The following is a 55,684-nucleotide window of genomic DNA, read 5'->3' on the forward strand; positions in this document are numbered from 1 at the left end:
GTTCGGTGGTTTTGGCGAAGGGGAAACACCCGGTCCCATCCCGAACCCGGAAGTTAAGCCCTTCAGCGCCGATGGTACTGCACGGGGGACCGTGTGGGAGAGTAGGACACCGCCGGACTCATATTGGTCGAGGGTCGCCTCAATTCTGGGGCGGCCCTCGACGCATGTCCCAGGTCAGCCAGCAAAGTAGGCTGCAAGGGTCCGTAGAACCATCGAGAACAGTGACGGAACGTGATGAGCGCGGAAGAGGACGGCCGCAGCGACGACAACCGCGGGCGGCGTGGCAAGGACGGCAAGGGCGGTACGCCCTTCCGTCAGGGGGGCAACGCTCGCGGCGGTGCGGGGGGCGCCGGTGCTCGTAAGGGCGGCGGTCCTCGTGGAGGCGCGCCTCGTGCCGGTGGACCGCAGGCCGGCCGGGGGCGGCCGGGTGCGGACTCGGGACGTTCGGGTGGCCGGCCCTTCTCCGGCGGCGGTTCCGGCGGTGGCTGGCGGGATCGTCAGGAGGGCGGCCCGCGCGGACAGCGCGACGACCGTCCGGGACGTCCCGGTGGCCAGCGTGACGACCGCGGGCAGAGCCGTCCCTTCAACCGGTCCGACGACCGCCGTGGAGAGTCCGGCGGTCCTCGCTCCGATGAGCGTGGCGGACGTGGCTTCGGCGGCCCGCGCGGTTCGCGTCCCGAAGGCGGCCAGGGAGAGCGTCGTTTCCAGAGCCGGGACGACCGGCGGTCGGGCCCGGGCGGCAGCGGCCGTGACGACCGACGCACCGGCTTCCAGGGGCGCGATGACCGCCGTTCCGGTCCAGGCGCCGGCGGTTCGGGCTACGGAGCCGGCCGCGATGACCGTCGCTCTGGCGGCTCCGGCTTCCAGGGGCGTGACGATCGCCGTTCCGGTCCGGGTGGCGGTGATGATCGTCGTTCCGGTGGTTCCGGTTTCCAGGGGCGTCGTGATGATCGGCGTCCTGGCCAGTTCAACGGTGAGCGCGGCTCTGGCGGTTACCAGGGTCGTGACGACCGTCGGTCCGGTCCGGGTGCCGGCGGTTCCGGTTATGGCGGTGGCCGTGATGACCGTCGTTCCGGCGGCTATCAGGGTCGTGACGACCGTCGCTCGGGTCCAGGTGCCGGTGGTTACGGTGGCGGTCGTGATGACCGTCGTTCCGGCGGTTACCAGGGTCGTGACGATCGCCGGTCCGGTCCGGGTGCCGGCGGTTCCGGTTATGGCGGTGGCCGTGACGATCGCCGTTCCGGCGGCTATCAGGGTCGTGACGACCGTCGTTCGGGTCCGGGTGCCGGTGGCGATGATCGTCGTTCCGGTGGCTCTGGTTTCCAGGGGCGTCGTGATGATCGGCGTCCTGGCCAGTTCAACGGTGAGCGCGGCTCCGGTGGCTACCAGAGGCGCGACGACCGTCGGCCCGGCGGTTTCCAGGGGCGTGACGACCGGCGGTCCAGTGGTCCCCGGTCCGAGGACCGGCGTCCCGGCGGCTTCCGGCAGGACCGGGAGCCGGGGCAGCGTTCCGGCTACCAGGGTGGCCGCGATGACCGCGGCGCAGGCCGTCCGGGGCAGGAGAGGGGCTCCGAGCAGCGTCCCGGTTACGAAGGACGCCGCGACGACCGCGGTTCCGGTGGTTTCCAGGGCCGCGACGACCGCCGTCCCCCTCGCTCCGGCGGTTACCAGGGGCGTGACGACCGTCGTTCCGGTGGCTCCGGTTTCCAGGGCCGTCGTGACGACCGCGGGTCCGAGCAGCGTTCCGGCGGATCGGGCTACCAGGGACGCCGCGATGAGCGGCGGCCGGGGCGGCCCGGTCAGGAGCGCGGGGCCGGTGGCCGTCGCTTCGAGGGCGGCCGTGACGACCGTGACCGGGGACGTCGTCCCCAGGACGGCGGCGGGCGTTCCTACGGGCCGCCGCGGGATCGTTCCGCGCAGGACCGTGAGTCGACGGCGCCCAAGCACGACGACCCGGTGCTGCCCGACGAGGTGACCGGCGAGGAGCTGGACGCGGACGCCCGCGCCGAGCTGCGCACGCTGCCCAAGGACCTGGCGGCCCGGGTGGCCCGCCACCTGGTCATGGCGGGACAGCTGGCGGAGGACGACCCCGAGCTGGCCTACAAGCACGCCCGTGCCGCTCGCCGGCTGGCCTCGCGGGTCGGTCTCGTCCGGGAGGCCGCGGGACTGGCGGCGTACTACGCCGGCGAGTGGGCCGAGGCCCTCGCGGAGCTGCGTGCGGCCCGCCGCCTGAGCACCGGCGAGGACGCCTACCTGCCGGTGATGGCGGACTGCGAGCGCGGCCTGGGCCGTCCCGAGCGCGCTCTGGACCTGGTCAAGTCGCCCGACGCCGCCAAGCTGGACCAGGAGGGGCTCGTCGAGCTGCGCATGGTCGAGTCGGGCGTCCGCCGCGACCTCGGCCAGCTCGACGCCGCCGTGGTGACGCTGCAGATCCCCGAGCTGCGTGACCGGCGGCTGCGCCCCTGGTCGGCGCGGTTGTTCTACGCCTACGCCGATGCGCTGGCCGAGGCCGGCCGTGAGAGCGAGGCGTCGGACTGGTTCGCCCGCGCCGCCGCCGCCGACCGCGACGGCGAGACCGACGCGGCCGAGCGGTACGCCGAGCTGGAGGGGCTGGAGATCCTCGACACCGAGGAAGACGAGCTCACCGAGCCGGCGGCGGCCGTCGAGGACGAGCCGGGCACCGAGGCCGCGGCCGAGCAGGGCGCGGAGTCCGAGGACGAGCAGGACGCCGAGGGCATCGAGGCCGCGGTCGAGCAGGACACGGAGCTCGAGGACGAGCCGGACACCGAGGACGTCGCGGGCGAGGAGCCCGTCGAGGCGGCCGAGGAGAAGGTGGAGCCGAAGCCCGAGCCGGCGGACCCGATGGCCATCGAGTTCAAGGCGGCGGAGCCCACCGAGGTCGAGACTCCCGAGGCCCCGGAGGCGCCAGGCGCGCCGGTGGTCTTCCTGGAGCCCTCGCAGTCGGACGAGGGCACCAAGCCCCAGGCCGACGACGACAAGTAGCACACAGGAGCGAAGCCCCCTGGAGGGGCATGCAGAGCGGGGTCGCCGGATTCGTCCGGCGGCCCCGCTTTGTCGTATGCGGATGCCGTTCGGCTGAGGGCGGCTGGTAGGTGTGCGGGGCCGAGGCGGCGTCGTTCTGATCGACCGGGCGGGACGGGTCAGGCGTGACGGTTCAGGGCGTGCATGATCCCGGCGACGTTGCTCTCCGCGCCGTTCAGCACCTCGTACTTGGCGGCGAGTTCGGGGTCGGCGCCTTCCCGCGTGATCGCGTAGCGCTCGTCGGTGCGGTCGCGGACCATCGCGACGGCGTGGTCCAGCTCCAGATCCTGGTCCCGGGCGTCCCGTACGGCGTCCACCCAGACGCGCAGTTCCTCGGCGGAGCGGTCGAGGGTGTCGGTGACCTCGTCGACGGGGCCGTAGTGGGCGAACAGCAGGCGCTGCGGCTGCAGGGAGCCGAACCGGCGCAGTGAGCCGAGCGCGGTGTCCAGGTCGAAGTCCGGTGGCGGGGTGGCGGGCCGCACGTCGGCGGTCTCGGGGATGTAGATGCCCGCCGCGTCCCCGACGTACAGGTCTCCGGTCGCGGAGTCCATCAGGCCGACGTGGTGCTTGGCGTGCCCGGGGGAGTGGTACGACTCCAGGCGCCGTCCGCCGCCGAGGTCGATCACGCCGGTGTCGTCGACCGCCCGGATGCGCGCCGCGTCGGTCGGCTTCAGCTCCCCGAACAGCGTGTCGAGCCGGTCGCCGTACACCATGCGGGCGCTGCGCATCAGCCGTTCGGGGGCGGCCAGGTGGCGGGCGCCCTTCTCGTGCACGACCACCTCGGCGCCGGGGTACATCCCGGCGATGTCGCCGACGCCGCCCGCGTGGTCGAGGTGGATGTGCGTGACCACCACGGTCGCCAGGTCGGCGGCGCCGACGCCGAGCTCGGTGAGCGCCGCCTGGACCACCGGGGCCGAACCCGCGGTGCCCGGCTCCACCAGGCACGGCCGGTCGGACAGGATGAGATAGCCGGCGGTGACCCCGGTGTATCCGGCCATCCGCGTGTCGATCTCGTAGACGTCCCCGCCGAGCGGCCTGATCGTGGTCCTGGTGTCCATCACCCGATCATGCCGCCGCCGCGCGAGGTTATCCACAGTTGCGGACGGGCCTTCCGTCGGCCTGGCCCGGTCCCCGATCGTGGACGTGACGGAGAGGAGCAGAACATGACCCGTTCGCATGTCAACACCGTCGTCCTCGTCGGCAGGCTCGCCGAGGATCCGGCCCGCCGTCCGCTGGCGGCCGGCGGGGAGGTCGTCTCGTGGCGGCTGATCGTCGACCGGCCGGGCTCGGGCGATGGGCGCCATGTGGTGGACGCCCTCGCGTGCTGCACTTTCGAGCCCGGTGTCGGGGGCCGCACCGCCACCTGGCGGAAGGGGGACCTGATCCAGGTGCGCGGTTCGCTGCGGCGCCGCTTCTGGGGCGTCGACGAGGTGCGCCGCAGCCGGCACGAGGTGGAGGTCTACGAGGCCGCACAGCTCTTCGAAGAGCAGGCCGGGTCTCCACGGGGTCCTGACTGAGCCGGACGCCTTCTTCGAGGGCGGAAAGCCGGCGGCCATAGGAGGGGAAGGAGGCTCCGGGAAAAGGGTGCCTCGGTAGATTCGCCCTGTGCTCGACTACGACCGTGAAGCCCCGGTTTACGACGCGACGCGCGGCGGTGACGCACGGGCCCGGGCGGCGGAGGCCGCCATTGAGCCGCTGTTGCCGGCGGACACGGTGACGATCATCGATGTCGCCTGCGGCACGGGCATCGTGACCAGGAGGTTCGCGCGGCCTGGACGACGGGTGGCCGGGGTCGACCTGTCGGCCGGGATGCTCTCCGTGGCCGCCGGATCGCTCGGCGGGCGGGTGCTGATCGGTGACGCGCGGCGGATGCCCCTGGCCGACGGGTCGGCCGACGCCGTTCTGATGGTCTGGCTCTTGCACATGCTGGGTCCGGAGGACTGCGCGGAGACGCTGGCGGAGGCGGCGCGGCTGCTGAGGCCCGGCGGGGTGCTCATCACGACCGTGGACAAGAACGCCGCTGACTTCGCGGTGGCCAGTGACGTCTCCTCCTTGCTCAAAGAGGTGGCGGACGCCGCCGTGCCGGGACGGCCGGACGCCGCCGAACAGGTCGTCTCGCAGGCGGGCAAGGCCGGGCTCGTCGTCGATGGAGAGGGAGAGTTCGTCGGAGTGGGGCAAGGGAGAAGCCCCAGGGCGTGGAGCCGTGCGCTCGATCGGCGCGGGTACGCATGGATGGCCGCCACGGATCCCGACGTCACCACTGAGCTGAGCCGGCGGCTTCTGCGGTTGCCGGACCCGGACGTCCCGCGCCCGGATCCGCGCTACCGGTTGCTGCGCTTCGCCAAGCCCGCCGACCCGGATTCGCGCCGGGGAGGGGGTAGGGCGGCGGTAGGGTCGGTGGTGATCGACTTTCTGGCCGAAGGCACTGTGCGCACATGAACCTCCCCGTTCGGATCACCGTTTGCCGTGACTGCTGCTGCGGCGGCCCGAAGGTGACCGGTGTCGACCACGACGCGCAGCGCGCCCGGCTGGCTCAGGTCGCGCCGGTGCGGATCTCGGGGTGCCTGGACGTCTGTGAGAAGGCCAACGTGATCGTGGTGCAGCCCTCGGCGGCCGGGCGGGCCGCGGGCGGGCGGCCGGTCTGGCTCGGGCTGGTCAACGACGACGAGGCGGCCGAGGACATCGCGGGCTGGGTCCGGGCCGGCGGCCCCGGGGTGGCGCCGATGCCCGCCATTCTGGAGCTGTACGCCTTCTCGCCCTCGCGGCGGGTCCGGGCGCAGGTCTGATCAGGCGTCCAGGTCCAGGACCCGCAGGACCAGGCCCGTGCGGGGCTTCGGGCCGAACGAGGTCGACTTGCGGGGGACGCGCTCGCCGGCGCCCGCGATGGCGATGACGTCCTCGACCGACAGCGGGTTCAAGATCACCGCGGTGCCGCCGGTGCGGCGGGCGCGGTCCACCGCCGCGGCCGGGTCGTCGTGCACGACCTCGACGCTGTGCTCGTCCTCGCTGATCCGCCAGAGGTCCCCGATGAGCAGCCGGTCCAGGACGGCGGTGTCCAGGCGGCGCAGCCGCTCGGAGTAGCCGGCCGGCATGGCGCGGGCCACCCGCACCGGGTGCGGGTCGGTGAGCAGGTGCAGCCGGTCGCCGCCGCCCAGCAGGAACGCCGGGCCGTCCGCGGACGCCAGTGCGGGCACGGCGGTGGCCAGGTCGGGGCACTCGGTGACCTGGAAGACGTCCCGGGCGCGCTCGACGGCGGCGGCGGGGTCCAGGCCGGGCAGGACGCGGTGGATGGCGCCGAGGTGCGGCGGGTAGCGGGTCGAGTCCACCAGCAGGGCGAGCCCTTGGTCCCAGGGGCCGGGACGGCCGCCGTGGCGGGCCTGCAGGGCGCGGTAGGTGGCGTAGCGGTGGTGGCCGTCGGCGATCAGGGCCTGGCGCGGACGCAGGTCGGCGGCGATGCGGTCCAGCAGGACCGGGTCGGTGATGCGCCACAGCCGGTGCACCAGGCCGTCCTGGGCGTGGAACTCCATCAGGGGGGTTCCGGCGGCGGTCCGGTCGACGATGTCGGCGGCGTCCCCGCCGCCCGCGTAGACCAGGAAGATCGGCTCCAGGTTCGCGCCCGCCGCCGACATCAGCGCGAGCCGGTCGCGGACCGGCCCGGGGTAGACGTTCTCGTGCGGCAGCACGATCCCGTCGGCCTCCGCGCGCAGCCCGAGGGCGCCGATCAGGCCGCGCTGGCGGACCGCCGCGCCGTCCGCGGACTCGTAGACGTACAGGGCGGCCTCGTCGTCGGCGGTCAGCGCCCCCTGCTCCAGCCAGCGGCGCAGCGTCCGGCCCGCCTCGGCGTAGCTGTCGCGCGGCAGGATCAGCCGGACGATGTTGTGCCCGTCGCCCTCCATCAGCCGGTCCAGCGCGGTCTCGTCGATGAGGTCGTACGGAGGGCTGGTGACCTGCGAGAGGTCGCCGACGACCCGCGGGTCGAAGCGCACCCCGCGGAAAGGGGCGAGTTCCAGCCCGGCGGCCCCGTCCGGGGTCGCCGAACCGAAGACCCGCGCGCTGAACTCCTCCGGCCCGAGACCGGAGGGGAGATCGTCGTTCACTGTGGGCATGCTAATCACCGGCGGGCGACCGCCTCGCGGGCGGGTACCGTCATAGTGATCGGAGTCCGAGGGGAGGTCCATATGAGTGGTGAAGGACCGGAGCGGGCGGAGGATTCCCCCGGCCACCCACAACCTGAGGGCGGGGTGTACGAGTGGTACACCCGCGGCCTCGAGCTGATCCGGTCCGGCAGCCCGGCGGCGGCGCTGCAGCTCCTCGTCCGCGCCGCCGAGGCCGAGCCCTCTTCCCGCAGCATCCGCGAGGCCCTCGCGCGCGCCCAGTTCGGCGCGCGGCGGTTCCTGGAGGCCGCCGAGAGCTTCCGCTGGATCGTCGAGGACGACCCCGCCGAGGACTACGCGCTGTTCGGGCTCGGCCTGTCGCTGAGCCGGGCCGGCGACTTCGAGGGCGCGGTGGAGCACCTGGCGCTCGCGGTGGCGATGCGGCCCGACAACAAGGACTACGCCGAGGCGCTGCGGCACGTGCGGGCCACGCTCGCCGCGCGCCGATAAGGCGTGTTACATGGCTTTCGTCCGCTGCGGGCGGTGTCCGGACACCGCCCGGCGGACCGTGGCCCCGTGCGACCCCGCCCGGGAGCGCCCAACGACGAACGGAGACCGATGAAGGGCTGTGACAGGCCGCTGAGCGAGGCCTACGACGTGGCGCTGCTCGACCTGGACGGTGTCGTCTACGTCGGCCGCCGTCCCGTGCCGGCCGCCGCCGAGTCGCTGGCCAAGGCGCGCGCGGCGGGCCAGCGGCTGGCGTTCGTGACCAACAACGCCTCCCGGACGCCGTCGGCGGTCGCCGCGCTGCTGGAGGACGTCGGCGTCCCCGCCTCGCCCGCGGACGTGGTCACCTCCGCGCAGGCCGCCGCCCGGCTGCTGTCCGAGCGGCTGCCCGCCGGGTCGGCGGTGCTGGTCGTCGGCGGGATGGGCCTGCGCAAGGCGCTGTACGACCGGGGCCTGCGGCCGGTGTCGACGGCGTCGGAGCGGCCCGCGGCCGTCGTGCAGGGGTACGAGCCCATGCTGTCGTACGGGGCGCTCGCCGAGGGCGCCAAGGCCGTCATGGCGGGCGCCCTGTTCGTTGGCTCCAACGGCGACTTCACCCTTCCCGGGGGCGACGGCCCGCCGAAGCCCGGCAACGGGTCGCTGCTGCAGGTCATCCGCACCGCCACCGGCGTCGCCCCGATCGTCACCGGCAAGCCCGAGCGACCTTTGCACCACGAGTCGATCCTGCGCACCGGCGCGAAGTCGCCCCTGGTCGTGGGGGACCGGCTCGACACCGACATCGAGGGCGCCTACAACGGCGGCGCCGACAGCCTGCTGGTGTTCACCGGCGTCACCGATCCCCTCGCGCTGCTGACCGCGCCGAAGCAGCACCGCCCCACCTATATCGCGCCCGACCTGACCGGCCTGCTCGCCCCGCACCCGCAGGTCCGGGAGGACGGCGGCGGGTACGCGTGCGAGGGCTGGACGGCACGCTGGGAGGGGGAGCGGGTCGAGGTCACCGGCGACGGCGACCCCTACGACGGCCTGCGGGCCGCCGCCGCGGCCGCCTGGCGCGAGGACGGGCCGGCCCCCCGCGAGGCCGTCTCCGGCGCGCTGGAGCGCCTGGGAATGGCCCGCTAGCCGACACCGGCCGTTCGCACCGCCCTCACCGGGCGCACGCCCCGCCGCAGCACCGTGTGGCCCGTGACAATCATGAGGAAGCTGACGGCGGTGGCGCTGACGGTGGCCGGCGTGGTGGCGGCGGGCGGCACCGCGCACGCCGCCCCCCGCCACCGGGACTTCGACCTGCAGGCGCACCGGGGCGGGCTCGGACTGACGGTGGAGAGCACCCTGCCCGCCTTCGCCCGGGCGCTGGAGCTCGGTGTGCGCACGCTCGAGCTCGACGTGCAGATCACCAAGGACGGCCAGGCGGTCGTCACCCACGACCGCAAGATCAGCGCGGCCAAGTGCCAGGACACCGGCCCGGTCGCCAAGGACGATCCCGCCTACCCCTATGTCGGCAAGTACATCAACACGCTGACGCTCGCGCAGGTCCGCACCCTGGACTGCGGCTCGCGGACGCTGCCGGCCTTCCCGCAGCAGCAGGCCGCGCCCGGCGCGCGGATGCCGCTGCTGCGCGAGGTGTTCGCCCTGGTCCGCGGCTACCGCGCCAACGACGTGAAGCTCAACGTCGAGACCAAGGTGGAGGCGGGCGCGCCGAGCGAGACCGCGCCGCGCGAGCAGTTCGTCCAGGTCACCGCCGCCGAGGTGCGGCGCGCCCGGATGCTGCGCCAGGTGACGATCCAGAGCTTCGACTGGGGCGCGCTCATGCGGATGCGCCAGGTCGAGCCGCGCCTGCCGCTGGTCGCCCTCACCAACTACGACTTCCTGCAGACCGGTCAGCCGGGCCGCTCGCCCTGGCTCGGCGGCCTGGACATCGACGACTTCGGCGGCGACCCGCTGAAGGCCGTCCGCTCCTTCGGCGCGTCGGCGTTCTCGCCCGTGCACGGCTTCCCGCAGGACGGCAAGGTCACCGACCTCGGCTACCGGCCGTACGTGACGGCCGCCATGGTCGCCGAGGCGCACCGGCTCGGCCTGAAGGTCGTCCCCTGGACGATCGACGACCCGGCCACCATGAACAAGCTCATCGACGACGGGGTGGACGGCATCATCACCGACTACCCCGACCGGCTGCGCGCCGTCATGGCCGAGCGCGGCCTGCGGCTGCCCCGCCCGCACCACCGGCACTGAGCCGACCGTTCCCCGGCCCCGTCGCGCCCCGCGGCGGGGCCACCGGCGCGCCTACAGCAGCTTGCGCAGCCGCAGCAGGTCGAAGATGCTCGCCTCGATCTTCAGCCGGCCCGACGCCCACGCCTTGGCCGGGTTGAGCCGGTCGTCGGCCAGCGCGACCAGGTCGTCGCCGCCCACCGTGAGCCGCACCTGCGCGGCCTTGGGGTCGTCGGTCGGCTCGAACGGGTCGAGCCCGCCCGCGTGCAGCCGGGTCCGGTACGCCACGCCGAGATCGGGGATCCGGCAGCTGATCGTGCGCTCGACGACGTGCTCGGCGAAGGCGTCGCCGTCCACCTCGGCGAGCCGCCGCCCGATCCGCTCCAGCGCGGCGCGGCACTCCTCCTCGTTGGCCATGATCAGGCCGTTCCCCGTTCGGTCGGCAACGATGTCGTGAAGGGACGGTAGCGTTCAGACCGAGCCCGAAGCGACCCGCGGCACGCTGGTCGGGGTGTTCTGAGAGGTATGAGGCGATGTCCGACGAGCCAATGACGGCTCCCGCCTGGGCCGTCCCGCACGGGGCGGCCGGCGACGCGCGCGTGGACGGCGTGCTGACCAGGCTCGCCGAGCTCGGCTCCCTGCCGGTGGCCGAGCACGTGCGGATCTTCGAGGACGTGCACCAGCGGCTGCAGGAGCTGCTGGTGTCGGCCGACCGGGACGAGCCGGGCCCGCCGCGCCCGGCCGCCCCCGGCCCGCGGCCCGGCGCATGAGCCGGCGCCGCCTGGACGCCGAGCTGGTGCGGCGCGGCCTCGCCCGCTCCCGCGAGCACGCGACCGAGCTCATCGCCGGCGGCCTGGTCCGCGTCGGCGGGCAGACCGCCGCCAAGGCCGCCACGCAGGTCGACACCGGCGCCGCGATCGTGGTCGCCGAGGCCGACACCGGCCCCGGCTACGTCTCGCGCGGCGGCCACAAGCTGGCGGGCGCCCTGGCGGCCTTCCCGGGCCTGGCGGTGGCCGGCCGGGTCTGCCTGGACGCCGGCGCCTCCACCGGCGGCTTCACCGACGTGCTGCTGCGCGCCGGCGCCGCCCGCGTCTACGCCGTCGACGTCGGCTACGGCCAGATCGCCTGGTCGCTGCGCACCGACGACCGCGTCGTCGTGCTGGAACGCCTCAACATCCGCGACATGACGCCCGAGCAGCTCGGCCAGCCCGAAGAAGCGCCGCCGAGCGTGGTCGTCGGCGACCTGTCGTTCATCTCGCTCAAGCTCGTCCTCGCCCCGCTGCGGCGCTGCGCCGCCCCGGACGCCGATTACGCCCTCATGGTGAAACCCCAGTTCGAAGTGGGCAAGGACCGGGTCGGGGCCGGCGGCGTGGTGCGCGAACCGGCGCTGCGGGCCGAGGCCGTCCGCGACGTCGCCGCGCACGCGGCGACCCTCGGTCTCGGCGTGCTCGGCGTCGCCGCGAGCCCGCTGCCCGGCCCGTCGGGCAATGTGGAGTACTTCCTGTGGCTGCGCGCCGGCGCGCCGCCGCTGGAGGAGGACGAACTGACCAAGGCCATCACGGAGGGCCCGCAATGACGCCGAGCAGCCCCACGGCAAGGGAACACAGGACGGTGCTCGTCGTCGCGCACACCGGGCGGCCCGAGGCGGTCCGCAGCGCCCACCTGGTGATCGAGCGGCTCACCGCCGCCGGGATCACGGTGCGGGTGCTGAAGGGCGAGGCCGAGGACATCGGCTGCGCCGGGGTGGACGTGATGCCCTCCGGCCCGGCCGCCGCCGAGGGCGCCGAGCTGGTCATGGTGCTCGGCGGCGACGGCACGCTGCTGCGCGCCGCCGACCTGGCCCGCCCGGCCGGCGCGCCGCTGCTCGGCGTCAACCTCGGCCACGTCGGGTTCCTGGCCGAGGCCGAGCGCGAGGACCTGGCCGCGACCGTCGACCGGGTGGTGGACCAGTGCTACGACGTCGAGGAGCGGATGAGCATCGACGTGGTGGTCCGCCGCAACGGCGAGGTCATCGGCACCACCTGGGCGCTGAACGAGGCGACGGTGGAGAAGGCCGAGCGGGAGCGGATGCTGGAGGTCGTCGCCGAGATCGACGGCCGCCCGCTGTCGAACTGGGGCTGCGACGGCGTGGTGTGCGCCACACCGACCGGCTCCACCGCCTACGCCTTCTCGGCCGGCGGCCCGGTGGTGTGGCCGGAGGTGGAGGCGATGCTGGTGGTGCCGATCAGCGCGCACGCGCTGTTCGCCCGCCCGCTGGTGGTCTCCCCGGCGAGCCTGGTCGCGGTCGAGGTGCTGCCCGGCACGCCGCGCGCGGTGCTGTGGTGTGACGGACGACGCACGCTGGACCTGCCGCCGGGCGCGCGGGTGGAGGTGCGCCGCGGCGCGGCGCCCGTCCGGCTCGCCCGCCTGCACCTGACGCCGTTCACCGACCGTCTGGTGACCAAGTTCGGGCTCCCGGTGACCGGCTGGCGGGGCCGGGCCCGGGCCCAGGCCGAGGAACCGGACGGCGGCCGGAGGGGATAATCTCCACAGGCGCCGAAACCGGGACTGTTCTTGCGAGGGGTTGTGACGCTGGTGCGTCCGATGGTCGATGAGGTGCGGATCCAGGGCCTCGGGGTGATCGACGAGGCCGTGCTCGATCTGTCCCCGGGCTTCAACGTGGTCACCGGTGAGACCGGGGCGGGCAAGACCATGGTGGTCACCAGCCTCGGCCTGCTGTTCGGCGGCCGCGCCGACCCGCAGCGGGTCCGCCCGGGCGCCGAGCGCGCCACCGTGGAGGGCCGGCTGGTCGTCGACCCCGGCGGCCGGGTGGTGGACCGGGTCGAGGAGGCGGGCGGCGAGCTGGACGACGGCGCGCTGATCGTCACCCGCTCGGTGTCGGCCGAGGGCCGCTCGCGCGCCTACCTGGGCGGCCGGTCGGTCCCGGTCAGCCTGCTGATCAACCTGGCCGACGACCTGGTCGCCGTGCACGGCCAGTCCGACCAGCAGCGGCTGCTGCAGGCCGGCCGCCAGCGCGGCGCCCTGGACCGCTACGCCGGCGGTGCGCTCACCAAGCCGATGCGCGCCTACACCCGCACCTACCAGCGGCACCGCCAGGTCGCGGCGCTGCTGGAGGAGATCACCACCCGTGCCGAGGAGCGGTCGCGCGAGGCCGAGCTGCTGCGCTTCAACCTGACCGAGATCGAGAAGGTCGACCCCAAGCCGGGCGAGGACGTCGAGCTGGCCGCCGAGGAGGAGCGCCTCGGCCACGCCGACGCGCTGCGCGGCGCCGCCGACACCGCGCACGAGTCGCTGCTCGGCGACCCGGCCGCGGCGTTCGAGGCCGCCAACGTGGTCAGCCTGCTCGGCACCGCCCGCAACGCCCTGGACGCCGTGCGCGACCACGACCCCGAGCTGGCCGGCCTGGCCGACCGGCTCGCCGAGGCCGGCTACCTGATCTCCGATGTCGCCACCGACCTGGCCGCCTACGCCGAGTCGGTCGACGCCGACCCCGCGCGCCTGGCCGTCGTCCAGGAGCGCCGCGCCGAGGTCACCGCGCTGGTGCGCAAGCACGGCGAGTCGGTCGAGCAGGTCCTGGAGTGGGCCCGCACCGCCGCCGCCCGCCTCACCGAGCTGGAGGGCGACGACGGGCGGATCGACGAGCTGCGCGCCGAGCACGCCGAGCTGACCGAGCGCCTGGCCGTCGAGGCGGGCGAGCTGACCGAGGTGCGCGCCCGCGCCGCCGAGCGGTTCTCGGCCGCCGTCACCGCCGAGCTCGCCGCGCTGGCGATGCCGCACGCCCGCGTCGAGGTCGCCGTCACCGCGACCGGCGAGTACGGCCCGCACGGCGCCGACGAGGTCGAGGTCCGGCTCGCCCCGCACCCCGGCTCCCCGCCGCTGCCGCTGCACAAGGGCGCCTCCGGCGGCGAGCTGTCGCGCGTCATGCTCGCCATCGAGGTGGTGTTCGCGGGCGCCGACCCGGTGCCGACGTTCGTGTTCGACGAGGTCGACGCCGGCGTCGGCGGCAAGGCCGCGGTCGAGATCGGCCGCCGGCTGGCCCGGCTCGCCCGCAACGCCCAGGTGATCGTGGTCACCCACCTGCCGCAGGTCGCCGCGTTCGCCGACCAGCACCTGGTGGTGGAGAAGTCCAGTGACGGCACCGTCACCCGCAGCGGCGTCACCGCCCTGGACCGCGAGGGCCGGCTGCGCGAGCTGTCGCGGATGCTGGCCGGCCTGGAGGACTCCGAGCTCGGCCGCGCCCACGCCGAGGAACTCCTGCAGCTGGCCGACCGGGAACGCTGATCGTCCGAGCACGGCAAACCAGCAGACAGTGCGCGAACGGCCGCGACCCGTCACCGGGCGGTGCGGCCGGGCCCTCGCGGGCTCTGGCAGGATGGCAGGCGATGAACGACCCGTCCCCGATCACCGACAGCCGCGCCCGCCGCACGCCCCGGCGGCCGCGGCGCGTGCGCGCGCTCGGCCGCGGCCGCTCGGGCGGCGACGGCGAGGTCGCCGCCGCGGTCCGGCTGGACCGCCGCACCAAGAACCTGACCAAGCGGCTGCAGCCGGGCGAGGTCGCGGTGATCGACCACGTCGACCTGGACCGGGTCAGCGCCGAGGCCCTGGTGTCCTGCCAGGTCGGCGCGGTGGTCAACGTGGCGCCGAGCATCTCGGGCCGCTATCCCAACCTCGGCCCGCAGATCCTGGTCGAGGCGGGCATCCCGCTGCTGGACGACGTCGGCCCGGAGATCTTCACCCGGCTGAGCGAGGGCGACCAGGTGCGGGTCGCCGGCTCCAGCGTGCTGAAGGGCGAGGACGTGGTCGCCAAGGGCACCGCGCAGACGGCCGAGACGGTGCAGACCGCGATCGACGAGGCCAAGGCGGGCCTGGCGCACCAGCTCGAGGCGTTCGTCGCCAACACCATGGAGTACGTCAAGCGCGAGCGCGACCTGCTCATCGACGGCGTCGGCGTGCCCGAGGTGGCCACCAGGATCAGCGGGCGGCACGCGCTGATCGTGGTGCGCGGCTACCACTACCGCGAGGACATCGCCGCGCTGCGCCCCTACATCCGCGAGTACCGGCCGGTGCTGATCGGGGTGGACGGCGGGGCCGACGCGCTGCTGGAGGCCGGCTACCGCCCCGACATGATCGTGGGCGACATGGACTCGGTGTCCGACGCCGCCCTCACCAGCGGCGCCGAGATCGTCGTGCACGCCTACCGGGACGGCCGCGCGCCCGGCCTGAAGCGGGTGCACGAGCTCGGCCGCGAGGCCGTCACCTTCCCCGCCACCGCCACCAGCGAGGACATCGCGATGCTGCTGGCCGACGACAAGGGCGCCACGCTCATCGTCGCGGTCGGCACGCACGCCAACATGGTGGAGTTCCTGGACAAGGGCCGCGCCGGCATGGCCAGCACGTTCCTGACCCGGCTGCGCGTCGGCAGCAAGCTGGTCGACGCCAAGGGCGTCAGCCGGCTGTACCGCAGCCGCATCTCCACCTGGTCCCTGCTGTTCCTGGTGATCGGCGCGTTCATCGCCATGACCACCGCCGTGTTCATGTCACCGGCCGGGGACGTCATCCGCCCCCTGCTCGCCGACCGCTGGCACGCCTTCCTCTTCTGGCTGACCGGACTCTTCACGTGATCGATTTCCGCTATCACCTCGTCTCCATCGTCGCGATCTTCCTGTCGCTGGCGCTCGGCATCATCCTCGGCTCCACCACGCTGTCGGACTCGGTGACCTCGGGCCTGAAGCGCGAGACGACCTCGCTGGCCAAGCGCAACGACGCGCTGCGCCAGGAGCAGTCCCGGCTGACCACCCAGCTGAAGGGCGACGACCAGTTCGCCCGGGTGCTCGGCCCGCAGCTGGTCGCCGACCGGCTGAAGGGCCAGTCGGTGGTGCTGGTGGAGACGCCCGGCGCGAGCAACGACAGCATCGAGGAGCTCGGCGACCTGCTGCAGAACGCCGGCGCCGCCGTCACCGGCCGGGTCACCCTGCAGAAGAAGTTCCTGGACGACGACCAGGCCGGCACCGTCGGCGAGCTGTCGGGGCAGCTGAAGCCCGCGGGGGTCGCCTTCGCCGCGGACGCCGGCCCCTACGACAAGGCCGCGGCGGTGCTGTCGGCCGCGCTGGTGTCGCGCGACAGCGCCAAGACCGGCCGCGAGGACGCCGTCGGCGGCACGATCCTCAACGGGTTCCGGCAGGCGGGTTACGTGACCACCAGCGGCAAGCCCGGCCAGCATGCGACACTCGCCATCATGGTCGCCCCGTCCGCCCCCTACACCGCCGAGGGCGGCGACGCCGACAACAAGGCGCTCGTCGCGGTCGCCGGCGCGCTGGACGCGGCGGGCCGCGGCACCGTCGTCGGCGGCCCGCAGCTCGCCGCGGACAAGGGCGGCCTGATCACCGCGCTGCGCGACTCCGACACCGCCAAGGCGGTGTCGTCGGTCGACACCGTGGACACCGCCTCCGGCCAGGTCGTGGCGGTGCTGGCACTGCAGAACGAGCTGGGCGGCAAGGCCGGCCAGTACGGCACGGGCTCGGGCGTGAGCGGCTACCTTCCCTCGCCGGCGCCCATCGCCGGGAAGAACGGATGACGCACCCATGACGCGATCCACCTCCACTACGGGCTTCACCACGGGCCGGCTGCTGGCCGGCTCGCTGCTCGGCGCCGCCGCGGCCCGCGCGGCCTACGCCGGGCTGACCCGGCGTCCCCCCGGCCTGAACGGGACGCCCGGGGAGCAGCTGTGGGGCCGCACCAACCACCGCGGCGAGCCGGTCACGCTGCTGGAGGGCCCGGCGTTCGTCGCGGGCGCCGCCGCCGGCGGGCTGCTCGCCCCGGGCCTGTCCGGCCGCACCCGCGCCGCCGCGCTGCTGGCGGGCACCGTGCCCGGCCTGCTCGGCGGTTACGACGACCTGTCGGGCTCGGCGGACTCGCGCGGCTTCAAGGGCCACCTCGGCGCGCTCGCCCGCGGCGAGGTGACGACCGGCGCGGTGAAGATCCTCGGCATCGGCGCGGCCGGCCTCGCCGCCGCCGCGATCGCCGGGTCGCCCGCGCCGACCCGGCCCGGCCGGGTGTTCGACATCCTGCTCAACGGCGCGCTGATCGCGGGCTCGGCGAACCTGATGAACCTGTTCGACCTGCGGCCCGGCCGGGCCATCAAGGTCGGGCTGATCACCGGCGGCCCGCTCGCGCTCACCGCCGCCGGACCGGCCGGCGCGGCGTCCGCGGTGGTCGCCGCGCCGCTCGGCGCCGCCGCCGCGCTGCTGCCCACCGACCTCGCCGAGCGCGCGATGCTCGGCGACACCGGCGCCAACGCGCTCGGCGCGCTGCTCGGCCTGGCCGCCTCCCGGCTCGGGCGCGGCCCGCGGCTGGCGGCGCTGGCGGGCGTCGCCGGGCTGAACGCCGCCAGCGAGTTCGTCTCCTTCACCAAGGTCATCCAGCGCACGCCGGTGCTGCACCGGCTCGACATGCTGGGGCGCCGGCCGGTCGCCGCCGCGCCCGCGCCCGCTCCCGCCGCGGCGCCCGAACCGGCCGTCTGAACTCCCCGGAGAGCCCCGCCCATCACCGTGTCCTCACGCCTTCGCCGCCTCACCGGCGGCCTCGCGGGCGCCGCCGTCGTCATCGGGATCATCACCGTGCTGTCCCGGCTGGCGGGGTTCGGCCGCACCTACGTCTTCTCCCAGACCGTCACCACCTCCTGCCTCAGCCAGGCCTACTTCACCTCCACCCAGCTGCCGAGCATCGTGTACGAGATCGTCGCGGGCGGCGCCCTGGCCAGCATGGTGGTGCCGGTGCTGGCCGGGCCCGCCGAGCGCGGCGACCGCGCGCAGGTCCGCGCGATCGCCTCGGCGCTGGTCACCTGGGTGGTGCTGCTGATGGCGCCGCTCGCGCTGGCGATGGCGCTGCTGGCCCGGCCGATCATGGAGCTGCTGGTCGGCGACGACCTGTCGGGCTGCGCGCGCGAGGGCATCGTGGCGGTCGGCGCGCGCATGACGGCGATCATGGCGCCGCAGATGGTCATGTACGGGCTGGCCGTGGTGCTGTACGGGCTGCTGCAGTCGCACCGCCGGTTCGTCGCGCCCGCCCTGGCGCCGCTGATGTCCAGCCTGGTCGTCATCGCCGCCTACCTGGTCTACGCGCCCCTCGGCCGCGGCCACGAGAACGACCTGGCGCACCTGCCCCTGGACGCCGAGCTGACGCTGGCGGTCGGCACCGCGCTCGGCGGCGTCGCGATGGCCCTCACCGCCGGCGTCGCCGCCTGGCGGCTGCGGCTCGGCCTGCGGCCCGCGCTGTCCTTCCCGCCGGGCGTGGCGCGCCGGGTGCGGCGCCTGGCCGCCGCGGGCCTGGCCACCGTCGTCGCCCAGCAGCTGTCGGCGCTGCTGGTGGTGCGGCTCAGCTACGCCGGCACCGGCGGCGCCCTCGCCAACTACCAGTACGCCTGGGCGATCTACCTGCTGCCGTGGGCGATCCTGGCGGTGCCGATCGCCACCAGCGCGTTCCCGCTGCTGTCGGCGCGCGCCGCGGCGGAGGAGACCGCCGAGTTCGACCGGATCACCGCCGCCACCACCCGCGCGGTGATCCTGGTGTCGTGCGCGGGCGCCGCCGTCCTCGCCGCCGTCGCGCCGCCGGTCGCCGGGGTGTTCAACCCCGGCGACGCGGGCCAGCAGGAGGTGCTGTCCCGCGCGGTGCTGGCGTTCGCGCCCGGCCTGCTCGGGTACGGGCTGGTCGCCCATCTCGGCCGGGTGCTGTTCGCCTGCCGGCGCGGCCGGATGGGCGCGCTCGCCGTCGTCGCGGGCTGGCTGGTGGTCATGGCCGCCGACCTCGCGCTGGTCGCGGCGGTGGACCGGCCGTGGGTGGTGGCCGCGCTCGGCCTCGGCAACACCGCCGGCATGACCGTCGCCGGGGTGCTGCTCCTGGCCACCCTGGTCCGGGCGCGGGGCCGCGCGGCGGTGCGCGGGGTGCCGCGGGTGCTCCTCGCCGGGCTCGCGGGCGGCCTGGCGGGCGGCGCCGCCGGGTACGGCGTCACGGCGCTGCTCGGCACCGGCGGGCAGCTGCGCGACATCGGCGTCGCGGCGCTCGCCGCGCTCGCGGCCGGCGCGGTGTTCGTGCTGGTCGCCTATTCGATCGACGGCCGGGACCTGCGGGCCGTCCTCAGCCGGAGGGTCACACGCGATGCCTGACGAACGCACCGACGAACTGAACGGCCTGCGGGTGGCGCTGGTGCTCGGCACCAGCGCCGGAGGCGTCGGCCGGCACGTCCGGTCGGTCGCGGCCGGGCTCGCCGCGCGCGGCGCCCGGGTCGTGGTGTGCGGGCCCGCCGCGACCGAGGAGCTGTTCGGCTTCACCGCGGCCGGCGCCCGGTTCGCCGAGGTGGACCTGGCCGACCGGCCCCGCCCGGCGCGCGACGCCAAGGCCGTCGCCCGGCTGCGCACGCTGCTGCGCGACGCCGACGTGGCGCACGCGCACGGGCTGCGCGCGGGCGCCCTCGCCGTCGCCGCGTGCGCCCGCCTCGCGCCCGGCCCGCTGCGCGTGGGACGGGGCGCCACGCCGGTGGTGGTCACCCTGCACAACGCCGTCATCGCGGGCGGGAGGACCGCCGCGGTGTACGGGGCGCTGGAACGCGTCGTCGCGGCCGGCGCCACCCGGGTCCTCGGCGTCTCGCCCGACCTGGTGGAGCGGATGCGCTCCCTCGGCGCCCGCTCGGCCGGGCTCGCGCTCGTCCCGGCGCCCGCGCCGCGCACCCAGCCCGGTCCGGCCGCCCGCGCCGACCTGCGCGCCGAGCTCGGCGTGGGGGACCGGCCGCTGATCATCACCGTCGGGCGGCTGGCCGACCAGAAGGGACTGCCGACGCTGCTGGACGCGGCCGCCGGGTGGGGCCGCCGCGATCCGGCGCCGCTGGTGGCGATCGTCGGCGACGGCCCGCTGCACGACCCGCTGGCCGCCCGGATCGAGGCCGAGGACCTGCCGGTGCGGCTGCTCGGCCGCCGCTCCGACGTCCCGGCGCTGCTCACCGCCGCCGACATCGCGGTGGTGCCGAGCGTGTGGGAGGGGCAGCCGCTGATCGTCCAGGAGATCCTGCGCGCGGGCCGCCCGCTGGTGGCCACCCGCGTCGGCGGCATCCCGGTCATGGTCGGCGCGGACGGGCCCGTGCCGGCGGAGGGGGCGGGGCTGCGCGGACCCGAGTGCGAGGCCGCGCTGCTGGTGCCGCCCGGCGACGCCGGGGCGCTGGAGCGGGCCGTCGGCCGCGTGCTGGACGACCCGGCGCTCGCCGTCCGGCTCGGCGCGGCCGCCGCGCAGCGCGCCGCCGGGCTGCCGACCGAGGCCGGCGCCGTCGACCAGCTCGCGGACCTCTACCTGGAACTGAAGCGCGGGCACGACCGGCCTTAGATGCCGTCGGCGGGCGGTCGGTTCGGACGAAACTAAAGAAATTCGCGGTGAGGGGAACCGTTCGCGGGGCCGGGGCGTTCAAGTAGGTGAGTGGAGGGGAGTATCCCCCAACAGCGATTCCGTCAATACGTCCGGTCCGTACCGGTCCGGGATCGCCGGCCCGAACCGGGCGGGAGAGACCTCCGCGGCGCACGAATCACGCCGTCGGAGGTACGTTTTGCACGTCTCCCCATGGGTGTGGGCCCTGACGATCGCCGGGATCCTCACCGTCATCCTCGTCGACCTGCTGGTCATCCACCGCAACGACACCCGCGAGTTCACCACCCGCCGCGCCGCGTTCTGGTCCGCGGTCTACATCGGCCTCGCCGTCGCGTTCGGCCTCGGCGTCTGGGCGTTCTGGGACGGAGAGCACGCCGCGCAGTACTTCGGCGGCTTCGTCACCGAGAAGAGCCTGAGCGTCGACAACCTCTTCGTCTTCATGGTGATCCTGGCGCGGTTCTCGGTGCCCAAGCACGCCCAGCACACCGTGCTGATGGCCGGCATCATCGTCGCGCTGGTGCTGCGCGGGGCGTTCATCGCCGTCGGCGCCGCCGCGATCTCCACCTTCACCTGGGTGTTCTTCATCTTCGGCGGCATCCTCATCTGGACCGCGATCGGCCTCGTCCGCGGCGGCGACGACGATGAGTTCAAGGAGAACTTCCTGCTCCGCTGGGTCCGCCGCGTCGTGCCGACCACCGAGGACTACACCGGCAACCGGGTCGTGGTGCGGCGCGGGCACCGGCTGGTGGCCACCCCGCTGCTCATCGTCATGATCGCCATCGGCTCCACCGACGTGCTGTTCGCGCTGGACTCCATCCCGGCGATCTTCGGGCTGACCACCGAGCCCTACCTGGTCTTCACTGCCAACGCGTTCGCCCTGATGGGCCTGGTCCAGCTGTACTTCCTGCTGGACGGCCTGACCGACCGGCTCGTCTACCTCGGCCACGGCCTGTCGTTCATCCTCGGCTTCATCGGCCTGAAGCTCATCTTCCACGCCCTGCACGAGTACGGCGTGCACTGGGCGCCCGAGGTGCCGATCTGGGTCTCCCTGGCGGTCATCGCCGGGACGCTCACCGCCACCACCGTCGCCAGCCTCGCCTCGTCCAAGCGGCCCGCCGGCGCCGAGGGCGCTGACCAGGCAGAACGCGCCGCGGCCGGTGCGGGGGAGAAGTGAGACCCGGGTCACTGCAGCGCCGAACCAGAATGCTGTTCTAGAATCCCGGTCAACAGCGGTCTGAGAGAAGGTGACGCATGGCCATCGGGCTCACCGAAGAGCATGAGGCACTCGCCGAGTCGGTACGCGGGTTCGCCGAGCGCAACATTTCCGCGACGGTCCTCCGGGCCGCCCTCGAGGCGGACCAGGAGAGCAGGCCCGCCTTCTGGCCGGCCCTCGCCGAGCAGGGCCTGCTCGGCCTGCACCTCGCCGAGGAGCAGGGCGGGCAGGGGTACGGCCTGCTGGAACTGGCCGTGGTGGTGGAGGAGCTCGGCCGCGTCGCGGCGCCGGGCCCGTTCCTGCCGACCGTCCTCGCCAGCACGGTCGTGAACGCCTCCAGCAACGCCAAGGCGCGCGCGGAACTGCTGCCGGTGCTGGCCGACGGCTCCAGGACCGGCGCGGTCGCCCTCGCCTCCGGGCTCACCGGCACCCGCGACGGCGCCTCGCTGGTCGTCACCGGCACCGCCGAGCCGGTGCTCGGCGCCTCGCTCGCCGACGTGCTCGTGCTGCCCGTCCAGGTCGGCGAAGCCACCGAGTGGGTCGCGGTCGACGCCGCCGGCCTCACCGTCACCGCGGTGGAGAGCCTGGACCGGGTCCGCCGCGTCGCCAAGGTCGAGGCGGCCGGCGTCGCGGTCGACGCCGACCGGGTGCTGGACGGCCTCACCACCGGCCAGGTCCGCGACCTGGCCGCGGCGCTGTTCGGCGCCGAGGCGGCGGGCCTCAGCGGCTGGCTGGTCACCACCGCCGCCGAGTACGCCAAGGTCCGCGAGCAGTTCGGCCGCCCGATCGGGCAGTTCCAGGGCGTCAAGCACAAGGCCGCCCGGATGCTCATCGCCGCCGAGCAGGCCCGCGCCGCCGCCTGGGACGCCGCCCGCGCCCTGGACGAGGGCGCCGGCGACGCCGGGTTCGCCGCGGCGGTGTCGGCGGTCATCGCCGGCGACGCCGCCGTGCAGACCGCCCGCGACGCCATCCAGATCCTCGGCGGCATCGGCTTCACCTGGGAGCACGACGCGCACATCTACCTGCGCCGCGCCCTCACCCTGCGGGCCCTGCTCGGCTCGGCCAAGGAGTGGGCGGCCACCGTCGCCGGCGAGGCCCTGGCCGGGCGCCGCCGCCAGGTGGAGCTGGAACTCGACGACGACACCCAGCCGCTGCGCGAGCGCATCCGCGCCGAGGTGGCCGAGCTCGCCGCGGTCGAGGACCGCAACGAGCTCAACACCCGGATGGGCGACGAGGGCTGGACCGTCCCGCACTTCCCTAAGCCCTGGGGCCGGGGCGCCGGGCCGGTCGAGCAGATCCTCATCCAGCAGGAGATGAAGGCCGCCAAGGTCAAGGCGCCCAACCTGGTGATCGGCGCGTGGCTGGTGCCCTCGCTGGTCCGCTACGGCACCGAGGAGCAGAAGGAGCGCTTCCTGCGCCCGACGCTGCGCGGCCAGATGGTGTGGTGCCAGCTGTTCTCCGAGCCCGGCGCGGGCTCGGACCTGGCCTCGCTGTCGATGAAGGCCGAGCGGGTCGAGGGCGGCTGGCGGCTCACCGGCCAGAAGATCTGGACGTCGGTCGCGCAGTTCGCCCAGTGGGGCTTCTGCATCGCCCGCACCAACCCGACCGCGGCCAAGCACGACGGCATCACCTACTTCCTGGTCGACATGAAGGCCGAGGGCGTGGACGTGCGCCCGCTGAAGGAGCTGACCGGCGAGGCCATCTTCAACGAGGTGTTCCTCGACGGCGTCTTCGTGCCCGACGACTGCGTGGTCGGCGAGGTCGACCAGGGCTGGCAGGTCGCCCGCAACACCCTGTCCAACGAGCGGGTGTCGCTGTCGACCGGCGGCGGCCTCGGCATGGGCGTGCCCGAGCTGCTGGACTTCCTCAAGGGCCGCGAGCTGGACCCGGTCGCGACCGCCGAGGTCGGCAGGCTCGTCGCGCAGGGCCAGTCCATCGACCTGCTCGGCCTGCGCACCACGCTGAAGCAGCTGAACGGCGTCGAGCCGGGCGCCGAGGCGAGCGTGCGCAAGCTGCTCGGCGTGCAGTTCAACCAGGACGTCGCCGACTACTGCTGGGCGGCGCAGGGCGCGGCGGCCACCACCGAGGTGACGATGGCCGAGAGCGGCATCATCGCCCGCGCCATGCTGTTCAGCCGCGCGATGACGATCTACGGCGGCACCACCGAGGTGCAGCTGAACATCATCGGCGAGCGGCTGCTCGGCCTGCCCCGCGACCCCGAGCCGGGCAAGTAGCCGCCTCGCGCGGGCGTCCCGGACACGCCGGGACGCCCGCGCGGCGTGATCACTAGGCTGGCGGCATGGCCGAACGACGAGAGCTCTCCGACGCCGCGATCACCGAGCTGATGTCCCGCCTGGCGTCCCTGGAGCGGCCCTGGACCGCGGAGCGGGTCGCCGCCCACCTGGGCTGGACGGTCCTGTCCCAAAGCGGCACCGGGGCCACGTTCGACTGCGGCCTCGGCGACGCGAGCGGCTGCCCCGGGTTCGCCGACCTGGCCGAGGACGGCACCGCGTCCCGCGTCGTGGCGCGGGTGTCGGTCGCCGACCCGCCGAACACCGCCGACCCCGACGGGACCCGCGACGCCTTCGCCCGGCTCACCGCGCTCGCCACCGGCGTGCTCGGCGAGCCCGCCGAACGGATCCATCAGGGGATCGCGCAGGTGCGGTGGCACATCGGCGACACCACGATCCGGGCCATCCGCTCGGCACGCTCGGTGAACGCCGACCTCATGGCGACCGCCGAACTCGCCGAACGTCCGCCGCGCGTGCGCACCGCCACCGAGATCGCCGGCCTGATCGGCGCGGTCCGGGCGCTCGGCCTGGACTGGGGAGAGGACGAGGCGGACCTGCTGGCCGCCCGCCTGGCCTGGAAGAAGGAGGACACCTACGCCGGCCACGCCTCCTTCGACAGCGGCCTCGGCATGCTCACCGGCGGCCTGCAGTTCAAGGACGGCCGCCTGGTGCGCATGACCATGCACGCCTGCACCTGGGCCGGGGACGAGGGCAGGCTCAGCCGGGCGTTCGTCCAGGACGCCTTCGCGCACTCGGTGCACGCGGTGGGCGTGGCGCTCGGCCCGCCGACCCGGCGCGTCCACGGGGAGGACCCCGAGGTGCGCTGGCGCGGCGAGACGATGACCGTCATGGTCCGGCGCGCCCCACGGCACACGTCCCTGGTGTTCGCGACCAACGCTTATGTGGACCGGCTCGACTGGCTGGAGGAGAACGGACCGTGAGCGCGCAGACCTGGGACGATTTCGCCGCGGCGCTCGCCGGCGAGCTGGCCGCGCTGACGGCGGGGGAGACCCTGCTGGCCGGTGGCGTCCGTTGCGACCAGCGGTCCGACCGGCTGACCGTCGACACCGGCGACCGGCGCGTGGAGACGCCCTGGCCCCTGACGACGGCCCGCTACCGCGAGCTGGCGGACCTCGCCGTGACGGCGCTGCGGGGGGAGGACCCGGCGACGCTGGGAATCCGGGTCCTGCACGAGGAACTCCGCCCGGAGGGCGGCGGCGACTCCATGGCGGCGCTGCACTGGGAGGCGTTCGCGCAGGCCCTCGCGGAGGAGTTCGCGGACCTGCCGCACGGTGCGCTGGTGGTCATCTCCGAGCGGGTCGGCAACCGCTTCGCCCAGTTCGCCCAGGAGGACGACCGCCTCTACGCCGAGGTGACCGCGGCGTGCTTCATGCCGGAGGAGCAGCGGACCTCACCGGAGGGCGAGCGCGCCATCGAGGAGGCGGGCTGGCGCTCCAGGGAGGGGGACAACTGGTGGGTCGAGCTGCCCTGGCCCGGCTCGTCGCAGACCTACCGGGAGCTGGCGGGCATGGTCACCGGGGTGCTCGGCGGCGTCTTCGGCATCGCCGGCCCGGACGCGCTGCACTACCGGGCGTGGAACGAGCGCGACGGCAACGACGAGTTCGAGCTGCCCCGCCTGCGCCTGCCCTGGCAGCCGTGATGCCGGCGTGGCCGCCGTCAGCGCGCGGGCCGGTACATGTAGGCGACGTTCACCGCGACGATCGCGGCCCACGCCACCACCAGCCCGAACCCGCCCACCTGGACCGCGGCGATGGCGCTCAGCGGGATCGCCGCGAGCAGGGACGCGAGGGCCATCACCAGGCTGAGGTCGCGCCCGCCCTGGGGGCGTGCGGCGGGGGCCGGGCGCTTCGGCGCGGGGGCGCCCGCGCGGGCCGGCATGGTCTCCTGGAGGCGGTCCACGACCGAGTCCAGGAACGCGTCGTCGTAGTCGGGGCCGAGCTCGCGGCGGGCGGCGAGCGCCGCGGCCAGGTCTTCGCGCGACAGGCGTGGCATCGTCATGGTCCGTTTATAGACACGGTGCGTGATCGTCCGCGTCCCCCGGCGGAGCGAATCGCCCGCTACCTCGCAAGGATGAGGTCCGGCCGGATACGGTACCGATCGGTAAACCGCCGCATTCCCTTCCTTTCCTTCCGGAGGTCCACGTGAGCAAGCGGGCCCGCCCGACCGTCCCCCTCGTCTGCGCCGCCCTCGCCGCCGCGCTCACGCTCACCGCCTGCGGCGGCGGTGAGAAGAAGAAGGAGGACGCCGCGCCCGCCGGGCCGCCGACCACCATGGCGCCGATGCCGAAGGTGCAGCCCGCCCAGGTCAAGGCGCTCGTCGGCCGCTGGGTCGGGGTGAACAAGGACTACTTCGAGTTCCAGCGCGACGGCGCCGGCGTGTGGATGAAGGACAAGCAGCAGCTGTGGAAGGGGCAGGCCATCCCCGACGGCACGGACAAGTACCGTTTCTCCTGGGAGGGCGGCGACCCGCAGGCCGCCTCCTACTGGGGCGTCAAGGTCACCGACAACGGCGCCAAGCTGGTGTTCGCCGGCACCAACCAGTCCTACACCAAGAGCAAGGCCAAGTGATCGCCCGATGACGCCCGAACCGCTGTTCGCCTCGCCCGCCGACGTCGCCGAGCGGCTCGCGGCGGGCGGCTACCTGACCGACGAGTCGATCGCCACCACCGTCTTCCTGGCGCAGGCGCTCGGCAAGCCGCTGCTGGTGGAGGGCCCGGCCGGGGTCGGCAAGACCGAGCTGGCCAAGGCCGTCGCGGCCGCCACCGGCGCCGAGCTGATCCGGCTGCAGTGCTACGAGGGCCTGGACGAGGCCCGCGCGCTGTACGAGTTCAACTACAAGAAGCAGCTGCTGGCGATCCAGGCCGCGTCGGGCGACCGGAGCTGGCAGGAGACCCACGAGGACATCTTCGGCGAGGAGTTCCTGCTGGAGCGGCCGCTGCTCGCGGCGATCCGGCGCGCCGACCCGACCGTGCTGCTCATCGACGAGGCCGACAAGGCCGACGTCGAGGTGGAGGGCATGCTGCTGGAGGTCCTGTCGGACTTCCAGGTGACCATTCCCGAGCTCGGCACGGTCCGCGCGGTCCGCCGCCCGTTCGTGCTGATCACCTCCAACGCGGCGCGGGAGCTGTCGGAGGCGCTGAAGCGCCGCTGCCTGTACCTGCACCTGGACTACCCGGCGGCCGACCGCGAGCGCGACATCGTGCTGGCGCAGGTGCCCGGCATCGAGGCCGCGCTGGTCGAGCAGCTGGTCCGCACGGTCGGCGCGCTGCGCGACCTGGAGATCAAGAAGGCGCCGTCGATCGCCGAGACGATCGACTGGGCCCGCACCCTGCTCGCCCTCGGCCTGGACGAGCTGGACGAGGCGGCCGTCGCGCGCACCCTCGGCGTCGTCCTCAAGCACGTCTCCGACCAGCAGCGCGCGGCCCGGGAACTCGGGCTGAAGGGCTGACGATGGGCTCGCTGGTCGACCGGCACACCGGCTTCGTCGCGGCGCTGCGCGAGGCCGGGCTGCCGGTGTCGCTCGCCGAGGGCCTGGACGCGGTGCGCGCCATGCAGGTGATCGACCTGGTGCAGCGCGAGTCGCTGCGCGCCGCCTACGCCGCGACGCTGGTGAAGCGGCCGGCGCACCGGGCCACCTTCGACACCCTGTTCGACCTGTGGTTCCCGGCGGCGCTCGGGGACGGCGCCGCGCACGTCCCGGACCGTCCCGCGCGCTCCTACGACGAGGAGGGCAAGGCCGTCCCGGCGCCGCTGGACCCGCGGGTGCAGGCCCGCCGCGCCGAGCTGTCGGACCTGCTGCTGAGCGGGGACGAGGCGGCGCTGCGGCAGTTCGCGCGCGACGCCGTCGCCGCCTACGGGCAGACACCCGGCCAGCAGTCGTGGTTCTCCTCGGGCGTGCTGCGCGCGATGTCGCCCGAGACGCTGATGGCGGGCCTGCTGAACGCCGTCCTGAACGGGCAGGAGCGCGGCGGGATGGCCGAGCAGGTCGCCCGCCGCACCTTCCGCGACCGCATCACCCGGTTCGAGGACATGGTCGGCGCCGAGGTGCGGCGGCGCATCGCCGAGGACACCGGGGTGGAGCGCACCGCGCGGCTGGCGGTCCGCCCGCCGCTGGAGCGGCTGGACTTCAGCCGCGCGGGCCGCGCCGACATGGCGGCGCTGCGCCGCGAGGTGTACCCGCTGGCGCGGCGCCTGGCGACCCGGCTGACGCAGAAGCAGCGGGCCGGCAAGCGGGGCCGGCTGGACTTCCGCCGCACCGTGCGCGCGTCGCTCGGCAGCGGCGGCGTGCCGCTCACCACCTACCATCGGCCGCGCCGCCCGCACCGGCCCGAGCTGGTGATCCTGTGCGACGCCAGCGACTCGGTGACCGCGTTCGCGCACTTCACGCTGCTGCTGACGTTCGCGCTGCGCGAGCAGTTCAGCAAGGTGCGGGCGTTCGCGTTCATCGACGCCACCGACGAGATCACCGAGTACTTCGCGCCCGGCGTGGACGTGGCCGACGCGATGACCCGGATCGCCCGCGAGGCCGACCTGGTGTGGATCACCGGCCGGTCCAACTACGGCAACGCGATCAAGGTGTTCGAGGACCGGTACGGCGACGCGGTCGGGCCGAGGTCGTCCCTGCTGATCCTCGGGGACGCCCGCTCCAACTACGGCGAGCTGTCCCTGCCGATCCTGCGCGCGATGGCGGGCCGGGCGCGGCACTCCTACTGGCTGAACCCCGAGCCGCGCGCCCAGTGGGACACCGGCGACTCGGCGGCGTCGCGCTACGGCGAGATCGTGCCGATGTACGAGTGCCGCAACCTGACCCAGCTCACCGCGTTCATCGAGGAGCTGGCCTAGCGGCCGTCCAGCACGGCGGCCAGGAGCGCGCCGAGGGCGCAGACCACGGCCGACGCCAGCATCGCCGCGTTGGTGCCGTGCAGGACCGCCGTCGTGGAGGTGCCGCCGGAGGACGCGATGGCGATCGCGCCGGCGACGCCGAGGGACGCGCCGATGTAGCGGGCGGTGTTGTTGGCGCCCGACCCCATGCTCGCGCGCTCGGGCGGGACGCTCTCCACCGCGACGCGGGCGAGCATCGCGTTGCCGAGGCCGCTGCCGATCCCGGCGACGACCAGGCCGGGCAGCAGCCGCCACCAGTGCGTGCCGGGCGCGAGCCCGAGCAGGGCCAGTTCGCCGGCGGCGTTCACCAGCAGCGCGACGGCGAGCAGCCGGCCCGCGGCGAACCGGGTGGGCAGCCGCCGCGCCTGCAGCGCGACCAGGAACGACAGGCCCGACCAGACCGCGAACAGCAGCGCGGCGGTGAGGGGCGTCATGCCGAGCGCCACGTCGAGCACGGTGACCAGGTAGCTCATCACGCCGATGATGCCGAGGCCGGTGACCAGCGCGCCGGTGACCGACAGCAGGAACGCCGGCCGCCGGAACAGCCCCGGTTCCAGCATCGGGGCCCGGCGCCGCGCCTCGACCAGCGGGAACGCGGCGAGCAGCACGGCGGCGATCGCGAGGGAGACCAGCACCGCCGGGCGCGTCCAGCCGGTGCGGCCGAGGGTGACGGCGGTGAGCAGCGCGGTGACGCCGCCGGCCATGGTGAGCGTGCCGGGCAGGTCCAGGCCGCGCCGGACGGCGGCGCGCGACTCGGGCAGCGCGCGGGCGGACGCGGCGGTCAGCGCGAGCGAGGCTGCGGCCGTCGCCCAGTACCACAGGCGCCAGTCGGCTACGGCGAACGCGGCCGAGGCGATCGGGCCGAGCGCGATGCCGAGCCCGAGCATCGCGCCCCACACGCCGGTGGCGCGGACCCGCTCGGCGCCGGTGTAGGCGGTGCCGAGGATGCCGAGGCCGGTCGCCAGCAGCGCGGCGCTCGCGGCGCCCTGCACGATCCGCCCGGCGACGAAGACGCCCGCGCCCGGCGCGACGGCGCAGGCGGCGCTGGAGGCCGCGAGCAGGAGGCCGCCGAGCAGGAACACCCGCCGCCGGCCGTGGTCGTCGGCGAGGCTGCCGACCGCCAGCAGCGCCGCGGCGAGGCCGAGGCTGATCGAGCTCATCAGCCAGATCCGCGCGGTGGCGCCGGCGTGCAGGCTCGCGGCGGTGTCGGCCAGCACGGCCATCGGCGCGGTGTAGTTCATCAGGGCGATCAGGGTCGCCGCGCCGGTGAGGCCGAGCACGGCGCCCGCGGGCCCGGGGCCGGACCGGGTGGCGCGGGGGGTCGCCAGGGTGGTCATGCGCGCTCCTTGGTTCGGTGAACGAACCGACGGTAACACGATCGAGTTCGGTGAACGAACCATGGCGGGGGTAATCTGGCGGCATGGCACTCGGCAAGGACTACCGCGGGCTGGACTGCTCCCTGTCGCGCTCCCTGGAGGTGGTGGGGGAGCGCTGGACGCTGCTGATCGTCCGCGACGCCTGCTACGGCGTGCGCCGCTTCAGCGACTTCCAGGCGCACCTGGAGATCCCGCGCGCGGTCCTGTCGGCGCGGCTGACGGCGCTGGTGGACGCGGGCGTCCTTGCCAAGGAGGGCCACGAGTACGCCGTCACCGAGGTCGGCCGGCAGCTCTGGCCGGTGATCCACCTGCTGCTGCGCTGGGGCGCCGACAACTTCGCCGCCGGGCCGTGCCGGGTGTTCCGCCACGTCGGCTGCGGAGAGGAGATCGGCCCGGACGGCGGCTGCGCGGCCTGCGGCAGGGACGTCTCGCTGGAGGAGCTGGAGATCCATCCCGGGCCCGGCCTGGACCCCCGCCGCGACGATCCGGTCAGCCGGGCGCTGCGCGAGCCGCACCGGATGCTGGAGCCGATCCGTCCCTGACCGGGCAGAACATCCCGTTAAGGGGTGTGATGTACGGAACATTAAGGGTGACCGGATAATCTCCTGCGTCATGGAGACCGAGCAGGCGGAGCCGGAGCGCGCCCGGGCGCGCAGCCCCTTCGGCTTGCTGTGGCGGCTGATCGACGGACCGCCGGACGAGCCGCGCGCCCGCGTCGCCGCCCGCTCCCGGCTGCTGGTGATCTTCGCCGCGGCGCTGGCCAACCTCGGCGGCGCCCTGGTCGTGCTGCTGTTCACCCTGGTCATCCCGAGCCCCGAGGGCGAGGTCCCCGGCCGGCTGCGCGTCATCAACGTGTGGCTGTTCGGCACCTACGTCGTGCTCGCGGTGCCGGTCGGGCTGATGCTCGGCGAGCGCTTCTTCCGCCGCGTCCGCCGGCTCGCCGAGCAGCACCCCGAGCCCGGCCGCCGCGAACGCTCCCTGCTGCTGTACGCCCCGCTGCGGCTGATGGCGGTGCACCTCACGCTGTGGGGCGTCGGCACCGTCCTGTGGGTGATCATCAACGCGCCGTTCTCGGTGCTGCTGGCCGTCAAGCTCGGCCTGACCAGCCTGCTCGGCGGCCTCACCACCTGCACCATCGTCTACCTGCTCACCGAGCGGCTGCTGCGCCGCGCGGTCACCAGCGCGCTGAGCGCCGGCGTGCCGCGGCGCACCGGCCTGCCCGGTGTGGTCGCCCGGTCGGTGCTGGCCTGGAGCCTCGGCACCGCCGTCCCGCTGCTCGGGCTGCTCGTGCTCGCGGTCGGCTCGTTCACCATCGCCAAGGTCTCGCTGCGCGACTTCGCCGTCGCGGTGATCGTGCTCGGCGGCACCGCGCTGACCGTCGGCCTCGGCGTCACCTACGGCGCCGCGCGCGCGATCGCCGACCCGGTCGAGTCCGTGCGCCTCGGCCTGGCCCGGATCGAGCGCGGCGACCTGGACGTGCAGGTGCCGGTCTACGACGCCAGCGAGATCGGGCTGCTGCAGGCCGGGTTCAACCACATGGCCGCCGGGCTGCGCGAGCACGCCCGGCTGCAGGACCTGTTCGGCCGCCAGGTCGGCGAGGACGTCGCGCGGGACGCGCTGGAGCGCGGCATCGACCTCGGCGGCGAGCTGCGCGAGGTCGCGGTGATCTTCGTGGACCTGATCGGCTCCACCCGGCTGGCCGCCGACCGGCCGCCGACCGAGGTGGTCAAGCTGCTCAACGACTTCTTCGCGGTGGTCGTTCAGGTGATCGGCAAGCACGGCGGCTGGATCAACAAGTTCGAGGGCGACGCCGCCCTGGCGATCTTCGGGGCGCCGCTGGCGCTGGACGGCGCCCCCGGCCGGGCCCTCGCCGCCGCCCGCGAGCTGGCGGTCCGGCTGCGCGCCGAGGTGCCCGCGCTGCGCGCCGCGGTCGGCGTCTCGGCGGGCGAGGCGGTCGCCGGGCACATCGGCGCCGAGGAGCGCTTCGAGTACACCGTGATCGGCGACCCGGTGAACGAGGCCGCCCGCCTCACCGACCTGGCCAAGACCACCGAGGAGCGGGTGCTCGCGGCCGGCGCGGTCGTCGCCGTGGCCCCGCCCGAGGAGGCCGACCGCTGGTGGCTCGGCGAGGAGGTCACGCTGCGCGGCCGCACCCAGGCCACCCGGCTCGCCTCGCCGCGCCGCGCGGACCGCGAGCCGCAGGCCGCCGAGCGCTAGGCGGCGCCGAGCGTGGCGCCGCGCAGCGTGGTGTAGAACCTCTTGAACCCCGGGCCGGTCTCCTCGCCGATGTAGACGTCGGCGTGGTGCTCGCCCCCGTAGCCAGGGCGGAACAGGTCGGTGACCGTCCAGGAGGCGTTGCGGAACGCCGCGCACACCTTCGCCTCGACCGGTTCGCCGCTCTCGGTGCGGCCGCAGCCGGTGACGGCGAACCGCTGGCCGCGCTTCAGCACGTCCTTGTCGGCGGCGGCCGTGCTCCACGGGTGCAGCGGCTTGGCGGTGGAGTCGCGGGTGGTGTCGTCCAGCCACCAGCCGACGCTGTGCGACCAGTTCAGGTAGCGGCCCTTGTTCGGGCCGGCGGTGATCCGGCCGCTGCCCTCGATCTGGATGATCTTCAGGAAGTCCGCCGGGTAGGAGCCGAGCGGGGTGCGGCCGCGGGTGCAGTGCAGCTGCGGGCAGCCGCGCACCGCCGTCGGCTTCCCGCCGTGGAACGACTGGACGGCGGTGTAGTAGGTGGTGATCCGCCAGCCGCCGGGCCTGCCGAGCGGCCGGACCGGGCGGGTCTGCGGCCGGGGCTGCGCGGACGGCGGCGGGGGAGTGGTGGCGGGCACCACGTCGGCGGCGGGCGCGGTCGGCGGCGGCACGTTCAACGCGCCCCTGGACGTTCCGGACGCCGTGCCGCAGCCCGTCAGGGCCACGCACAGCGCCACGGCGACGGCCTGCGGTCCCCTGGGCCGCATCGCACCCCCTCGATCACCGGACGGTCCAGGGGACACTATGGCGCACCGGCGCCGCCCGTCATGTCCTCGCCCCGGATGTCACCGAAGGGTGCGATGTCCATCACCGCCTTGCCGGGCCCGCGCGCCTCGGCGACCCGCTCCCAGGGGCCCCGCCAGCCGATGCCGGGGTCGAGCTCCCCGGCGGCCAGCAGCCCGGCCAGGAAGGCCAGGTCGGGGCCGGTGCGGTCGGCGTCGCCGAACGAGCTGAGCGTCCGGGCGGCGCCGAGCGCGAACGTCGCGTACGGCGCCAGGACGGCGGGCTCCCCGCTGACCCAGCCGATGCTCTGCAGGCTGCCGCCGGGCGCGAGCAGGTCCCAGGCGGCGGTGAGCTGCGGGCCGCCGACGGTGTCCAGCACCAGGTCCACCGGCCGGTCGACGCCCGCCGGGCCGGTCACGACCTCGTCCGCGCCGAGCAGCGCACCGCGCCCGGGGTCGCGCACCGAGGCGATCACGTGCGCCCCGGCGCGCCGGGCGAGCTGCACCGCGAGCCGCCCGACGCCGCCGGTCGCGCCGGTGACCAGCACGCGCCGGCCGAGCAGCGGGCCGCCCGCCCGCAGCGTGCGCAGCGCGGTGACGCCGGCCAGCGGCAGCGCCGCCGCCTCCGCCGGGTCCACCCCGTCCGGCAGTTCGGCGAGGTCGGTGGTGGCGACCGCGATCCGCTGCGCCCAGGCGCCGGGCGCGAAGGCCAGCACGCGGGTCCCGGCGGGCGGCCCGCTGCCGTCCGCCGCCGCGCGCACGACGACGCCCGCCGCGTCGCAGCCGAGGACGGTGCCCGGCGGGCGGACGCCGGCGCGCAGGTCGCCGTGGTTGACCGAGGTGTGGCGCACCTCGACCAGCGCCTGGTGGGGCAGCGGGTCGGGGAGCGCGATCGGCTGCAGCGACATTCCCTCGACGATGGCCAGCACGTGCACGGCGGTCTCCTCCGATTAAGCGGACCGACGGTCCGCATCTCTGCGCGGTAATATACGGACCGTCAGTCCGATTTGTCGACAGGAGATCCGCGATGGCCGAGCGCGCCGACGCCGCCCGCAACCGGCGCGCGATCCTGCGGGCCGCCGAGGAGCTGCTGGAGGCGCACGGCTTCGAGCACGTCTCGCTCGACAAGGTCGCGGCGGCGGCCGGGGTGGGCAAGGGGACCGTCTTCCGCCGCTTCGGCAGCCGGACCGGGCTCCTCACGGCGCTGCTGGAAGAGCGGGCGGCCCGGATCGCCGACGGGATCGAGGGCGCGGCCGCGCCGCTCGGCGCCGCCGCCCCGCCCGGTGAGCGGCTGACGGCCTTCCTGGCGGCGCTCGCCGACCTCGCCGCGCACAACGTCGCCCTGCTCGCGGCGCACGAGCGGGCGTGCGCGGAGGACAAGCACGCCGACCCGACCTACCGGCGCTGGCACGAGCACGTGACGCGGCTGCTCACCGAGGCCCGGCCCGGCCTGGACGCCGACTTCACCGCCCACACCCTGCTCGGGATGTTCGACGCCGAACTGGTGCGGCACGTCGTCGCGGACGGGGGAGCGGCACGCCTCGGCGCGTCGGTGCGGAGCGTCGCCGAGGCGGTGCTGAACGGCGAGGCGGCGACCCCGGAACCGGGATCGCCGCCTGATTAGCCCGGCTCAGTGGCCGCGCGCGATCCATTCCTGCAGGTGCGGGGCCTCGGCGCCGATCGTGGTGGAGTCACCGTGGCCGGTCCGCACGACGGTCTCCGGCGGCAGCGTGAGCAGCCGCTCCCGGATCGAATCGATGATCGTCGGGAAGTCGGAGTAGGAACGGCCGGTCGCACCCGGGCCGCCCTGGAACAGGGTGTCGCCGGAGAAGACGGTGCCGAGGCCCGGCGCGTACAGGCAGACCGCGCCGGGGCTGTGGCCCGGGGTGTGCAGGACGGTCAGGTCCGTGCCCGCGACCGTGATGACCTGGCCGTCGGCCAGCGCGCCGTCGGGGTCGGTGCCGGGGTGCTTCTGCTTCCAGAGCATCAGGTCGTCCGGGTGCAGCAGGACCGGCGCGCCGGTCGCGGCGGCGAGGGCCGGCGCGGCGTCCACGTGGTCGTCGTGGCCGTGCGTGGACACGATCGCGACCAGCCGGCGGCCGCCGAGGGCCGCCTCGATGGCGGCGGCGTCGTGCGCGGCGTCGATGACGACCGCCTCGGTGTCGTCGCCGACGATCCAGACGTTGTTGTCGACCTCCCAGGTGCCGCCGTCGAGGGAGAACGTGCCGGAGGTGACGAGGTGGTCGACGCGGGCGGCCATCAGAGGATCACCACCGAGCGCAGCACGTCGCCGTGGTGCATCTTCGCGAACGCCGCCTCGACGTCGTCCAGCCCGATCGTCTCGGACACGAACGCCTCCAGGTCCAGCCGCCCCTGCAGGTACAGGTCGATGAGCATCGGGAAGTCGCGCGAGGGCAGGCAGTCGCCGTACCAGGACGACTTCAGCGACCCGCCGCGTCCGAACACGTCCAGCAGCGGCAGCTCCAGCCTCATCTCCGGCGTCGGGACGCCGACCAGCACGACCGTCCCGGCCAGGTCGCGGGCGTAGAACGCCTGCCGGTAGGTCTCGGGGACGCCGACCGCGTCGATGACCACGTCGGCGCCGAACCCGCCGGTCAGCTCCTGCACGGCCGCCACCACGTCGGTGCCCGTGCCGTTGATGGTGTGGGTGGCGCCGAGGCCGGTGGCGGTGGCGAGCTTGCGGTCGTCCAGGTCCACCGCGATGATCTTCGCCGCGCCGGCCAGCCGGGCGCCGAGCACGGCCGCCGCGCCGACGCCGCCGCAGCCGATCACCGCCACGCTGTCGCCGCGGGTGACGCCGCCGGTGTTGATCGCCGCGCCCAGGCCGGCCATCACCCCGCAGCCGAGCAGCCCGGCGACCTCGGGCTTGGCGGCCGCGTCGACCTTGGTGCACTGCCCGGCGGCGACCAGGGTCTTGTCGGCGAACGCGCCGATGCCGAGCGCGGGCGACAGCTCGGTGCCGTCCTCCAGCGTCATCTTCTGCGTCGCGTTGTGGGTGTCGAAGCAGTACCAGGGACGGCCACGCGTGCAGGCACGGCACTGCCCGCACACCGCCCGCCAGTTCAGGATCACGAAGTCGCCCGGCGCGACCTCGGTGACGCCCTCGCCGACCGACTCGACGATGCCGGCGGCCTCGTGGCCGAGCAGGAACGGGAAGTCGTCGTTGATCCCGCCCTCGCGGTAGTGCAGGTCGGTGTGGCAGACGCCGCACGCCTGCACGTCCACCACCGCCTCGCCCGGACCGGGGTCGGGAACGTTGATCGTCTCGATCCGGACCGGCTCGCCCCGGCCCGGGGCGATGACTCCGCGTACCTGCTGCGCCATGGGTCGCCCTTCGTCGCTCGTCCTTGATCCGACCCTATAGAAAGGGGCGCTGACGTGCCGACCTTGCCGCCGGGAGGCCCGCGCTGACCGCTTCCGGCGAATCCCGCCGCCTGATCGCCCCGCTCGGGATACTGGTCTTTTCGGGGCGAACCGGGGAGTGCGCGTTGGTGGTCGAGTCCGTGGCGCTGACCGTCGGCAAGATCGTGGGCATCCGGGCCGGGGGGCTCTGGCTCGCGGGACGGCGGGACAAGGGCGACCGGGACAAGGACCTGGTCGAGCTGATCCAGCTGCGGTTCCCGGACCGGATCCACCGCCGCCGGGCCGAGCGCCAGCTCGACGAGATCGCGGACTCCGTCGCCGAACGCGTCATCACGCTGTGCGGCCACGAGTTCGGCGGCCTGGGGGAGAACGACAAGGCGGCGGTCCTGGTGGACGTCGCGGACGTGCTGAAGGCGGCGGACCTGTCCGATGAGGCGCTGTTCGCCGCCGACGCCGTCCCGGCCCTGCTCGCCCGCCGCGTCCTGGAGGCCGACGGCCGGGACCGGCACGGTCAGCTCGGTGAGGCGGGCGCCCGGCTGTTCGAGGTGGTGCTCGAGGAGTGCTGCGAGTGCCTGGTCCAGATCGTCCGGCAGCTCCCGCAGTTCGGCCCGCGCGCCTCGGCGGAGATCCTGACCCGGCTGACCGGCCTCGCCGACGAGGTCGCCGGGATGCTCGCCCGCCTCCCGGCCCGCACCCTGGACGCCCCGCAGGGCACCGCCGACGACGAGGAGTTCGGTCGCCGCTACCTGCGGCACGTCAGCGAGACACTCGACACCATCGAGCTGTTCGGCGTCCGGATCGAGCGCTACCGGCCGCGCACCACGCTGAGCGTCGCCTACATCAACCTCAGCGTGTCCACCGAGACCGAGGAGCGGAAAGAGGCGTTCGCGGCCTGGCGGAGCGGCGAACGCGAGCCCGAGCAGAGCACCGTGCGGGTGGAGACGGCGCTCGGCCGCAACCGGCTTCTGCTCATCCGCGGCGAGGCCGGCGCGGGCAAGAGCACGCTGCTGCGCTGGCTGGCCGTCAGCGCCGTGCGCGGCGCCTACACCGGCGACCTGGCCGAATGGAACGGCTGCACGCCCTTTCTGATCAAGCTGCGCAGCCACGCGGGCCGTCCGCTGCCTGCTCCAGAGCGGTTCCTGGACGGCGTCGCCGACCCGATCGCCGGGCTCATGCCACCCGGCTGGGTGCACCGGCGGCTCGCGACGGGGCGGGCCGTGCTGCTGATCGACGGGATCGACGAGCTGCCTGCCGGGCAGCGGCAGTCGGTCCGGACATGGCTGCGGGGGCTGTTGTCGGCCTATCCGGAGATCCGCGTGGTCGTCACCAGCCGCCCGGCAGCGGCCAGTGGGCGCTGGCTGGCCGACGAGGGGTTCGCGACGGCGTTCCTGGAGCGGATGGGGCCGGCGGACATCAAGGCGCTGATCTCGCACTGGCATGAGGCCATGCGTGATCATCCTGATCTGCCGTGTGCGGCAGAGAAGCTTCCTGGCTATGAAGCCGCGTTGCTCTCCCGTTTGGAGGCCGCGCCGCACCTGCGCGTCCTCGCGGGCAGCCCGCTGCTGGCGGCGATGCTGTGCGCCCTCAACCTGGACCGGGCGACGCAGTTGCCGCGCGACAGGATGGGAATCTATGCGGCAGCCCTGGAACTGCTGTTGGAGCGCCGGGACGCCGAGCGCGACATTCCCAGCTCCCTCGAAGTGCCATTGGAACGCGAGCAGAAGATCCAGATCTTGCAGGACCTGGCTTGGCGGACCTCCACTACCGGGCGCACCGAGCTGCCGAAGAACGTGGCGCTGCGGCGGGTCGAGGAGCGGCTGAAGTCGATGCCGCGCGTGACGGCTCCGGCCGAGCAGGTGCTGGAGCACCTGCTTCAGCGGAGCGGCGTGTTGCGTGAGCCGGTGCCAGGCCGGATCGACTTCGTGCACCGCACCGTCCAGGAGTACCTGACCGCCAAGCAGGCCGCCGAGGACGGCGACCTGGAACCGCTCATCGAGAACGCCCATCGTGACCAGTGGCGGGAGACGGTCGTGATGGCGGCGGGCCACGCCAACGCGCCGCTCCGGCGCGAGCTGATCGCCGGGCTGCTGCACCGCGCCGCCGCCGAGCCCCGGCGGGCCCGCACGCTCAAGCTGCTGCTGGCTGCCTGCCTGGAGACGCTGCCGACCATCCCGCCGGAGCTGGCCGCCGAGGTCGATGCGTGCGTGGACAGCCTCATCCCGCCGCGTGATCTCGCCTCGGCCCGGTCGCTGGCGTCAGCGGGGGAGACGGTGCTGGCGCGGCTGCCGCGCAGCCTAGAGGGTCTCAGCGTGGCAGCAGCGCGCGCGACAGTGCGCACGGCGTGGCTGGTCAACGGTCCTGCCGCGCTTGCCCTTTTGGAGGGCTACGCCTCGGATTCACGTCCCGAAGTTCAGGAAGAGCTCATCGAGGGCTGGGCGTACTCCGATCCGGAGGAGTACGCGCGGCGTGTGCTCTCTGATGCTCCGCTCGTGCATGGGCGCGTCACACCCCCTTCCCGTGCGGTGCTTCCATATCTGCGCCTGCTCAATCGAATCGAGCGGCTGAAGTTGAGATATGTGGAGACTCCGGATACGGATTTCTTGTCTGGTGTTCGGCCGTTGACTCATCTGGATATCCTCGGTCGGAGGGGGAGTGTCAGTCCGAGTGGTTTGTTTGGGCATGCGAACAGTCTGAAGGAGCTCTATCTGTACACGGAGGAGATCGTCGGGGGGTACGATTTCCTGTATGGCCTCCCGCGCCTGGAAAAGCTATCCATAACAGGCCAGCAGTTCGCCGCCATCAACTTCATCGAAGGCTTGCCAAAGCTGATTCACCTGGTTCTCTCTTCGTTGGACATGGTCACTGACTATAGGCCTCTGGTCGGGCAGACTGCGCTTGTCAGTCTTTCTCTATTCGATTGCAAAAATCTCTTCTCGTTGGATGTGCTTCCGCCACTTGACCGCCTTGAGGCACTGTACCTGCCTTCAAGCAGGCTGGAGAGCGACGCAGAGTCCATCATGTCCGCCGCGCCGAACCTGAAGTCCCTCAATCTCATCGGCGCCGACTGGGGCGGGGGCTTGGCGGGATTCGCTGGAACCGGCCTGCTCAAGTTGCATATCGGGGACAATCCGAATATCCGGGATATCGCACCGCTGGCCATGTGTGAGCGGCTGGAAGAGTTGTCCGTCAACAACACGCAGGTAGAAGAACTCCCACGCTTCACTTCACCCCGGCTTCGATCGCTCGATCTGCGGGACTGTGAACGGATCACGGACCTGTCGCCGTTGGCCGATGTCCGGGGGATCCGAGAGTTGTACATCGGCGGTATCGCGGATGGTGTGGACCTCGCGCCGCTCGCCGCGAACGACAGACTGACCGTCTACATATCCCACGATCAGATCATTGAAAATGGCGAGGCGCTGGGCCGCAGGCTGCGGGTGTACGGCACCTCGTAATACGCCCGCCACATCGGCTGACCGGCGATCTGCTCAGGGGCGAGGTGTTCCAGGCCGTCAGGCTCTTGTCAGACCGGTGCTCCGGGCGATGGCGAGGGCGGCGGCCAAATCTGCGGTCGCGCGCAGTTCGGCCTTCAGCCGCTCAGCGTCCAAGGCCCCGAACAAGCGCGTGAGCGTCGCCTCGTCCACCGTGCGCGCACGGGCCGCCGCGAGCAGTCCGTCATAGGCCGCCCCCGCCTCCTCGGCATCGGAGGCGCATGCCAGCAACGCCGGTCGATAGTGCTCATGCGACCCGGGCGCGAGCGAGGACAGGCCGTCGTCGGTCAGGTCGTCCGGATACGGCGCACGCCCCCACGAGCCGTCCCACCAGTACAGCAGGCCGTACATCTCGGGTCCGCCGAAGGGAGAGTCGAGGTAGTCGGCGGGCAGCCAGTCCGGCGCGCCGGCCAGGAGGTCGATGGGCGGGTCCATGATCGTGTCGCTGTAGTCCTCGTCGATGCCGCACAGCAGCATGCGCCCGTGCGGCCAGCGGCTCAGCGTCCACCAGCCGTTCTGGTTGTCGCGTGAGCGAAGCCCGTGCTCGTCCGGCTCGGCTCCCTCCAGGTAATCGGAGCGCACCCCGGCGGAGAGGACGGCGAGCGCGGCGGCGTCGGCCCACAGCTCTTCGGCCGGGGGCAGGTCTTCGGGGCGTCCGGGGTTGTGCATGATCATGACCTCTCTCGGCGGCGGGCTTCGCGACCATGATCAGGCGTTGCCGGGGGCCGGCCGGTTCCCCTCCCTCTCGGGTAGCGGGTGTGACACCACCGTCCGGGTTGATGTGGTGTCGGTTCCCAGGTGGCCAGGCTGAGGGCGTTGTTCCGATCAAGGGGAAAGGTCCTCGATGTCCCGCCACCGCTTCACCGCCGCGCTCGTCGCGGCCTCCGCCGTCGCCGCGACGGCCGCCCCGGTCGCGGCGAGCACGCCGCCGGCGCGGGGCGAGCTGCTGTCCGCCCGGCATCTGCGCACGATGACGGCCGCGCAGGCGCGTGCCTGGCTCGCCTCGGACGGCTTCGACGCCCGGTCGGTCCGCTACGGCGTGGACACCTACCGGCTCGTCTACCGGACGGTCGACACCCGCGGGCGCGCCACCACCGCCAGCGGCCTGCTGGTGCTGCCCCGCAACGGCGACCATCGGCTGCGCACGGTCTCCTACACGCACGGCACGATGAGCTACAAGCCCGACGCGCCGTCGACCAGCAAGGACGTGTGGGGGCAGGGCTCGGCCGTCACCTATGGCGCGGCCGGGTTCGCGACCGTGGCGCCGGACTACCTGGGCCTCGGCGAGGGGCCCGGTGTGCATCCGTGGAAGGACGTTCCGTCCGAGACGACGGCCTCGGTCGACATGCTGCGCGCGGCCCGGCATTTCGTCCCCCGGAAGGGCCGGAGCCTGGACCGCCGGGTGCTCGTCACCGGCTTCTCGCAGGGCGCGTCGTCCGCGCTCGGCCTGGCGCGTGCGCTGCAGGGCGGCGCCGACCCCTGGTTCCGGCTGGGCGCGGTCGCCCCGATCAGCGGCGGTTACGACTTCCGCGGCGCCGAGCTGCCCGCCCTGCTGGCCGGCAAGCTGGACCCGAAACTGAGCGTCGCCTACACCTCCTACCTGCTGACCTCCTGGAACCGCATCCACGGCGGCCTTTATCGCACGCCGGGCGAGGTGTTCCGCAAGCCCTACGCCGGGCGCGTCGAGAAGTACTTCGACGGCACCACGCCCGGTCAGGTCATGCTGAAGGGGCTGCCCGGCAGCCTGGACAAGCTGCTCACCCGGCGCGGGTTCGCGCTGCTGCGCCACCCGTCCGGTACGTTCGCCGCGGCGCTGCGCACGGACGCGTCCGTCTGCGGCTGGACGCCGCGGGTCCCGGTCCGCCTCTACAAGATCGACAAGGACGAGCAGGCGGTCACCCTCAACACCGACCACTGCGCCGCCGACCTGCGCGGACGCGGTGTCCGGGTCCCGGTGATCGACGTCGGGGACACCCGTTACGGCGGCTCCCGCCACCTCGGCTCCAACGTGGCCGGCACCGCCCAGGTCGTGCGCTGGTTCAGCGGGCTCGGCCGAAGCTGATCTCCTGCAGCCGGTCGGCGGCGTCGCGGTCCAGGATCGTGACGCCGGCGGCCGCCCCGGTGTCGCCGCCGCGCGCCCGCGTCACCAGCGGGGTCCAGCGCCGCACGTGCCGGGCGAAGGTGGTGGCGGTGACGACCCGGCCCCGCGCGTGCTGGCCGCTGCGGGCGGTGCCCGGGGCGACGTCGATGAGGATCAGGTGCAGCTGCCCGCCGCGCCGCCGCACCAGCCAGCCGAAGCCGCGCAGGATGTGCGGCCAGGTGCCGCGGGTGTGCGCGACGACGCCGTGGCCGCCGTGCACCGCCCGGCCGATCCGCCACACGTGCGTCAGGTGCACCAGCGGGGTGCGCAGCCGGGGCGGCAGCGGCCGCAGGAACCGGGCCCACCAGTTGCGCGACTGGCGGGAGTCGATCACCCGGACGGCGCCGAGGGCCACCGGGGCCCGTTCCTGGCCGGTCAGGCCGTACAGGCGGTTCAGCAGATGGCTCTTGCCCGCGCCGGGCAGCCCGGCGATGAGCACGAGCGAGCCCGCGGGGTAGCGCAGGACCGTCCCCGCGTCGGTTCTTTCGGGTCCGTCGAGTTGGTGGATGTCAGTGCTCCCGGATCGGCTCCCTGGTGCCAGGGCCAACGAACACCGGGTGCCGCCGGTTCCGATTGCCGAACCGTGACCGCTTTGTGTCCTTCATTTCCAACGGTGAGTTGTTTGTTTGCTTTCTCTGCGGGGACCACCGCGGCATGGCAACCATTCTGTGGCTCATCGCCGTCGCACTGGTCATCGCGGGCATCTACGTCATCGTGGCGCGCCGCGACCTCCTCTGGGGGATCGTGCTGATCATCGTCGGGCTTCTCGTCGGCCCGGGCGGTGTCAGCATCTTCAACCCATGACCCGGTCCGCACCCGGACCCGGCGACCCGCGCACCGCTTCCCATGGTGCGCGGGTTCGGCCATGCCCGTAGGGGCGGCCTTTCTCACCAGCCGCGCTTGCGCCATTCGGGGAGCGAGGGGCGCTCGCGGCCGAGTGTGGAGTCCTTGCCGTGCCCGGGGTAGAACCAGGTCGCGTCGGGCAGCCGGTCGAAGACCCGCTCCTGCACGTCGGCCAGCAGCTGCGCGAACAGCGTCGGGTCGCCCCAGGTGTTGCCGACGCCGCCCGGGAACAGGCTGTCGCCGGTGAACAGGTGCGGCCGGTCGGCGAGCTCGCCGCCGGCGTCGTACAGCAGCGCGATCGAGCCGGGCGTGTGCCCGCGCAGATGAACGACCTCCAGTGACGCCCGCCCCACCCGGACGGTGTCGCCGTGCTCGACCGGGTGCGCCACCGGCAGCGGCAGCGCCCCCGCGTCGTGCGGATGCGCCGTCAGCGGCGCGCCGGTCGCCTCGGCGACCTCGGCCAGCGCCATCCAGTGGTCCTGGTGGCGGTGCGTGGTCACGATCCGGGTGAGCGGGCCGTCTCCGATCAGCTCCAGCAGGCGCGGCGCGTCGTTGGCCGCGTCGATGAGGAGCTGATCCCCGGTCGCCGTGCACCGCAGCAGGTAGGCGTTGTTGTCGTAGGGGCCGACCGACGCCTTGGCGATCGTCAGGCCGGGCAGTTCGCGGACGTCGGCCCGGCCGCCGGGCTCGACGTTTCCGGTGTAGCTCATGCGACCTCCCCATCGGTGGTCCGCCCATCCTTCCCCATCGGCCGGGCGGGCGCCGGATGCGTCATCAGACTCACTCCATCCGTGTCCTTTCTGACGGACGCGGCCGCCGCGCCGATCCACGATGAGAGCAGGCGGCGCAGCAGGGGCCGCCGGATCTGGCCGGAAGGACGGTGACGCCTTGGTGACAGCATTCCGCCCCGGACCGCGGGCGGACGACGGGCCCGGGGACCTGCTCGGGCACGCCTGCGCGCTGGTCCGGCTCTGCGCGCGGGACGCGATGATCGCCGCGACGCTGCTCGCGCTGGTGGTCGTCGGCGTGACCGCGCAGCTGGCCGCGGGCCGCACCGGCGTCCTCGCGCTGGTGTCGCTGACCGTCGTCGGCGCCGCGTTCAGCGTCGCGGCCTCGTGCGTGCTGCGCGCCCGCCGCACCCTGGTCACCGCGCTCGGCGCGGTCCGCGGCCGGACCGGCGCGCCGCTCGACCCGGGCGTCCCCTGGACCCCGTTCGCGCTCGGCACCGCCCTGGACAACGGCGTCCGCGACGTGGAGCTGCGGCGGCTGCTGGCCGCCGCGCACCGCTGCTGCGAGCTGTCCTGGCAGGCGGTGAACTGGGCGGTGATCACCAGCGGGCTGTGCCTGCTCTGGACGGCGCTCGCCGGATCGGCCGGGTGAGCGCCCGTGCGCGATGACCCGGTGCCCGACCTCGGCGCGCCCGCGGGCAGCTTCTGGTCGCTGCTCACCCCCGCCGGGCGGGAGGCGCTGCGCGCCATGGGCCGCCGCACCGACATCCCGCCCGGCGGCATGCTCTGCCACCAGGGCGTCACCCCCGCCGGCGTGCACGTGGTGTTCCGCGGCCGCGCCACCGGCAACGTGGTCGCCAAGGAGTTCGTGCTGTCCAGCGAGGGCGACGAGTCGATCATCGAGCTGTTCGGCGGCGGCGACCTGGTCGGCGGCCTGGCCCCCTGGGGGCATCCCCAGCGCGGGTCGGTCCAGGCGCTGGACCACCTGGTCGCGCTGCGCATCGACCGCCGCCAGTTCGGCGGGCTGCTGGCCGCCAGCCCGCAGGTCGCCGAGGCGATGATGTGCGCGTTCGCGAGCGCCGCCGAGCTCGCCGGGCGGCGCGCCGCGGTCGCCTCGGCCGAGCACCCGCAGCGCCTGGCCTACCACCTGCTGGAGCTGGCGCACCGGTTCGGCGAGCGGTCCGGCGACCAGGTGCGCGTCCCGATGCGCCTCAGCCAGGCCGAGCTGGCGAACTGGTCGGGGATCTCCCGCGAGACGCTGGTGCGCTGCTTCCGGCGGTGGCGGGCCCGCGGCGTCCTGGACCGCGCGGTGCGGCCGCTCACCGTCCTGGACACCGGGGGCCTGCGCCGCGCCGCCAGCCCGTGGGGCGAGGAGTGGCCGGACGGCTCCGCGGACGCCGCCCCGCCCGCGCCCCGCGCCGGCCTCGCCGCCCGGGCGCCGGTCCCGATCGACACCCCGGCCGCGCCGCTGCGGCGGCTGCCCGCCGACAAGCCGTTCTTCACCGGCCGCGCCGTCAGCCTCGGCAAGCTCGACATGGTGCTGGCGCAGGCCGCGCGGCCGCGCGGCGTCGTCATCCAGGGCATGCCCGGCGTCGGCAAGACCACCCTGGCGCTGCACTGGGCGCACCGGACCGCGGACCGCTTCCCCGACGGCGTCGTCTTCACCGACCTGCGCGGCGACGCGCGCGGCCCCGGCCCCGCCACCCCCGCCGAGGCGATGGGGCAGGTGCTGCGCGGGCTCGGCGTCCCCGGCGACCAGCTGCCGCGCGCCGAGGACGAGCTGGCCGCGCAGTGCCGGTCGCTGCTGGCCGGCCGCCGGATGCTGCTGATCCTGGACAACGCCGCCGACGCCGCGCAGATCCGGCCGCTGGTGGCGGCCGTCGACGCCGGGCTGGTGCTGGTGACCAGCCGGTGGCGGCTGCCGGCGCTGCCCGAGGGCGCCGACGTGCGCACCCTGGAGCTGCGCGAGATGGCGCCCGGCGAGGCCGTCGACCTCCTCGCCGCGGTGCTCGGCCCCGGCGACCGCCGGGTGCGCGACGAGCGCGACGCCGCCGTCCGGCTCGCGCAGGAGTGCGGGCTGCTGCCGCTCGCCCTCGCCGTCATGGCCGGGCGGCTCGCCGACGACCCCGGCGCGTCGATCGCGGGCACCGTCCGGGAGCTGGCCGGCCGCCCCACCTCCGGGTCGCCGGTCCTGCACGGCGTGCTCAGCCTGGCCTTCGACGTCGCCTACCGGGCGCTGCGCCGCGACCAGCGCGCGGCGTTCCGCCGGCTCGGCCTGATCGCCGGGCCCGACTTCACCCCGAGCGCGCTCGCCGCGCTCGCCGGCCTGCCGGGCGAGGAGGCCCGCGAGTGCCTGGACGGGCTGCGGCAGGCCTACCTGGTGCAGGGCGTCGGGCCCGGCCGCTACCGGATGCACGACCTGCTGCGCGAGTTCGCCCGCGAACGCTGCCTCGCCGAGGACCTGGACAGCGAGCGGCTCGCCGCGCAGCGCCGGCTGCTCGCCGGCTACCTGGCCGAGGCCCGCGCCGCCGGCGCCGAACTCGGCGGGCGCCGCCGCCCCACCCTGGAGGGGCGGCCGCCGGAGCAGGCCGCGCCGCCCGCCGCAGGGGCGCGGGCGGCCGCGGTCGCCTGGTTCGAGGCCGAGCGCCGCAACCTGGTCGCCGCGGTCCACCAGGCGGCCCGCCTCGGCCTGCACCGCACCTGCTGGGAGCTGGCCGACGCCCTGTTCGACTTCCAGGAGTTCCGCCGCTACGGCGACGACAACGTCGCCGTCCACCTGGCCGGGCTGCGCGCCGCCCGGGCCGAGGAGGACTGGTCCGCCGCCGCCGTCATGCTGCACGCCCTGGCGGTGCTGCACGTCCACCTCGGCCGCCCCCTGCAGGCCATCGGCTACGGCGAGGACGCCCGGCGCGGGTTCCGCTCGGTGCGCCCGCCCGATCGGTACGGCGAGGCCGTCACTCTCGCCACCCTCGCCGACGTGCACGTCGCCCTCAACCGCTACCCGACCGCGATCGAGCAGGCCCACCGCTCCCTGGAGCTGCACCGCGGGCTCGGCGACGCGGGCGGCGTCGCCCGCGGCCACGAGACCCTCGCCCGGGTGCACCTGGCCCTCGCCGACTACCCGCCGGCCGAGCGGCACGCCCGCCAGGCGCTGGACCTGCGCCGCGACACCGGCGACCAGCCCGGCATCGCCGAGTCCCTGCTGACCCTGGCCCAGGTGCAGCGCCGCCGCGGCGCCGTCGCCCAGGCCGCCCGGTACGGGCTGGAGGCGCTGGCGATCCGCCAGGAGCTCGCCGACCGCTACGGCACCGCCCGCGCCCTCACCGAGCTCGCCCGCATGCACGCCCTGCTCGGCATGCGCGACCTGGCCCAGCGCGACGCCGAGCAGGCGCTGCGCACCTACCGGATGATCGGCGCCCGGCACGGCGAGGCCCGCACCCTCACCACCCTCGGCCGGCTGATGAGCGACGCGGCCCGCTTCGCCGAGGCGTTCACCTACTGCGAGCAGGCGCTCGGCCTGCACCGCGACACCGGCGACCGGCACGGCGAGGCCGAGACGCTCGCCGAGATCGGCATCGCGCACTGGCGGCTCGGCCGGTACCGCGAGGCCCGCGAGCGCCTCGGCCGCGCCCTGGAGATCCGCCGCGAGATCGGCGACCAGCACGGCGAGGCGCACGACCTGGAGCACCTGTCGATGGTCATGCGCCGGCTGGAGCGCCACCAGGAGGCGTTCGTCCTCGGCCTGGAGGCGCTGGACCTGTGGCACCGGCTCGGCGCCAAGGCGGGCATGGCCGGCACCCTCGGCAGCCTGGCCCGCACCTACCTGCGGCTCGGCCTGCACGCCGAGGCCGAGCGCGCCGCCGGGCAGGCGCTGGCCATCCGCCAGGAGATCGGCGACTGGTACGGGCGCGGCATCGGCCTGGACACCTACGCGGCGGTGCTGCGCCGCAGCGGCCGCCCGGCCGAGGCGCTGCGGCTGGAACTGCAGGCGCTGCGGCTGCTCCGCGACGTCGGCGACCGGCACGGCGAGGGCACCGCCCTGGTCCACCTCGCCGACATCCACCTGGACCTGGACGACGCCGAGGCCGCGCTGCGGACCGGGCAGCGCGCCCTGGACCTGGCCGCCGAGCTCGGCGACACCCGCGAGCAGGCCATCGCCCGGCACGTCATGGGCCGCGCCTGCCAGCGCCTCGGCCGGCACGCCCCGGCCGCCGCGCAGTTCCTCGCCGAGATCGACGTCCGCCGCGACATGGGCGACCACCACGGCCAGCGCGCCGCACTGGAGCGGCTGCGCGAGTCGTGCCTGGCGGACGGCGACCACGACGCCGCCGCCGACTGCGCCCGCCGCGTCCACGCCCTCGACCGGTGGCTCGGCTCGGAGAACAGCGAACCGGATGAAGCGGACTCCGGTCCGGTGAGCGCGACGGAGGTGCCCGCCGGCCGGTGATCCGGTAGGACCAATGTGACGTCGTACGCAGTCCAGCGCCGTACTGCCGAGTTCACTCGACCCGGGAGGCGGTATGACCGGCAGCCGATTCTGGGACGCGCTGCCCGCGCGCGCCCGCACGGCCCTGGAGAAGGCCGGCGCCATCGTGATGATCAGGCCGGGGGCGCTCCTGCTCATGGAGCACACCTCGACCGCGCCGGTCTACGTGCTGCGCGCCGGCCACGTGAAGGTGTGGGTGGACCGCGGCGGCGAGCACGCCATCCTGGACGTGCTCGGCCCCGGCGACGTGGTGGGGGAGCTGGAGGCGGTCGACGGCCGCCCCCGGCACGCCAGCGTCGAGGCCCTCACCGCGGTGGAGGCGCTGGTGCTGCCCGCCGCGCGCTTCCGCGCCGTGCTGGAGGAGCACCCCGGCGCCGTCTGGGCGCTCGCCGGGGTGCTCGCCGAGCGGCTGCGCGACGCCAACGGGCTGCGCGTCGCGCACTTCCCCGACGAGCCGGCCCGCCGGCTGGCGGGGCGGCTGCTGCGGCTGGCCACCCGGTTCGGCGTCCCGCTGCCCGGCGGCGGCACCGAGGCGCGGGTCCCGGTCTGCCGCCAGGACCTCGGCCGCTGGGCCGGGATGGGCCGCGGCAAGGTTGCCCGGATCCTGGCCGAGGACCTGCGCGGCGGCGTCGTGGTCGACCGCGGCGCCGTCACCGTCCGCTCGGTGGACGACCTGCGCAGCCTCGCCGGGGAGCCGCCCTAGAAGCCGCCCGGCTCGGCCGGCCACGGCGGCGGGGCGGGCAGCGGGCCGTCCGCGTCCAGCTCCGCGCCGTCCGTGCGGCCGCTCAGCCAGCCGAGCAGCGCCCGCGCCGAACCGGTGATCACCGGGCCCTCGCCGGCGGTCTCGCCGGTGTCGGCCGCCACGATCCGGTACTCCTGCAGCGTCGTCCGGCCGTGCAGGGTGTCGGCCAGCGCCCACCGCACGTAGGGGTCGGGCCAGTCCGCCGGGCCGTACCCCGCCACGAGGTCCACGTGGTGGGCCTCCACCTCGTGCCAGCGCCGGAACAGCGTGTACCAGGCCGGGTGGGGCCAGCCGAGCATCGCCTGCACCGGCGCCTCCCAGGCGTCCTCGGGGAGGGCACGGGCCAGCTCGGCGAACCGGGCCGCCGAGGCGCGCACGTCCTCCACCAGCTCCGGGACGCTCCGGGCGGCGCCCTCCTCGATGTCGGCGTTGCGCTGCTCCAGGCTCGGGTACTGCGGGATCTCCCGCCCGGTCCGCGCCCACTCCAGCAGGTTCCACAGGGAGTCGGCGTTGCGCGCGATGTGCGCCGCGACGTGCCCCCGCGTCCAGTCCGGCAGCGCGGAGGGCTCGCGCAGCCGCGCGTCGTCCAGCCCGCCCAGCGTCGCCAGGAGCCGTTCGGTGCCCGCTTCGATATGTGTGAGGACCGTACGCCGGTCGTCCATGCCCACCGTCCTTTCCATGGCTCCGATCCTGGCCCATACGGCGGGACCGTGCCCAGGACGGGGGAGCGCGCCGGCCCGGTTCCGGCGCGGCCGGGCGTTTCGGTGGCGGGCGATCTTCGAACACGTGTACGGTTCCGGAGTGGTCGGGCGCCTCTTCCGGGACGGGCGGGGCGACGGCGAAATGCGGCGCGGCCCGCCGTCGTTATGAGACGCAGAGGGATTTCGTCGTACCCCATCTCTAGCCTGTGACCGGACGGACGTCCCGTCGCCACCCACCCAGAACAGGAACCAGAGAACGCTGTGCATGACCGCCTCATCGTGCGTGGAGCACGCGAGCACAACCTGAAGGACGTCTCGCTCGACCTGCCGCGGGACTCCATGATCGTGTTCACCGGGCTCTCGGGGTCCGGCAAGTCGAGCCTGGCCTTCGACACGATCTTCGCCGAGGGGCAGCGCCGCTACGTGGAGTCGCTGTCGGCCTACGCGCGCCAGTTCCTCGGCCAGATGGACAAGCCCGACGTCGACTTCATCGAGGGCCTGTCCCCGGCGGTGTCGATCGACCAGAAGTCGACCAGCAAGAACCCCCGGTCGACGGTCGGCACGATCACCGAGGTGTACGACTACCTGCGCCTGCTGTACGCGCGCATCGGCCACCCGCACTGCCCGATCTGCGCCCGGCCGATCAGCCGCCAGGCGCCGCAGCAGATCGTCGACCGGGTGCTGGAGCTGCCCGAGGGCACCCGCTTCCAGGTGCTCGCGCCGGTGATCCGCGGCCGCAAGGGCGAGTACCTGGAGCTGTTCCGCGAGCTGCAGTCCAAGGGCTACTCGCGCGCCCTGGTGGACGGCGAGACCGTCCGCCTGGACGAGCCGCCCGCGCTGAAGAAGCAGGAGAAGCACGACATCTCGGTGGTCGTCGACCGCCTCGCCGTCAAGGACACGGCCCGCCAGCGCCTCGCCGACTCGGTGGAGACCGCGCTCGGCCTGGCCGGCGGCACCATCGTGCTGGACTTCGTCGACCTGCCCGAGGGCGACGAGAACCGCACCCGGATGTACTCCGAGCACCTCTACTGCCCCTACGACGACCTGTCGTTCGACGAGCTGGAGCCGCGCTCGTTCTCCTTCAACTCGCCCTACGGCGCCTGCCCCGACTGCACCGGCCTCGGCACCCGCATGGAGGTCGACGCCGAGCTGGTCATCCCCGACACCGAGCTGTCGCTCGCCGAGGGCGCCGTCCAGCCGTGGTCGAACGGGCACGTCAGCGAGTACTTCCTGCGGCTGCTGTCGGCCCTCGGCGACGCCATGGGCTTCAGCCTGGACACCCCGTGGGAGAAGCTGCCGGCCAAGGCCCGCAAGGCGATCCTGAACGGGCACGAGACCCAGGTCCACGTCCGCTACAAGAACCGCTACGGGCGCACCCGGTCGTACTACACCGCCTACGAGGGCGTGATCCCCTACATCCACCGGCGGCACTCCGAGTCCGAGAGCGACTCCAGCCGGGAGAAGCTCGAAGGCTACATGCGCGAGATCCCGTGCCCGACGTGCGAGGGCGCGCGGCTGAAGCCGTACGTGCTCGCCGTCACCATGGGCGGCCGGTCGATCGCCGAGATCGCCGCGATGCCGATCGGGGAGTGCGCCAAGTTCCTGCTGTCGCTGGAGCTGTCGGACCGCGACAAGCACATCGCCGAGCGGGTGCTGAAGGAGATCAACGCCCGCCTGGGCTTCCTGCTGGACGTCGGCCTGGACTACCTGACGCTGGACCGGGCGTCGGCGACGCTGGCCGGCGGCGAGGCGCAGCGGATCCGGCTGGCCACCCAGATCGGGTCCGGGCTGGTCGGCGTGCTGTACGTGCTGGACGAGCCGTCCATCGGCCTGCACCAGCGCGACAACCACCGGCTGCTGGAGACGCTGCTGCGGCTGCGCGACATGGGCAACACCCTGATCGTCGTCGAGCACGACGAGGACACCATCGCCGCCGCCGACTGGGTGGTCGACATCGGCCCGCGGGCCGGCGAGCACGGCGGCGAGATCGTGGTGTCGGGCACCGTGGACGAGCTGCTGAAGTCCGAGAAGTCGATCACCGGGCAGTACCTGTCGGGGCGCCGCGAGATCGCCGTCCCGGCGGTGCGGCGGCCGCGCACCAGGGGCCGCGAGATCACCGTCAAGGGCGCGCAGCAGAACAACCTGCGCGACGTCGACGTGGCGTTCCCGCTCGGGGTGTTCACCGCGGTCACCGGTGTGTCGGGGTCGGGCAAGTCGACCCTGGTCAACGACATCCTCTACACCTCGCTGGCCAAGAAGCTGCACGGCGCGCGCACGGTGCCGGGCAAGCACAAGCGGGTCAACGGCATCGACCAGCTCGACAAGGTCGTGCACGTCGACCAGTCGCCGATCGGCCGCACCCCGCGGTCCAACCCGGCGACCTACACCGGCGTGTTCGACCACATCCGCAAGCTGTTCGCCCAGACCACCGAGGCGAAGGTGCGCGGCTACCAGCCGGGCCGGTTCTCCTTCAACGTCAAGGGCGGCCGCTGCGAGAACTGCGCCGGCGACGGCACCATCAAGATCGAGATGAACTTCCTGCCGGACGTCTACGTCCCCTGCGAGGTGTGCCACGGCGCCCGCTACAACCGGGAGACGCTGGAGGTCCACTACAAGGGCAAGACGATCGCCGAGGTGCTGGACATGCCGATCGAGGAGGCCACGGTCTTCTTCGAGCCGATCAAGGCGATCCACCGGCACCTGCACACCCTGAACGAGGTCGGCCTCGGCTACGTGCGGCTCGGCCAGTCCGCGCCGACGCTGTCGGGCGGCGAGGCGCAGCGCGTCAAGCTCGCCGCCGAGCTGCAGCGCCGCTCCACCGGCCGCACCATCTACGTGCTGGACGAGCCGACCACGGGCCTGCACTTCGAGGACATCCGCAAGCTGCTCGGGGTGCTGAACGGCCTGGTCGACAAGGGCAACACGGTGATCGTCATCGAGCACAACCTCGATGTGATCAAGACGGCCGACTGGATCATCGACATGGGCCCCGAGGGCGGCTCGCGCGGCGGCACCGTCGTGGCGACCGGCACGCCGGAGGAGGTCGCGAAGGTGGAGGCCAGCCACACCGGCCAGTTCCTGGCCAAGATGCTCGGCTGAGCCGGCCGGCGCCCTGCCGGTCCGCGCTCCGCCGGCGAGCACGGGGGTCGGCGGGGCCCGCCGGCACCCGTGCGGGACCATGGGTGACCATGAACGACGATGTGACGGCCGAGACCGTGGAGACCCCCGGTGCACGGGGAATCGGGCGCCGCGCGATGCTGTGCTGCGCCGGGGCCGCCGCGGGCGCGGCGGCGCTGGCCGGCTGCGCCCCGGGCGGCGGCGCCCGCAAGGCCGAGCCCGCCGCCAAGCTGCGCGGCAAGGAGATCGCCAAGGTCGCCGACGTGCCGGTCGGCGGCGGGAAGATCTACCCCGACACCAAGCTGGTGGTCACCCAGCCGGTGGCCGGGACCTTCAAGGCCTTCAGCGCCTCCTGCACCCACCAGGGCTGCCTCACCGACCGGGTGGAGGACGGCCGGATCGAGTGCCCCTGCCACGGCAGCAGGTTCAAGGTCGCGGACGGGACGGTGGCGCAGGGCCCCGCCAAGCGCGCGCTGCTGGAGTACCCCGTCCAGGTCAAGGGCGACGGGATCGTCGTCGTCTGAGCGCGGTTTGAACCATCGCCGCCCCCGCCCCGTGCTCCCTGGTGTAGATGTTGTGCCTGGGTCACCGAAGGTGACGCAGCGTGATATGGAGGCGGGCATGGCGGAGCTGGCAGGGGATCCGACGAGGCGCGGGCTGCTGTACGGGGTGGGGATCGCCGGCGTCGCCGGGCTCGCGGCGGCGTGCGCCGGCGGCGGCGACGGCAGCGACGGTGCCGACGACACCGCCAAAGGGAGCGGGCAGAGCCCGGCGGCCGCGGACGGCGCGACCCTCGGGCCGGCGTCGGAGGTCCCGGTGGGCGGCGGCAAGGTCTACAAGGACCAGAAGGTCGTGGTGACGCAGCCGGTCAAGGACGAGTTCAAGGCGTTCACCGCCGTCTGCACGCACCGCGGGTGCGTGGTCGGGTCGGTGTCGGGCGGCACCATCAACTGCCCCTGCCACGGCAGCAAGTTCAAGGCGACGGACGGCTCGGTGGCGAATCCGCCCGCCACCGAGCCGCTGAAGGAGATGAAGGTCACCGTCAAGGACGGCCAGATCACCCTGGCCTGACGGGCGCCCGCCCCCGCCGGGCGCCCGCGTCTAGCGGGTCCCGGCGCCGGCGAGCTCAGGCCCGGGCAGCTCGGCCCGCAGGCGCGGGAGCGCCTGCGGGTAGTGGTCGCGGATGTAGCCGACCAGGTGCTCGCGGATGTCGCAGCGCAGGTCCCAGGCGCTCGCCGAGTCGGGCGCGCTCATCAGCGCGCGCAGCTGGACCATGCCGTTCTCCAGCACGTCGGTGACCTGCAGCACCCAGTCGCGCTGGTCCCACAGGGGGTTGTCGCGCAGCGCCCGGTACAGCTCGGCGCGCAGCTCCTCGACCGGCACCGACCAGTCCACGTGCAGGATCACCGTGCCGAGGACGCGGCTGGTGCGGCGGGTCCAGTTCTCGAAGGGCTTCTCGGTGAAGTAGGAGACCGGCAGGATCAGCCGCCGCTCGTCCCACAGGTGGACCACCACGTACGACAGGGTCAGCTCCTCGACCCGGCCCCACTCGCCCTCCACCACCACGACGTCGTCGAGCCGCAGCGCGTCGCTGAACGCCAGCTGGAGCCCGGCGAACAGGTTGCCGAGGGCGGGCCGGGCGGCGATGCCGACGACGAGGCCGGCCACGCCCGCCGAGGCCAGCACCCCGGCGCCGAGCGCGCGCACCGCGGGGAAGGTGAACAGCGCCGTGCCCACCGCGAGCACGGTGATCACGGCGGCGCTGATCCGGCGGAGCAGCAGCATCTGGGTGCGCGCCCGGCGGGCGCGCCGGTTGCGCTCGCCCTCGATCCGGGTCAGCCGGTCCAGCGCCGGGTCGGTCAGGGCGTAGGAGATGCGCAGCACCAGCCAGGTGGCGGCGCCGATCGTGGCGATGCGCAGCGCCTGCCGCACGGGCGCGACGGCGCCGTCCGGCAGGAACTGGTAGGGCAGCGCCGCGGTCGTGGCGACCACCACCGCGAACGTGAACGCGGGCGCGGCGCACCGGCGGGCCGCGGCGCCGACGGGCGGCCACTTGGCCGACAGCCGGCCGGCGAGCAGCCGCCGGACCCCCTCCAGCACCACCACCGCGACCGCGATGGTGACCGCCAGTGTGATCCATGCCCCCAGTGCCGACACCTCAGGCACGCCCCCCTTCGACCGAACTTCCGGATGATCGGGACAAAAGTCCCCACGTCATCCGGGGTCCGTATCCGCATGATCGAGGGCGTAACGAGATCCGTGTCACTGTGGCCCCGCGCGCACCGGCGGTCACGGGGCGCGCACGTTGTCGGTGGGGCCCACTACCCTGGCTGACGTGGCAGATCCGGCGACCTATCGACCCGCACCGGGGTCCATCCCCGAGTCCCCGGGGGTGTACCGCTTCCGCGACGAGCACGGCCGGGTCGTGTACGTCGGCAAGGCCAAGAACCTGCGGGCGCGGCTGAACTCCTACTTCGCCGACTTCGCCGGGCTGCATCCGCGCACCCAGACGATGTTGCAGACCGCCTCCCAGGTCACCTGGACGATCGTCGGCACCGAGGTGGAGGCGCTCCAGCTCGAGTACTCCTGGATCAAGGAGTTCGACCCCCGGTTCAACGTCCGTTACCGCGACGACAAGTCCTATCCCTACCTCGCCGTCACCCTGAACGAGAAGTTCCCGAGGGTGATGGTGATGCGCGGAGCCAAACGCAAGGGCGTGCGCTACTTCGGGCCGTACTCGCACGCGTGGGCGATCCGCGAGACGGTCGACCAGCTGCTGCGCGTCTTCCCCGTCCGCACCTGCAGCGCCGGGGTGTTCAAGCGCCAGGAGCAGCTGGACCGGCCCTGCCTGCTCGGCTATATCGACAAGTGCTCGGCGCCCTGCGTGGGCAAGGTCTCCGAGGCCGAGCACCGGCTGCTGGCCGACGAGTTCTGCGACTTCCTGGCCGGCAACGCCACCCGGTTCATCAAGCGGCTGGAGCGCGACATGCGCGAGGCCGCCGCCTCCCAGGAGTACGAGCGCGCCGCCCGGCTGCGCGACGACA

51 protein-coding genes and 1 rRNA gene (1 of these 52 cut by a window edge) are annotated in these 55,684 nt (G+C 74.1%); 37 read left to right on the top strand and 15 right to left on the bottom strand.

Annotated elements, in window-relative coordinates; translation table 11 throughout:
• Position 1: 1 nt before the first annotated feature.
• Positions 2-118 (top strand): 5S ribosomal RNA (rrf, locus tag ACRB68_RS32655).
• A 56-nt stretch (positions 119-174) separates the two neighbouring features.
• Here rrf and ACRB68_RS32660 read toward each other — a convergent pair.
• Positions 175-1,947: a hypothetical protein gene (locus ACRB68_RS32660; RefSeq protein WP_153539523.1), complete on the bottom strand. Its 1,773-nt coding sequence runs from the start codon at positions 1,945-1,947 to the stop codon at positions 175-177.
• Between the two features lie 9 nt (positions 1,948-1,956).
• Between ACRB68_RS32660 and ACRB68_RS32665 the strand changes: the two genes are divergently transcribed.
• Positions 1,957-3,003, top strand: coding sequence for a hypothetical protein (locus tag ACRB68_RS32665; protein WP_328595073.1), 1,047 nt, complete (start codon positions 1,957-1,959; stop codon positions 3,001-3,003).
• Between the two features lie 158 nt (positions 3,004-3,161).
• Here ACRB68_RS32665 and ACRB68_RS32670 read toward each other — a convergent pair whose 3' ends face one another.
• Positions 3,162-4,100: an MBL fold metallo-hydrolase gene (locus ACRB68_RS32670; RefSeq protein ID WP_153539525.1), complete on the bottom strand. Its 939-nt coding sequence runs from the start codon at positions 4,098-4,100 to the stop codon at positions 3,162-3,164.
• Between the two features lie 105 nt (positions 4,101-4,205).
• On the opposite strand from ACRB68_RS32670, the gene ACRB68_RS32675 reads away from it, so the two are divergent.
• From ACRB68_RS32675 to ACRB68_RS32685, 3 genes are all read left to right on the top strand, one after another.
• Positions 4,206-4,559, top strand: coding sequence for a single-stranded DNA-binding protein (locus ACRB68_RS32675; RefSeq protein WP_194293549.1), 354 nt, complete (start codon positions 4,206-4,208; stop codon positions 4,557-4,559).
• A gap of 88 nt (positions 4,560-4,647) precedes the next feature.
• On the top strand, positions 4,648-5,481 hold the full coding sequence (locus ACRB68_RS32680) for a methyltransferase domain-containing protein (RefSeq protein WP_207709915.1): 834 nt from the start codon (positions 4,648-4,650) through the stop codon (positions 5,479-5,481).
• Positions 5,478-5,828, top strand: coding sequence for a (2Fe-2S) ferredoxin domain-containing protein (locus tag ACRB68_RS32685; protein WP_153539529.1), 351 nt, complete (start codon positions 5,478-5,480; stop codon positions 5,826-5,828). The genes ACRB68_RS32680 and ACRB68_RS32685 overlap by 4 nt, the downstream gene beginning before the upstream one ends.
• Here ACRB68_RS32685 and ACRB68_RS32690 read toward each other — a convergent pair whose 3' ends face one another.
• Positions 5,829-7,148, bottom strand: a complete 1,320-nt coding sequence (locus ACRB68_RS32690; RefSeq protein WP_153539531.1) for a DUF1015 family protein — start codon at positions 7,146-7,148, stop codon at positions 5,829-5,831.
• A gap of 72 nt (positions 7,149-7,220) precedes the next feature.
• Here ACRB68_RS32690 and ACRB68_RS32695 point away from each other — a divergent pair, with 72 nt between their 5' ends.
• The 3 genes from ACRB68_RS32695 (at position 7,221) to ACRB68_RS32705 (ending at position 9,872) form a co-directional block, all read left to right on the top strand.
• Entirely contained in the window at positions 7,221-7,646 is a 426-nt protein-coding gene (locus tag ACRB68_RS32695) for a tetratricopeptide repeat protein (protein ID WP_153539533.1), read from the top strand.
• A 108-nt stretch (positions 7,647-7,754) separates the two neighbouring features.
• Positions 7,755-8,762 carry an HAD-IIA family hydrolase gene (locus tag ACRB68_RS32700; protein ID WP_153539535.1) on the top strand — a complete coding sequence of 336 codons (1,008 nt, stop codon included), beginning with the start codon at positions 7,755-7,757 and terminating at the stop codon, positions 8,760-8,762.
• A gap of 72 nt (positions 8,763-8,834) precedes the next feature.
• Complete coding sequence (locus ACRB68_RS32705; RefSeq protein WP_153540683.1) at positions 8,835-9,872, top strand: glycerophosphodiester phosphodiesterase; 1,038 nt, start codon at positions 8,835-8,837, stop codon at positions 9,870-9,872.
• Between the two features lie 51 nt (positions 9,873-9,923).
• On the opposite strand, the gene ACRB68_RS32710 is transcribed toward ACRB68_RS32705, so the two are convergent.
• The gene (locus tag ACRB68_RS32710; RefSeq protein ID WP_153539537.1) at positions 9,924-10,265 is read right to left on the bottom strand and encodes an SCP2 sterol-binding domain-containing protein; all 342 of its coding nucleotides are present in this window, start codon (positions 10,263-10,265) and stop codon (positions 9,924-9,926) included.
• A gap of 116 nt (positions 10,266-10,381) precedes the next feature.
• On the opposite strand from ACRB68_RS32710, the gene ACRB68_RS32715 reads away from it, so the two are divergent.
• From ACRB68_RS32715 to ACRB68_RS32775, 13 genes are all read left to right on the top strand, one after another.
• Entirely contained in the window at positions 10,382-10,618 is a 237-nt protein-coding gene (locus ACRB68_RS32715) for a hypothetical protein (protein WP_153539539.1), read from the top strand.
• The gene (locus ACRB68_RS32720; protein WP_153539541.1) at positions 10,615-11,424 is read left to right on the top strand and encodes a TlyA family RNA methyltransferase; all 810 of its coding nucleotides are present in this window, start codon (positions 10,615-10,617) and stop codon (positions 11,422-11,424) included. The genes ACRB68_RS32715 and ACRB68_RS32720 overlap by 4 nt, the downstream gene beginning before the upstream one ends.
• Positions 11,421-12,371, top strand: coding sequence for an NAD kinase (locus ACRB68_RS32725; RefSeq protein WP_153539543.1), 951 nt, complete (start codon positions 11,421-11,423; stop codon positions 12,369-12,371). Before ACRB68_RS32720 ends, ACRB68_RS32725 begins: the two co-directional genes overlap by 4 nt.
• Before the next feature lie 60 nt (positions 12,372-12,431).
• Entirely contained in the window at positions 12,432-14,129 is a 1,698-nt protein-coding gene (gene recN / locus ACRB68_RS32730) for a DNA repair protein RecN (RefSeq protein WP_153539545.1), read from the top strand.
• A 101-nt stretch (positions 14,130-14,230) separates the two neighbouring features.
• Positions 14,231-15,469: a putative cytokinetic ring protein SteA gene (gene steA / locus ACRB68_RS32735; RefSeq protein ID WP_153539547.1), complete on the top strand. Its 1,239-nt coding sequence runs from the start codon at positions 14,231-14,233 to the stop codon at positions 15,467-15,469.
• The gene (locus tag ACRB68_RS32740) at positions 15,466-16,422 is read left to right on the top strand and encodes a copper transporter (protein ID WP_328595074.1); all 957 of its coding nucleotides are present in this window, start codon (positions 15,466-15,468) and stop codon (positions 16,420-16,422) included. Before steA ends, ACRB68_RS32740 begins: the two co-directional genes overlap by 4 nt.
• A gap of 7 nt (positions 16,423-16,429) precedes the next feature.
• A complete protein-coding gene (locus ACRB68_RS32745; RefSeq protein ID WP_153539549.1) occupies positions 16,430-17,368 on the top strand; it encodes a hypothetical protein in 939 nt (312 codons plus the stop codon).
• A gap of 27 nt (positions 17,369-17,395) precedes the next feature.
• Positions 17,396-19,009 carry a murein biosynthesis integral membrane protein MurJ gene (murJ, locus tag ACRB68_RS32750; RefSeq protein WP_328595075.1) on the top strand — a complete coding sequence of 538 codons (1,614 nt, stop codon included), beginning with the start codon at positions 17,396-17,398 and terminating at the stop codon, positions 19,007-19,009.
• Positions 19,002-20,216 (top strand): glycosyltransferase family 4 protein, encoded by a 1,215-nt coding sequence (locus ACRB68_RS32755; protein WP_194293550.1) that lies wholly within the window; start codon positions 19,002-19,004, stop codon positions 20,214-20,216. The genes murJ and ACRB68_RS32755 overlap by 8 nt, the downstream gene beginning before the upstream one ends.
• Before the next feature lie 217 nt (positions 20,217-20,433).
• Entirely contained in the window at positions 20,434-21,429 is a 996-nt protein-coding gene (locus ACRB68_RS32760; RefSeq protein WP_153539551.1) for a TerC family protein, read from the top strand.
• Positions 21,430-21,506: 77 nt separating this feature from the next.
• Positions 21,507-23,702 (top strand): acyl-CoA dehydrogenase, encoded by a 2,196-nt coding sequence (locus tag ACRB68_RS32765; protein WP_153539553.1) that lies wholly within the window; start codon positions 21,507-21,509, stop codon positions 23,700-23,702.
• 65 nt (positions 23,703-23,767) lie between these two features.
• A complete protein-coding gene (locus ACRB68_RS32770) occupies positions 23,768-24,700 on the top strand; it encodes a DUF6301 family protein (protein ID WP_153539555.1) in 933 nt (310 codons plus the stop codon).
• The gene (locus ACRB68_RS32775) at positions 24,697-25,419 is read left to right on the top strand and encodes a TY-Chap domain-containing protein (RefSeq protein ID WP_153539557.1); all 723 of its coding nucleotides are present in this window, start codon (positions 24,697-24,699) and stop codon (positions 25,417-25,419) included. The genes ACRB68_RS32770 and ACRB68_RS32775 overlap by 4 nt, the downstream gene beginning before the upstream one ends.
• 17 nt (positions 25,420-25,436) lie before the next feature.
• On the opposite strand, the gene ACRB68_RS32780 is transcribed toward ACRB68_RS32775, so the two are convergent.
• On the bottom strand, positions 25,437-25,778 hold the full coding sequence (locus ACRB68_RS32780; protein WP_153539559.1) for a hypothetical protein: 342 nt from the start codon (positions 25,776-25,778) through the stop codon (positions 25,437-25,439).
• Between the two features lie 143 nt (positions 25,779-25,921).
• Between ACRB68_RS32780 and ACRB68_RS32785 the strand changes: the two genes are divergently transcribed.
• The 3 genes from ACRB68_RS32785 to ACRB68_RS32795 are packed head-to-tail and all read left to right on the top strand — an operon-like array spanning position 25,922 to position 28,621.
• Positions 25,922-26,347, top strand: a complete 426-nt coding sequence (locus ACRB68_RS32785; RefSeq protein ID WP_194293551.1) for a hypothetical protein — start codon at positions 25,922-25,924, stop codon at positions 26,345-26,347.
• A gap of 7 nt (positions 26,348-26,354) precedes the next feature.
• Positions 26,355-27,227, top strand: a complete 873-nt coding sequence (locus tag ACRB68_RS32790; protein WP_153539561.1) for an AAA family ATPase — start codon at positions 26,355-26,357, stop codon at positions 27,225-27,227.
• 2 nt (positions 27,228-27,229) lie between these two features.
• Positions 27,230-28,621: a vWA domain-containing protein gene (locus tag ACRB68_RS32795; RefSeq protein ID WP_153539563.1), complete on the top strand. Its 1,392-nt coding sequence runs from the start codon at positions 27,230-27,232 to the stop codon at positions 28,619-28,621.
• On the opposite strand, the gene ACRB68_RS32800 is transcribed toward ACRB68_RS32795, so the two are convergent.
• Positions 28,618-29,997: an MFS transporter gene (locus ACRB68_RS32800; RefSeq protein WP_153539565.1), complete on the bottom strand. Its 1,380-nt coding sequence runs from the start codon at positions 29,995-29,997 to the stop codon at positions 28,618-28,620. The genes ACRB68_RS32795 and ACRB68_RS32800 overlap by 4 nt on opposite strands.
• 83 nt (positions 29,998-30,080) lie before the next feature.
• On the opposite strand from ACRB68_RS32800, the gene ACRB68_RS32805 reads away from it, so the two are divergent.
• Together ACRB68_RS32805 and ACRB68_RS32810 are read left to right on the top strand one after the other, a co-directional pair.
• A complete protein-coding gene (locus tag ACRB68_RS32805; RefSeq protein ID WP_153539568.1) occupies positions 30,081-30,578 on the top strand; it encodes a winged helix-turn-helix transcriptional regulator in 498 nt (165 codons plus the stop codon).
• A gap of 70 nt (positions 30,579-30,648) precedes the next feature.
• Positions 30,649-32,253: an adenylate/guanylate cyclase domain-containing protein gene (locus tag ACRB68_RS32810; RefSeq protein ID WP_153539570.1), complete on the top strand. Its 1,605-nt coding sequence runs from the start codon at positions 30,649-30,651 to the stop codon at positions 32,251-32,253.
• Here ACRB68_RS32810 and ACRB68_RS32815 read toward each other — a convergent pair.
• Positions 32,250-32,993, bottom strand: a complete 744-nt coding sequence (locus ACRB68_RS32815) for a hypothetical protein (RefSeq protein ID WP_153539571.1) — start codon at positions 32,991-32,993, stop codon at positions 32,250-32,252. The two genes, ACRB68_RS32810 and ACRB68_RS32815, sit on opposite strands and share 4 nt — an antisense overlap.
• A gap of 35 nt (positions 32,994-33,028) precedes the next feature.
• Entirely contained in the window at positions 33,029-33,943 is a 915-nt protein-coding gene (locus tag ACRB68_RS32820) for a zinc-binding dehydrogenase (RefSeq protein WP_328595076.1), read from the bottom strand.
• 92 nt (positions 33,944-34,035) lie between these two features.
• On the opposite strand from ACRB68_RS32820, the gene ACRB68_RS32825 reads away from it, so the two are divergent.
• A complete protein-coding gene (locus ACRB68_RS32825) occupies positions 34,036-34,632 on the top strand; it encodes a TetR/AcrR family transcriptional regulator (RefSeq protein WP_153539573.1) in 597 nt (198 codons plus the stop codon).
• Positions 34,633-34,638: 6 nt separating this feature from the next.
• On the opposite strand, the gene ACRB68_RS32830 is transcribed toward ACRB68_RS32825, so the two are convergent.
• The gene (locus ACRB68_RS32830; protein ID WP_235960702.1) at positions 34,639-35,271 is read right to left on the bottom strand and encodes an MBL fold metallo-hydrolase; all 633 of its coding nucleotides are present in this window, start codon (positions 35,269-35,271) and stop codon (positions 34,639-34,641) included.
• Positions 35,268-36,353 (bottom strand): S-(hydroxymethyl)mycothiol dehydrogenase, encoded by a 1,086-nt coding sequence (locus ACRB68_RS32835; protein ID WP_153539577.1) that lies wholly within the window; start codon positions 36,351-36,353, stop codon positions 35,268-35,270. The genes ACRB68_RS32830 and ACRB68_RS32835 overlap by 4 nt, the downstream gene beginning before the upstream one ends.
• Before the next feature lie 167 nt (positions 36,354-36,520).
• On the opposite strand from ACRB68_RS32835, the gene ACRB68_RS32840 reads away from it, so the two are divergent.
• The gene (locus ACRB68_RS32840; RefSeq protein ID WP_328595238.1) at positions 36,521-39,847 is read left to right on the top strand and encodes an NACHT N-terminal Helical domain 1-containing protein; all 3,327 of its coding nucleotides are present in this window, start codon (positions 36,521-36,523) and stop codon (positions 39,845-39,847) included.
• Positions 39,848-39,904: 57 nt separating this feature from the next.
• On the opposite strand, the gene ACRB68_RS32845 is transcribed toward ACRB68_RS32840, so the two are convergent.
• Positions 39,905-40,558 (bottom strand): hypothetical protein, encoded by a 654-nt coding sequence (locus ACRB68_RS32845; protein WP_153539581.1) that lies wholly within the window; start codon positions 40,556-40,558, stop codon positions 39,905-39,907.
• A gap of 169 nt (positions 40,559-40,727) precedes the next feature.
• On the opposite strand from ACRB68_RS32845, the gene ACRB68_RS32850 reads away from it, so the two are divergent.
• Positions 40,728-41,945, top strand: coding sequence for an alpha/beta hydrolase family protein (locus ACRB68_RS32850; protein ID WP_207709916.1), 1,218 nt, complete (start codon positions 40,728-40,730; stop codon positions 41,943-41,945).
• Here ACRB68_RS32850 and ACRB68_RS32855 read toward each other — a convergent pair.
• Positions 41,923-42,462 carry an ATP-binding protein gene (locus ACRB68_RS32855; protein WP_328595077.1) on the bottom strand — a complete coding sequence of 180 codons (540 nt, stop codon included), beginning with the start codon at positions 42,460-42,462 and terminating at the stop codon, positions 41,923-41,925. The genes ACRB68_RS32850 and ACRB68_RS32855 overlap by 23 nt on opposite strands.
• A gap of 215 nt (positions 42,463-42,677) precedes the next feature.
• Here ACRB68_RS32855 and ACRB68_RS40360 point away from each other — a divergent pair, with 215 nt between their 5' ends.
• Positions 42,678-42,827, top strand: coding sequence for a GPGG-motif small membrane protein (locus ACRB68_RS40360; protein WP_194293552.1), 150 nt, complete (start codon positions 42,678-42,680; stop codon positions 42,825-42,827).
• Positions 42,828-42,910: 83 nt separating this feature from the next.
• Here the strand turns inward: ACRB68_RS40360 and ACRB68_RS32860 are convergent, their stop codons facing one another.
• A complete protein-coding gene (locus ACRB68_RS32860) occupies positions 42,911-43,576 on the bottom strand; it encodes an MBL fold metallo-hydrolase (protein ID WP_153539583.1) in 666 nt (221 codons plus the stop codon).
• Between the two features lie 181 nt (positions 43,577-43,757).
• Here ACRB68_RS32860 and ACRB68_RS32865 point away from each other — a divergent pair, with 181 nt between their 5' ends.
• From ACRB68_RS32865 to ACRB68_RS32875, 3 genes are all read left to right on the top strand, one after another.
• Entirely contained in the window at positions 43,758-44,246 is a 489-nt protein-coding gene (locus tag ACRB68_RS32865; RefSeq protein WP_153539585.1) for a hypothetical protein, read from the top strand.
• 6 nt (positions 44,247-44,252) lie between these two features.
• The gene (locus ACRB68_RS32870) at positions 44,253-48,041 is read left to right on the top strand and encodes a tetratricopeptide repeat protein (protein ID WP_153539587.1); all 3,789 of its coding nucleotides are present in this window, start codon (positions 44,253-44,255) and stop codon (positions 48,039-48,041) included.
• 73 nt (positions 48,042-48,114) lie between these two features.
• A complete protein-coding gene (locus tag ACRB68_RS32875; protein ID WP_153539589.1) occupies positions 48,115-48,783 on the top strand; it encodes a Crp/Fnr family transcriptional regulator in 669 nt (222 codons plus the stop codon).
• Here ACRB68_RS32875 and ACRB68_RS32880 read toward each other — a convergent pair.
• Positions 48,780-49,484 carry a maleylpyruvate isomerase family mycothiol-dependent enzyme gene (locus ACRB68_RS32880; RefSeq protein WP_153539591.1) on the bottom strand — a complete coding sequence of 235 codons (705 nt, stop codon included), beginning with the start codon at positions 49,482-49,484 and terminating at the stop codon, positions 48,780-48,782. The two genes, ACRB68_RS32875 and ACRB68_RS32880, sit on opposite strands and share 4 nt — an antisense overlap.
• 300 nt (positions 49,485-49,784) lie before the next feature.
• Here ACRB68_RS32880 and uvrA point away from each other — a divergent pair, with 300 nt between their 5' ends.
• The 3 genes from uvrA to ACRB68_RS32895 all read left to right on the top strand — a co-directional run bounded on the left by uvrA (position 49,785) and on the right by ACRB68_RS32895 (position 53,711).
• Positions 49,785-52,622: an excinuclease ABC subunit UvrA gene (uvrA, locus tag ACRB68_RS32885; protein ID WP_328595078.1), complete on the top strand. Its 2,838-nt coding sequence runs from the start codon at positions 49,785-49,787 to the stop codon at positions 52,620-52,622.
• A gap of 89 nt (positions 52,623-52,711) precedes the next feature.
• Positions 52,712-53,164, top strand: coding sequence for a Rieske (2Fe-2S) protein (locus tag ACRB68_RS32890; RefSeq protein WP_153539593.1), 453 nt, complete (start codon positions 52,712-52,714; stop codon positions 53,162-53,164).
• A 97-nt stretch (positions 53,165-53,261) separates the two neighbouring features.
• Positions 53,262-53,711, top strand: coding sequence for a Rieske (2Fe-2S) protein (locus ACRB68_RS32895; protein ID WP_153539594.1), 450 nt, complete (start codon positions 53,262-53,264; stop codon positions 53,709-53,711).
• Positions 53,712-53,741: 30 nt separating this feature from the next.
• Here the strand turns inward: ACRB68_RS32895 and ACRB68_RS32900 are convergent, their stop codons facing one another.
• Positions 53,742-54,806, bottom strand: coding sequence for a mechanosensitive ion channel family protein (locus tag ACRB68_RS32900; protein ID WP_328595079.1), 1,065 nt, complete (start codon positions 54,804-54,806; stop codon positions 53,742-53,744).
• A gap of 169 nt (positions 54,807-54,975) precedes the next feature.
• On the opposite strand from ACRB68_RS32900, the gene uvrC reads away from it, so the two are divergent.
• Positions 54,976-55,684, top strand: partial view of an excinuclease ABC subunit UvrC gene (gene uvrC / locus ACRB68_RS32905; RefSeq protein ID WP_328595080.1) — the 5' end (the start) only. 1,247 nt of this gene lie beyond the right edge of the window; the window shows 709 of its 1,956 coding nt (coding positions 1-709); the start codon lies at positions 54,976-54,978; its stop codon lies beyond the right edge, outside the window.

The sequence above is a fragment of the Actinomadura macrotermitis genome, assembly GCF_009604375.1.
Classification (GTDB): domain Bacteria; phylum Actinomycetota; class Actinomycetes; order Streptosporangiales; family Streptosporangiaceae; genus Spirillospora; species Spirillospora macrotermitis.

Excerpts from the sequence above, each read along its gene's own strand:
- ACRB68_RS32670 (WP_153539525.1), bottom strand. The coding sequence starts at position 4,100 with ATGGACACCAGGACCACGATCAGGCCGCTCGGCGGGGACGTCTACGAG.
- ACRB68_RS32675 (WP_194293549.1), top strand. The coding sequence starts at position 4,206 with ATGACCCGTTCGCATGTCAACACCGTCGTCCTCGTCGGCAGGCTCGCC.
- ACRB68_RS32685 (WP_153539529.1), top strand. The coding sequence starts at position 5,478 with ATGAACCTCCCCGTTCGGATCACCGTTTGCCGTGACTGCTGCTGCGGC.
- ACRB68_RS32690 (WP_153539531.1), bottom strand. The coding sequence starts at position 7,148 with ATGCCCACAGTGAACGACGATCTCCCCTCCGGTCTCGGGCCGGAGGAG.
- ACRB68_RS32695 (WP_153539533.1), top strand. The coding sequence starts at position 7,221 with ATGAGTGGTGAAGGACCGGAGCGGGCGGAGGATTCCCCCGGCCACCCA.
- ACRB68_RS32700 (WP_153539535.1), top strand. The coding sequence starts at position 7,755 with ATGAAGGGCTGTGACAGGCCGCTGAGCGAGGCCTACGACGTGGCGCTG.
- ACRB68_RS32705 (WP_153540683.1), top strand. The coding sequence starts at position 8,835 with ATGAGGAAGCTGACGGCGGTGGCGCTGACGGTGGCCGGCGTGGTGGCG.
- ACRB68_RS32710 (WP_153539537.1), bottom strand. The coding sequence starts at position 10,265 with ATGGCCAACGAGGAGGAGTGCCGCGCCGCGCTGGAGCGGATCGGGCGG.
- ACRB68_RS32715 (WP_153539539.1), top strand. The coding sequence starts at position 10,382 with ATGTCCGACGAGCCAATGACGGCTCCCGCCTGGGCCGTCCCGCACGGG.
- ACRB68_RS32720 (WP_153539541.1), top strand. The coding sequence starts at position 10,615 with ATGAGCCGGCGCCGCCTGGACGCCGAGCTGGTGCGGCGCGGCCTCGCC.
- ACRB68_RS32725 (WP_153539543.1), top strand. The coding sequence starts at position 11,421 with ATGACGCCGAGCAGCCCCACGGCAAGGGAACACAGGACGGTGCTCGTC.
- recN (WP_153539545.1), top strand. The coding sequence starts at position 12,432 with ATGGTCGATGAGGTGCGGATCCAGGGCCTCGGGGTGATCGACGAGGCC.
- steA (WP_153539547.1), top strand. The coding sequence starts at position 14,231 with ATGAACGACCCGTCCCCGATCACCGACAGCCGCGCCCGCCGCACGCCC.
- ACRB68_RS32745 (WP_153539549.1), top strand. The coding sequence starts at position 16,430 with ATGACGCGATCCACCTCCACTACGGGCTTCACCACGGGCCGGCTGCTG.
- ACRB68_RS32755 (WP_194293550.1), top strand. The coding sequence starts at position 19,002 with ATGCCTGACGAACGCACCGACGAACTGAACGGCCTGCGGGTGGCGCTG.
- ACRB68_RS32765 (WP_153539553.1), top strand. The coding sequence starts at position 21,507 with ATGGCCATCGGGCTCACCGAAGAGCATGAGGCACTCGCCGAGTCGGTA.
- ACRB68_RS32770 (WP_153539555.1), top strand. The coding sequence starts at position 23,768 with ATGGCCGAACGACGAGAGCTCTCCGACGCCGCGATCACCGAGCTGATG.
- ACRB68_RS32780 (WP_153539559.1), bottom strand. The coding sequence starts at position 25,778 with ATGACGATGCCACGCCTGTCGCGCGAAGACCTGGCCGCGGCGCTCGCC.
- ACRB68_RS32790 (WP_153539561.1), top strand. The coding sequence starts at position 26,355 with ATGACGCCCGAACCGCTGTTCGCCTCGCCCGCCGACGTCGCCGAGCGG.
- ACRB68_RS32795 (WP_153539563.1), top strand. The coding sequence starts at position 27,230 with ATGGGCTCGCTGGTCGACCGGCACACCGGCTTCGTCGCGGCGCTGCGC.
- ACRB68_RS32800 (WP_153539565.1), bottom strand. The coding sequence starts at position 29,997 with ATGACCACCCTGGCGACCCCCCGCGCCACCCGGTCCGGCCCCGGGCCC.
- ACRB68_RS32805 (WP_153539568.1), top strand. The coding sequence starts at position 30,081 with ATGGCACTCGGCAAGGACTACCGCGGGCTGGACTGCTCCCTGTCGCGC.
- ACRB68_RS32810 (WP_153539570.1), top strand. The coding sequence starts at position 30,649 with ATGGAGACCGAGCAGGCGGAGCCGGAGCGCGCCCGGGCGCGCAGCCCC.
- ACRB68_RS32815 (WP_153539571.1), bottom strand. The coding sequence starts at position 32,993 with ATGCGGCCCAGGGGACCGCAGGCCGTCGCCGTGGCGCTGTGCGTGGCC.
- ACRB68_RS32825 (WP_153539573.1), top strand. The coding sequence starts at position 34,036 with ATGGCCGAGCGCGCCGACGCCGCCCGCAACCGGCGCGCGATCCTGCGG.
- ACRB68_RS32835 (WP_153539577.1), bottom strand. The coding sequence starts at position 36,353 with ATGGCGCAGCAGGTACGCGGAGTCATCGCCCCGGGCCGGGGCGAGCCG.
- ACRB68_RS32845 (WP_153539581.1), bottom strand. The coding sequence starts at position 40,558 with ATGATCATGCACAACCCCGGACGCCCCGAAGACCTGCCCCCGGCCGAA.
- ACRB68_RS32850 (WP_207709916.1), top strand. The coding sequence starts at position 40,728 with ATGTCCCGCCACCGCTTCACCGCCGCGCTCGTCGCGGCCTCCGCCGTC.
- ACRB68_RS40360 (WP_194293552.1), top strand. The coding sequence starts at position 42,678 with ATGGCAACCATTCTGTGGCTCATCGCCGTCGCACTGGTCATCGCGGGC.
- ACRB68_RS32860 (WP_153539583.1), bottom strand. The coding sequence starts at position 43,576 with ATGAGCTACACCGGAAACGTCGAGCCCGGCGGCCGGGCCGACGTCCGC.
- ACRB68_RS32875 (WP_153539589.1), top strand. The coding sequence starts at position 48,115 with ATGACCGGCAGCCGATTCTGGGACGCGCTGCCCGCGCGCGCCCGCACG.
- ACRB68_RS32880 (WP_153539591.1), bottom strand. The coding sequence starts at position 49,484 with ATGGACGACCGGCGTACGGTCCTCACACATATCGAAGCGGGCACCGAA.
- ACRB68_RS32890 (WP_153539593.1), top strand. The coding sequence starts at position 52,712 with ATGAACGACGATGTGACGGCCGAGACCGTGGAGACCCCCGGTGCACGG.
- ACRB68_RS32895 (WP_153539594.1), top strand. The coding sequence starts at position 53,262 with ATGGCGGAGCTGGCAGGGGATCCGACGAGGCGCGGGCTGCTGTACGGG.